Consider the following 57,671-nt stretch of genomic DNA (forward strand, 5'->3'; position numbering starts at 1 on the left):
GATCGAGGGTTTTGTTTTTTTACAAGGATGGCTGTTTTCTTATTGATGCAAAAATCGGTTACCCCTCCCGAATTTGTTGTTACAACGGGAGTTCCACACGCCATGGCTTCTAGTGGAGGGAGAGAGAATCCCTCAACCCATGATGTAGAGACGAATAAATGAGCTTTTTGGTATAGACTGGCCATGGCATGTTCGGACACAGGGCGAAAACGTTTATGTGGAATATGATTCGGTATCTTGTTTTTTTCGGGACAAATAAAAAATACTTTAAATGGAACTTTACTCTTTCTTTTCACGATTTCAATGCTTTCAATAAAGTCGTTAAACCCCTTAATTTGTGCTGCAGGATTTCGGGCGATATATAATATTCTTCGAACTCCATTTGGTCTAATAAACGGCTCACGGGGTTTGTATATATTTAAATCGAGCCCTGGAGAAATAACGGTACTGATTTGAGTGTTATCTGTCCATAAGTTTTTTTGTAACCAGCTAGAAATGGTAATAGTGGGTACCTTTTTTTGATAAAGAGAAATGGCGTATTCTTTATCAGGTACATAGTGGGGTTCGTATCCCATTGTGTATCTCACGCATTGTTGTGGCCAAGCTTCGTAAATTGCCTCAAATGTTTTATAGTAATTTGCCAGAACAATATCACCTCTAGGGATATATTTACTACTGATTTCTGGAACTCTCGTGACTTTACAGGTAATAGGATAATGAATGGGAGCATCATGTGGGATGACAATCTCTACTTCATGGTCAGCTTGTTCGAGACCATGAGCAAGCTGGGCTAAGACTTTACATCCGCCACCTATGCTCAGGTTTATGACAGGAATCACGACCTTCAAATTGCTTCCCCCCAGATTAATACATATTGAAAGATCTCTGCTTATTTTCAGTTAGTATATGAAACATAATGAAAAAATGTGAGACTAGTAGATGGATGTACTCAATATGGATACGGTATAGGCTTTTATACGAACATCTTTTTACGGATTTCATAGAATAGATTGATAATGAATGATGGAGCCAAGTGTGAGTTATACATGCAAAAATATCGGAAGGTTGGGTATGAATGGGGGTTGAATAGTCCCTTTAGAAAGGTGGCTATCCATGAAGAAGATTCTATTTTTTTCTCATATATGCCAAGAGAAAGCAATGTCAGGTGCAGAGAAAACGATGCTTCAATTGATACAAAAAATGAGTGAGAAGCACAATTGCCTATGTGTTCTTCCTCAAAGTGGAGAGCTTTCTAGACAAATAACGAAACTCCATATCCCTACCATATTTTGCAAGTACTCTGCTGTGTGGAGTGTAAAAGATGTACAAGGTGACTTCCAAATGGAACTTGATCATATTTGTTCTCAAGGTGAAGATGAGGCGATTCGTCAGGTGATGAAACAGGTGCGCCCTGACTACGTAGTGGTGAATACCTCAGTAAATTTGCTTCCTGCGATTATTGCCAAAGAAGAGAACATCCCCATCATTTGGTTTTTACAAGAACATGTTCCCACCTATAAGGAACAATGGTTTTCACTTGTACAACGAATGAATCCGGTTATAATCGGTATTTCTGAAAGCGTGCTAGAGCCTTTTCGTTTGAGAGGGTATCCTGATCATAAAGTGCATTGCTTATATCCGTATTGGAACGAATCTGATCACCATGCCTTGCGATCTGAAAAAATGAATCGGCAACTAAGAAGAAGGTATCAGATCCCGCATTCAAGCATTGTGGTTGGGACGATTGCAATTAAGGTAAATGTTCAAAAAGGCATCTGGCATGTGGTTCAAGCTATGACTCCTTTAATGAAGCAAGATCACTCTATCCATCTCCTTCTTCGTGCTACAAGACCCATCAACCATAAAAACGCCCATTTCCGTCAAATTCATGAACATATAGCAAAGGTTCGATTGCAAAATCGAGTCCATTGGATTCCATTTGTGAAAGATATTGCTCGAGTTTATTCTGCCCTTGATCTCGTTGTGGTTCCGAGTGTTTTGCCGGAGGGGTTTGGACTCACTGCTCTAGAGGGAATGGGGCACGGAAAACCTGTCATTGCTTACCCATCTGGAGGGCTGCAAGAAATTTTCTATTCCACTTTAAATGAGTCGTATCTAGCGAAACGCATCAATCCGAATGCATTGCGAAAAGTGATTTGTCCGCTACTACAATCAGATGAGCTACGAAAACAGGTGGGAGAAAGAAATAGGATACAAGCTATCCATCAATTTGGTCCAGATATGTATGATAAGCGGTATCAAATGTTGGAGGAGAAGTTGGAGTGGTATTGAAAGGAGTAACTGTAGTATATACAGTCACTCCTTTTTTAGCTTTATTTACAATAATCAGGAAATTCTTGTGCGAACGTTTGTGTTACTTGGACATATTCATCATCTGAAATTTCGTTGATTTGTTGGTCATGAATATAGAAGAAATACAGGTCTTCAGAAGGATGATATGGATTGTAGTACATACCGACTAACTGATCTTGGTAGAGGAAAGTAGCCCCTAGAAGGGTAGCTAAGGTTCCGGTTTCTGTATGTAATACTTGAAAAAAAATAGGTAGTACTTCATCAAAGACATGCTCTTGGTAGGTTTCTCCTGGATCGAGAAGGGTTAGATCTTCTCCTTCTTCTTTTGTAACGAGATAGAGGTGCTTTCGATGGTCTTTTTCCCATAGCAGGAGTAAATGTTTTACATTTCGATGGATAAATAAATACTGTTCGCGAGTTTGAAAGTGTATATTCAAGCGGAACCTCCTATACTAAGATTATCGTGATGGGGAATATCAATCGATCCATTCCCCATTTTCGAGGGTAGCAAACCATGATATACTTATCAATGGTCTTGACGGAGCGAAAGGAGGTAGTGCGATATGGGTTCCCAAGTTCATCAAAGCCACTATCAAGATGAAAATAAAGATTATGATTTTGATGATTTTATGATAAGCGCCTCAGTTGTAGGTGGTTTATTTTTCGTCATTTTCATAGGTGCTACAGCGGTTCAATTGCTCTGGAGATAGGAAATAATGGTAGGCTCAGGGTGTCTGCTTGATGCCCTGATTCTCTTGGCAACGCTTTCGGCATGAGCTATACTGGCAAAAGAGCCAGTGATGTAAGTGATCGCGGTTCATTTGAGAAATACATAAATAAGTTATCTAAACAGTTTGGCTGTAATGATTAGACTGGGGGATCAGGTATGAATGTACATGAGTACCAAGGTAAGCAATTACTTAAAAAATATGGAGCCATTGTCCCAAATGGCCATGTTGCCTTTCATGCAGATGAAGCAGTAGAAGCTGCTGAAAAATTAGGTGGCCAGCTTTGGGTTGTGAAAGCACAAATCCATGCAGGTGGACGCGGGAAAGCGGGTGGCGTTAAGCTAGCTCGTAATCTTGATGAAGTTCGTTCTTATGCAAATGAACTACTCGGTAAAATTTTGGTTACTCATCAAACAGGACCGGAAGGCAAAGAAGTAAAACGTCTCTTGATTGAGGAAGGTTGTCCGATCGAAAAAGAATATTACATCGGTGTGGTTATCGATCGCTCTAGTAATGCAGTTGTGATGATGGGTTCTGAAGAAGGCGGTACTGAGATTGAAGAGGTGGCTGAAAAAACACCAGAAAAGATCTTTAAAGAAGTAATCGATCCTGCCGTTGGGATGTTACCGTTCCAAGCTCGTCGCTTAGCATATAACATTAATATTCCGAAAGATAAAGTAAGTCAAGCAGCGAAATTTATGCTTGGCCTATATGAGGCCTTTGTATCAAATGATTGCTCTCTGGCCGAAATCAACCCTCTTGTAACGACTAGCGATGGAAGAGTAATGGCATTAGATGCAAAATTAAACTTTGATTCTAACGCACTGTACCGTCATAAAGATATTCTAGAACTTCGTGATCTAAACGAAGAAGACCCAAAAGAGATCGAAGCATCTAAATTTGACTTGAGCTACATCGCATTAGATGGAAATATCGGTTGTATGGTAAACGGCGCAGGTTTAGCAATGGCAACGATGGATATTATCAAACATTATAGTGGAGATCCAGCTAACTTCCTCGATGTAGGTGGCGGTGCTACAGCAGAAAAAGTTACGGAAGCTTTTAAGATTATTCTGTCGGATGAAAAAGTAAAGGGAATCTTTATTAATATCTTTGGTGGAATCATGAAGTGTGACATCATTGCTGAGGGTGTTGTAGAAGCGGTGAAACAAGTAAACTTGAGTGTTCCGCTTGTGGTTCGCTTGGAAGGTACTAACGTTGATCTTGGTAAGAAGATCTTGAACGATTCTGGCCTACCGATCGTAGCGGCTGACTCCATGGCAGACGGAGCTCAAAAAATCGTTCAACTCGTAGCTCAAGCCTAATAGATAAGTAGCAGAGGAAAGGTGGATTTCCGTTGAGTATTTTTGTAAATAAAGATACAAAGGTCATTACCCAAGGAATTACAGGAGCAACTGGCTTATTCCATACCAAACAAGCGATGGAGTATGGAACGAACATCGTAGGTGGCGTAACTCCTGGTAAAGGTGGAACAGAGGTAGAAGGCATCCCTGTATTTAATACGGTACAGGAAGCGGTGGAAGCAACAGGTGCTACTGCATCAGCGATTTATGTAGCAGCTCCATTTGCCGCAGATGCGATTATGGAAGCGGTAGATGCAGGTCTTGACTTGGTAGTATGTATTACAGAAGGAATCCCAGTGCTCGATATGGTAAAAGTTCGCCGTTACATGGAAGGGAAGAAGACTCGTCTAGTCGGTCCAAACTGCCCAGGTGTTATCACGCCAGATGAGTGTAAAATCGGTATTATGCCTGGGTACATTCATCTGAAAGGGAATGTAGGAATCGTATCCCGCTCGGGTACCTTAACTTATGAAGCGGTTCATCAATTGACCACTCGTAATATTGGACAATCTACAGCTGTTGGAATCGGTGGGGACCCGATCAATGGAACGGATTTCATCGATGTGTTGAAGGAGTTTAATGCGGACCCAGAGACCGAAGCGGTGATTATGATTGGTGAAATCGGTGGAACTGCTGAGGAAGAGGCTGCTGAGTGGATTAAGGCGAATATGACGAAACCAGTAGTTGGATTTATTGGTGGACAAACTGCACCAGAAGGAAAGCGCATGGGTCATGCGGGCGCGATTATCTCAGGTGGAAAAGGAACAGCTGCTGAAAAAATCGCTACTTTAGAAGCTTGTGGTGTGGGGGTTGCTCCTACTCCAGCCGTAATCGGGGAAACATTGGTTAAGGTTCTCGAAGAAAAAGGCATTTTAGATAACTTCATCGTAAAGAAATAACATCTGCTTTTTTAAGAAGACCTGCTAAGCAAGCTGGGTCTTCTTTTTTTGTTAGAAATGGATGAAGGGAATGTGTAAAGATGAGGGAAGTTAGTGGATTGGTGGGTATACACCGAATCTCGGGAGCAGGTTGGCATCTGATTGATAAACTCGTTCGCGCGGGCTGGACGCCCGATCAAGATGTCATACCCTACTTGGATATGATAAAAGATCAGCGGGTGCCAGCTGATATATATAGGAGCATTAAGCAAACGTGGAATCAAGAGTGGAATAGGCGAGTGATGGCAGAGCTGCAGATGAAACGAATTGAGATTATGACTGTATATGATGCTGACTATCCCGAACTCTTACGCGAAATTCCGCAACCTCCTTGGGTTTTGTATCTACGAGGCGATCGCCAGTTGCTAAATGAGGCTTGTTTTGCGATGGTAGGGACACGGAAGCCGACCCCTTATGGACGAAAAATCACAAAGCAATTGGCTGAGCAGTTTGTACAAGCCGGCTTAACGGTAGTAAGTGGGATGGCCACAGGGATTGATGGGGATGCTCATCATGCGGTCCTAGAGTCTGGAGGAAAGACGATTGCAGTACTAGGAACAGGAATTGATGTGGTATATCCCAAAAATCATGTTCGCCTATATGAAAAGTTAGTCCAGAGAGGCTTAGTCATATCAGAATCACCACCAGGTACAAGAGGAAATCCCGGGCTATTTCCGCAACGGAATCGGATTATTAGTGGATTAAGTTTGGGAACGATTGTGGTGGAAGCCGCAGAACGTAGTGGATCTTTGATCACAGCAGAATGTAGTATGGAGCAAGGCAGAGAGGTGTTTGCGGTTCCAGGGCCAGCTACAAGTGAGCAGGTTCCTAATAGGTACAAGTTAATCTCACCGATGTTTATGGCCATGTCAAGTGGAGCCATGTCAGGTAGACCCGACACCGTTCTACTTGACACTAACAATACCTAATATATAACGAGAACTAAGTATAACGAGAAAAGTAATTACGAGATAAAAACCATCTCGTTATATTCTAGAAAAAAGTTTACATAGCGCATACACATTTACGTGCAGCAGTAGTTGATAGATATGAGTAGATGAAATGAGTTCAATAAGTATGGCATTCACAGAGCCGTAATCTTATTGGGCTCTTTTTTTGTTTCAAAGAAGAAGGTGATCAAATAGTACATAATCACTACGGTCACAAGATCCGAAAAGATGAACGACCATTTGCAAATAAAATCCCACCAGGTGGCAACTGGACGAACCTATCACACGAAGACCAGACCGTCTATTGGAACGGTAAAATCCCATCAGGTGGCAACACCAACGGTCTACGTCGTCGAGACTGGGACGAGCCTTCTAGCACCATCACAACAGCACCACTTCAAAAGCTATCATGCCAACTACACCCTAATCACGGATATAACGACAACAATATAGAAGAGAGGGAATGTATGAATTATAACGTAACTCCTACGCTACCCCAGAACGACTATACAGTAGCCGAGCTTTTCGCTGGAGGTGGCCTTATGGCAATCGGACTAAAAGAGTCCGGCTTTTCTATTTTATGGGCTAACGATTTCGATAAGCGAGCTAGTCAATCCTATGCCCATAACCTCGGAGAACATATCATATGCGAAGACATCACAAAAATCGGTCCCGACGACATTCCCGACACAGACATCATTGCAGGAGGGCCACCATGTCAAGATTTCTCAATGGCAGGGAAGGGGCTAGGAGAAGACGGAGATCGTGGAAAGCTCGTCTACACGTATCTAGACATAATCCAACGTAAGCAACCGAAAGCCTTTATTTTTGAAAATGTGAAGGGTCTTATCTCGAAGAAACACATCCGAACCTTTGATGCCCTCATGGAGAAATTCGACGATATCGGATACAATGTCTCATGGGAGCTAATCAATAGTTGGGATTATGGTGTAGCTCAGAAGCGAGAACGTGTATTTATCGTAGGAATTCGAAAGGATCTCGGGTTCACCTTTAAGTTTCCCGAACCTGATCCGAAGGATTACCGCACTCAAGTATTAAGAGATGTAATAGGAGATCTCCCTGATCCAAATAACCATCCTAAGCCACTAACTGACGGTGTGTATCAACATGCAAAACAGTACGGTATAGGATACAATACTTCTATTGATTCCCCCTCGAAAACGGTTCGTACAAAGGGAGAGGATGTCCTTGATGTAGCGAACCATTCCCCCGAAGAAAAGGTTCCTAAGTATGTACAAAATATTATTGATGGGAAGTCAAAGTCTAACTTTGGGAAGATGCCTGTCAATGATGGAAGTACACCAGTAAGTACGGTTTTATCCTCCTATTACGAGAAGAAACCAAATGAAGTATACTCACCCCCTAATCACAACTCCTTAAATCCTGCCAACGTAAAAAAGGCCCAACATAAAGCATCGATGGACAAGCCTAGCCCCTCTATTACAACTCAATTCAATTGTCAAACTGTTGATATACAGAACCACGATCAATACGATGGTCGTAACTACTCCCCTTCATACAAGAATAATAACCTCAAGATGGAGTGGGGAACTCCTTCGAATACCATCTCTGCACAGGGTCCTAAATTCGTTCATCCTGACGAACCCTCCGATCCTCCATCCAACCATAATGAAAAATCCTATTACTTCCCTAAGCGAGAATCATACAAGTTTAACTCAGCTAATAGACAAGCACCTATGGATGATCCAAGTGTTACGATCACAGCGCATCAGAACGTAGGTCAACCGATACATCCTACACAGTCCCCACGACGTTTTACAGTCAGAGAGTGTCTTAGAATTCAATCGGTTCCTGATTGGTATGTAATACCCGAAGAGTTGAGTTTATCGGCTCAATATAAGATCGTAGGAAACGGTGTAGCATCAAAGGTAGCATGGTATCTAGGACGAGCTTTAGCGGAGCAGTTAGGGGCTCTAGAAGAAGTGAAAAAGGTAGCATAGATTTGGATTATATATGTGGTTTTATCTGTTTTATATGGGGTATAATGTAAGTCTATAGTTCCCTTTATGGGACGGGGCGTCGAGACAGCCAATGGACCGAATAGCTTACGTGGTTGTGAGTAGTGTCGGAGAAGGTGGTACGTCCTCTGTACGAGGGAGGGAAGCAAACCACGTCGAATCCCTCGAAACCATGTCTCAAAGAGAATAGGGATGTTGAAAGATACTTCAACATCCCTATTTTTATTTCTATAAACTACTTGAGGTGGGAAAGGTACTCCATGCGCTACCATTTCGGTAGTTACCAGAGTTCCCGGAACGGCCGCCCGGGCAGGTAGTTATTTATTAGCATAATCAGATACCGGAATATAATTGTATTAATCAATATCCTTGGTCTTATTTCTTTTGATTGTTATAAATGCATAAAGACATATACCGGACGTTGAAAGTATAAGCGATAACATCTCCTTTGTACTTACAGTCAGATTGGTTTGCTTCAAGAGAACACCAGGTACAAATAAAATAGCAGGAAGTATAATGGCATCCCATGTTCTACTCCAAATAGCTACTCCAACAAATACGAGGGCGGATAAAACGATGGATACGACGTTCCCAGTATCTCCAAGGTGAATAACAGTTGTGCTGTAGGGCTTACCTAGAAATATCAATGCGACAAATAAAGCAGTAGGAATGACAAAGGCAACTCCTACAAATAAGATTCGCTCTTTCCAACTAGAGACTTTGTGGCTTGATATATACTTAAATAACATAGAAATCGAAAATAGGGAAAGTAGAAGTAGAAACGGGTAGCCAATACATTCTATAAGCGAATATTTTACATTCCCCTCAATTGCATCACCCATTACCGTATAAGCCAGCGCACCAATGAAGATCATCGGAAGATATTTTAGCCAGCCTTTCAGGTCAAACGGCATCTCATTTGCCAATTGTTCCATATAATCTCTCGGTGTCATCCCGATAATATCGTCTACTCCCTTCCCATTTTTTTCTGCCTCATGTAAATGATCCCTTAACTCTTCAACAATTTCCTTAATCTCTTGTTCCTTTTTTCCACTTGAATACAAATAAACTTTTAAATTGTCTAAAAAACTCTGGCTCTCTTTGGATACCATCATCAACTACTTTCCCCCTTTAATAATCGATCGACACTACTCGCAATCTCGCTCCATCTTTCTTGGAACTCACCTAATCTCTCTTGTCCTTTTCCTGTTAAGGAATAATATTTTCGCTTTGGTCCTCCTGAAGGAAGTACCTTTTCACTAGTTGTCACTAAATCTTCCTTCCTCATTCTAATTAACAACGGATAGATACTTCCCTCACTGACCATTGTAAATCCATACGTATACAGTTTCTCTATCATCTCGTATCCGTATGTTTCTTCTCTAGCAATTATTGCTAGCAAACAACCTTCTAGAATCCCTTTTAATACCTGACTAGTGGACAACGAATTACCTCCTCCACAAGTTTGTTAAACAAAAAACACCACTATATTGCAATACAAGGTAATTATATTCTACCATATATATTCATTATTTGCATGTTTGTGTTTTGAATTGGCTTCTGATTTATTTATAGAATTACATTCATATACGCTTCGTCTAGTACCTCTTGTGTGATACCCACATACCTCAAGGTATCTTTTTCTGATGAATGATTTAATAACTGCATAATAATCGCTAATGGTGTACCATTCTTGAGTTGCGTATATCCGAAGCTCTTTCTCATACTATGACTTCCAAAGTTTCCTTCAATTCCAATTTGCTTTGCCACTTTTTTGATAGTACGAGAAGCATACCGTGTACAGAGATGTCCGCCTTTTTGAGAAGGGAAGAGATAGTCTTCTGGATCTGCATTTTTGAAGTGTTTGAGTTCATGTATGATGCTTTTGTTTAAGGGGAATTCTTTAATTTTATCTGTTTTTTCTTCTCGAAGACTGACTCTCTTCTTAGGCTGCCCGTTTTTCATAACATCTTTGACTTTTAATCCTACTATATCTGAAATTCGCAGAGCCGAATTCAATCCAAACACGAATAGCAAACGGAACTTGGGATCAACCTTCTCAAGTTCTTTTTTCATTTTCTCAAGATCCTTTTTAGTCTTAAATGCTTCAACACGAGCCATGTAATCCACTCCTACTGCGATTTGTTGTGTATATAGTATCGAGTGTGAATTCCAGCGTCAACCATAACTCTCGGAAAGGAGGACGAAAATGAATAGAAAACAACTAGAAGCAAAACTCACCGCCCAACAACGGAGAGCAGCCATTCTTCTCGTTGAAAACGAACTTGAAACGGAAAACAAGAAGACCTATGAAGAGATAGCCGAAGAAGTCGGTATAACCCGAATGGGTCTCTACAAGTGGAGAACACAAAATCGAGCCTTTATCGAATATAAGAACCTCTTAGCAGATGATATACTTTCATCGATGCGCCCCCTTGTATACAAGCAATTATTACGAACTATCATGGGTTCACAGCCGTCCATTAAAGGTATCGATATCTTTATGAGAAGGTTTGCTCTTCTGACAGATAAGCAAGTGACAGAAGATCATGGAAGTAGCGAAAAACGTAGTAATGAAGCGATTCAGAAGGAATTAGAAGAACTCGATTCGATGTTAGAAGAAAAGAAGACTGAACCTAAGTAGAGAGGGGGGATTTGAGTGGCATATATAAATGGTGAGTGGCTAAATAGACAAGAGCGAGACGAGCGAATTCAACTCGTTACGGATCGACTTAGAAAGCTACGTGACATCTACCAAAATGGACAAGCTACCGATCATCATATCGACATGATGTTGGATGACAAACAGGAGCTTGAAAGGCTTACACGGATTCACCGAGCCGAGTACGACACAGCTTACTTTGCTTACGAATATCTATCAGACCAGGACAACCCACTTAACGAAGATAACATCATTCGAAACGGTGATGATGGAACCCCCCACCAGCCTTTAACAGACCTCGCCCCAATCCACAGGGAATTCTTTGATCTATGTGATTATGTGGACCATACTGATCCCTCTGCTCGCCTAGCTATTGCTGCCCCCCGAGGACACTCAAAATCAGGTATGTTCTCTAACTGCTTCCCTCTACATCAGATTGTTTATAGAAAGCGCCCCTACATTCTCATTATTTCCGAGACTGATTCTCTATCAAAGAAGCTCATATCATGGTCAAATAAGCAATTAAAGTTCAATGAAAAACTTCGCCAAGATTTTGGAGAGTTACTAAATATAGCAAGCACGAAGAATGAAAAAGACAACGAAGAAGCTTTTATCACTTCCACTAATTGTCTTGTAGAAGCATCTTCCGCAGGAAAACAACTTCGCGGTAAACGTCATGGTGCGCACCGTCCATCATTGGTACTAATCGACGATCCTTCTTCGATCAATAACGAAGGTACGAAAGAAGCCCGTGAGAAGTTGATTGAATGGTTTAACTCTGTTGTTATGCCGATTGGCTCGAAGTCTACGGCTTTTGTCTTGGTTGGAACGATGGTTACTTCTACAGGGCTACTATCTCATACATTGAAGCGAAAGGATTTTCGAAAGTCTTTCCACGATGCAATTCAAAAGGAGCCTGATTTTCCTGAACTATGGGACGAATACCTTCAAGTGTATCAACGATCGGAAGAAATGGACGAAGTGGATGATTTCTATGATGAAAACCGTGTCCGGTTAGAATCTGGAGTCGAGACAGCTTGGGGATGGCGGTGGAACTACAGGGATTTGATGCACGCTAAGGCGAATATGGGAACTCGCTCGTTCAACTCAGAGTACCGAAATCGTGCTTTTAGTGAAGACGAACAGTTTTTCAAACCGGATCAGTTCGCCTATTACCGATACAAAACGAATGAGTTTGGTGAACGAACGGTGATGTTTGAAGGGAAGGAATACCGACTTGGTGATATGACGATCTCTGGAGCGTGGGATATTGCGATGGGGAAGACATCAAGAGGCTGTTACAATGCCTTTTTGACAGTGGGGCGACATGAGTCTTCGGGATACATATTTGTTTTAGATGAGTATAGTTCGAAGGAGCAACCGCACTCATTCATGGAAACGATTCTCCAAAAGATAAGGCAATTCAATCACCATATTGTTTCGGTTGAAACAATTAATGCACAACATGAGTTCTATCGTCAACTGATGGAAAGGGCGAGAATAGAAGGTCTCTATTCAACTCGTATTCAGGACGTGAAATCGCACAAGTCTTCAAAGGAACAACGGATTGAGTCACTTGAGCCGTATTGCTCGAATCGAACCCTCGTATTTAATGACAATCACCGTACCCTACTTGAGCAAATGGAAATGTATCCTCAAGGGGACTATGTGGACTCCATTGATGCCCTGCAATTGTCTGTCGAGAATGTTGCACGAGAGAGAAAAAAGGTTGTCTTAAAGCCGTACTGGTTGTGAGTACAAAAAAACGGCTAGTAGTCATCTATAGTATTGAGAAGGGAATTTGAAAGTACATACCTCAAATTTGAGGAACGAAGGAGGGAATAAAACATACCACTATTTGACGAACCGAATTACGAATTTGACCATACATCCGCTTCAGGTCGCCTTTTCGAAGTCGGGAAGATGTTCCCTCCGGAAGACCACCTCGAACGGCTTGCCAAATACAAGAGGATGCGAAAGCTGTTCGAAGGAAAGCACTGGGAAGTTTTAGATCGAGCTTCTTCTATATATCAGAACCACTTGAAAAAGCAACAATTAAACACGTTGTATATGGCCTGTAACATGCTCGGTATTCTAACTTCGAAACCTAGCGACCTCATGTTTGGTAATCCACCGATCTACGAAGTTAGTAAGGATTCCAATTCTAATGAGCAAGGGATATTGAATTCAATTGTAGAACGAAACAGACTAAACTTACTTGGTCGAGAGATTACGGCTGGTTCTGGATATCGTGGTGATTCTTTTATCAAGGCTTATTTTGACTATAGAGATGATGTTTCCGAACTTCCCTACGTTCCTAGTTCGATCAAAATGGAGCCTATAATCTCAGCCCAAGACCCAAGTACAGTCTTTCCAGAATTGGCAAGAGGAAGCCGAAAACGATTCAAAGCCGTAAATATCGCCTACATCGAATGGATTTCGAAGGGCAAAACGGAGATCCCGATCCTAAATGTGGAACGACATATACCCGGGTTCATTGAGTATAGTCGGTTCAGGTTATCTTCCAACGGTCCAGAAGGGTACTCGACTCAATACGGTATTGGTATCACTACATATACGATTGAAGAGGAGATCCCAACGGGTAGAGAAGAAGACCTTGTTGAGACAGGCATTCCACATATTCTTATATACCATGTCCCACATCAAACTACTGATGAAAACTGGGAAGGTCGTGGAACCGTTGAGATGATTGAAGATCTTGTTGCAGGAGTTAACGATAGACTTGTCCAGATTGACTACATCCTATATAAGCATTCCGATCCGAACATGTATGGCCCTGATCTAGCTGATTCAAAAGAAATGTCTTCTGGTGGCATCTATATACCTGTAAGGAAAGATGAGATACCTCCAGCCTACATGGTGTGGAATAGTCAGCTTGAAGGTGCTTTTCGAGAACTTGAATTACTTCTTTCAATGATCTATCAAGTAGCTGAGACACCTCAGTGGCTTTTTGGACAAACTGTAAGCCATACAGGGGGGACAGGGACAAGTCATACAGATCAATCTAGTATCAAAGCTAGATTCATGCCAATACTTTCGAAGGTGCAACGTATCCGAGATCATGTAGACTATGCCTTCCGATCTGCCTTACGAGATGCTTTGCAATTAGCTAATCGAGGTAATGCCGAGATAGACGGATTCCAGTCTACCGAAGTAGTACTACCAAAGATTCGCTGGAATGATGGACTTCCAAAAGATGAGAAAGAAATGGCCGAAGTTATGCAGATCCGTACAGGTGCGAAGGCTACTATTGATGTTCTTTCAGCTATCAAGCAATTGGATAATGTAGATGACTCCACAGCAGAAGAAATAGTTTCAAGGATCAAAGACGAAGAAGAGGAAGCACTTACTGTCCAATCTTCTATTTTCAATCAAGAGACTTCTCATGTTACTGACAGCAAGGAGTCAGAAGTAAATGACTAAGTATCTGACGATTGAAGGTCGACAAGTTCCCGAACCTAACTTTGATCGTGATGTGGAACGTTTGATGGGCGTATATCGACGGGCTTATTGGAATGTAAAACTGGAATTGAATCGTGTCGACTTAATTGATTTTCAGAGATCCAGTTTGATTGCAACTATGAAAAAAATAGAAGAGATCTTAAACGAACTTGATAGGTTTGTTATCAATTGGGCTTCTACTACCATACCAGAAGTGGTGAAACAAGGCGTGGCATCTGTTTTAGTTGAGTTAGGAGTTACTAATTCGTATAAAGAATCATTACAAATGGCTACCTTTAACAGAATCAATAAGAGCATGGTCGACCTATTTGTCTCTGATACCTCTATGGACGTACTTGAAGTTTCAAAGAACGTTAGAAGACGGGTTAGGAACACCATACGAAAAGTTTCAGGCGAAGTCATGAGAAACAATATGGCACGAGGTGTCAACGGTCAGGATACACAGAGTCGGATGATCTTGCAGCGACTAAGAAAAGAGTTATCTGACTCGGTTAATACAGGAATCATAGATGCTGGTGGTCGACGTTGGAAGCCCGTAGATTATGTCGATATGCTGACAAGGACTAAGTATTCCGAGATGTACCGGATCGCTAAAACAAACGAAGCCATAGGCAGAGAAGCCTACTATGGAATTATCGTTGGCGGATCTGCCAAAGATGCTTGCCGATTCCATGTTGGACGTATTATCAAGTTAACCCCTGAATCCCCCGGAGATTACCCCACTTACGAAGATTTGAAAGCATCTAATCAAATCTTTCATCCCCGTTGTGTTCATCACTTTACCACCTTCTCGAAAATCGAACGACTACCCGAAGATGTACGACAAACTGCGGAAGAGCAACATGAACGAGGGAACGTAGCCCTCGAATCGGGTAAACGTAATCCATAATAATACTCCTCGACTATTATTGAGGGGTGCTGAATAACGAATCAATTTGAGTAGATAACAAGCCACTGGTAGAGGTTATAACAGGTGATTATGGTACAACCAATGGCTATGGCTAAACATATGTTTGTGGAGCGCATATTTTTCGCAACGGGATCTTTTCGGGCATTCAGATAAATATCTAACGAAACGAGACCGTAAGAAGCAACAAGCACTAATAAGACAACCCAGACCCAATCTGGTCGATCATACGGTGGGTAATCTTTCAGCAATGTATTTCCAGTAATCATAATGGCGGGAACCAATAATACAGCCAATGAGATTTGTATTATTGTTCGGACGTTTAGATTCATAGTTATCTCCTTGTTCATGATAAAAATATTCAAATTAAATATAAGTAATTATAATCACTAGACTCTTAAAAATCATAGTGATTTTTTATGCCTACTTATGGGCTTCCAATACATGAGGAACATAACGTCCACCGACGGTAAAAGGAGAATGTATCATATGGAACCAAACGAAGTGCAAGAAATTGTAGATTTACAAGCGGAGAAGAAAGTTAAAACTCTGACGGAGGATGAAGTGAATGAGATCGTTCGAAGTCGAGTGAACAAAGTGAAAGAAAAGTACTCTGACTACAATCAATTAAAGTCTCGACTTGAAAAACTAATGGATGAGAGAAAACAACGTGAAGAGTCCGAGATGACCGAACTAGATCGGTTGAAAAAAAGTCTAGGTGAAAAAGATGAGACGGTTGGTTTTTTGCAAAAAGAGATTGATTTGATCCGTGAAAAAGCACAACAACAAAAGATTCAAATGATTTTTCAAGAGAAAGCTCGTAGTGCAGGAGTCGAGTTTGTCGAGGATGCCTATCGTTTAGCAGATCTTTCTTCTTTACAGATAGTAGAAGGTGAAGAGATCCGAGGGATTGACGAAGTTGTTAGTAAGTTAGTCGAAGAAAGACCATTCCTTTTGGCTTCAAAGCCGAAACAAAAACCGATCGGAGGACCATCAAATCATGAGTTAGACAAATACGACAAGAAAACGAATGAAGATCTTTTGAAGGCAGCATTTGAAAAAGCAAGAACGTCAGGTCGCCTAGAGGATCGAGTTGCCTATGCAACCTTAAAACGAGAGCTAGGTAAGTGAATTTAGAGACCCATAGGGGTCTTTTTTGTTGAGTAAAATTCGAAGGGAATGAAGGTATTAATGTCATTTGGTAAAGTTTTTTCTACCGATCTGATCGGTAAAAGAGAATCAGTAGTTGATGAGCTTCTATTACTGAACCCACACCAGACACCGATGCTAAATTTAGTGGGATTTGGTAAGCCGATTGGTAATGTTGAACATAACTGGTTTGAAGATGAACTCTTTGGGGACGAATCAACAGTAACTAGTGCTAAAACAGCGGAAGATACATCAATTACTGTTGCAGATGTAGAACCATTCCGCACTGGTCACGTAGTTAAAGTTGGTCAAGAATTGATGCTTGTGACAGCCGTAGATGTAGCGAATAAGGCTATTACGGTCGTTCGTAGTTATGCAGGGACAACGGGCATTGCCATAACGGACGGATCAAAAATTGAAGTCATGTTCGTAGAAGGTGACGAGGGTCGCGATGCACGTCAAGCCCGTTACAAGCCTAGAAAACGTGTGTCAAACATCACACAAATCTTTGATGACACTGTAGAAATCACAGGTACAACACTAGCTATTAATCAATACGGAATCGACAATCTATATGAGTCCGAGAAGCAGAAGAAATTGCTAGAGTTGGCTCTGCATCTAGAAAAAGCGATTATCAATGGATTGAAGTATGAGAATGGAACGAAACGTCTTATGAGGGGTATTCGATCTTTTGTTGAAACCAATATTGTTGATGGTTCAGCAGTAGGGACGGGTACTATTACCTATGATTCTGTGTTAACCGAGTCGTTCCGAAAGATCTACGAATCTGGTGGTATGGAATCTGGCGGTCGATATGTAATCATGGTCGGTGCTAGACAGAAAACAGGTCTCTCTAACTTTGACCGAGATAAGATTCGTCTTACTCGTCAAGAGAACACTCGTGGTCAAGTAGTCGATCATTGGATTTCTGATTTCGGTGCTGCTGAAATTGTATTGAATAACAACCTTGCACCGGATGAGCTTATGGTACTCGATGCCAACCGGATCGCAATCAGACCACTACAGGGTCGTGAGTTTGCACACGAGCTTCTTGGGAAAGTTGGAGACCGCTTGGCTGGTATGTTAGTTGGTGAGTATACCCTTGAGTTCTTCCAGGAAAAAGCTCATTCACGTATCGTAGGATTGAAGTAGTTAAGTGGGGTAACTTTTGGTTACCTCATCTTTTTATTTAGAAAGGAGAGTTTTATGGCGGAGTTTGAAAGTGTCTACCCTGAATTAACCTTCTTTGTAGGGGATGAACCTAGGTACTTTTCAAGAGGTAGGTATGTTACGAAGAATAAAGATGAGATTCAAGCACTATCTAGTTTGGCACATGTATCACGAGTGGATGGGGACATGGAGGAAGAAGCGCCAACTGTGCGAACAAAACGAAAAAGCTCCACCAAGTAGGACTATATAAATATAAAAAACGAGCACTAGATTTCCTAGGTACTCGTTTTTTATTCTAATAGAAACGTCCAATTCCTATTAGATGATTAACTTATTACAATAAATCATAAGGGTATTTTACTTTTATTGCAACATTTATTTATTTGAAATCTATTTAAAATGGGGTGAAGCTGTAGTGGCTACAATTCAAGAGGCGGATCAATATATCTCTTTGAACGTGATCGACAACACCGACTGGGTAGAAGCTGATGCCGATAAAAAGCAACGAATTTTAAATGTTTCCCTCCGAACCCTTGCACGAAAATACCCAAAGTATAAGATTCCAGATCCAGCCATCTTCGAATTAGCTTCTACCTTCGCCACTGTGTTCAATGACACGAACAAGCTTCAAAACCAAGGAATTGCAGGATTTAGTATTACGGGGGTCGGAAGCTTTACTTATAAGGAGAACAATGTTCGAAATGCAGCAGGCTTGTCCTTGGAAGATTTCATTACGCAAGAAGTTCGAAGTCTAATCGGAGAAGCAAATGGAATCGAACTAGGCTCACGTAATGTAAAAGTGGTGGTCATGTAATGGCAATCATTCCTTTGAGACAGACCGTTAAAGTCAGCCGATCAAGTGGAAAATTAGATGAGTGGGGCAATCCGATCCCTATTGAACCATTTTCGATTAGGTGTCGTGCGGATGAAGGCTCATTTGTAGTTGAAGATATAGGTGGGAAAGTGGTTGTCAGTAGTTTGAAGGTTCTTCTTGATAAATTAACAGACATCCGATATGACGATGAAATCGAATACACCAACGAGATAGGAATCACCATCAAACGGAAACCTCAAAGAGTAAACGTGAAAAGAGACTTCGGAGGGAAGCCCGTATTGACGGAGGTGTTTCTATGAAGTTGGAAGTAGACGATCATGAGTTTCAGTTAAAAATGAGCAAGATTGACGAGCAAGTACTTGAAGAACTGACTGATGCTATGAATGATGCTGTAGACGATCTAGTTCGAATCTCATCCAGTATCGCACCTATCGACAAAGGAATTCTTAGAAAATCATCTGATCAACAAGTGAAACAATCGGCAGACGGAATTCAAGGCGAAGTGTCCTATCAAGCTGTAGAACAATCCCTGAATTATGGGAGCTTCGATTATGCAATCTGGACTCACGAGTATATGACTGGGCTCGGGCCACGGTCTCAGGCATCTCCAGGGACGGATGGTTATGTTGTAGGAAGAAAATATTTAACTCGTCCACTACAGGGTGAGTCTCCTAAGTATGTAAAGTGGTTTCAAGAAGCACTAGAGAAGGGAGTGGATGGTTAATTCGAATACAAGATCTAATTAGATATCTTAAATCGCTTGCGAACTTCGTGTACTATCCATTTCTCTTTCCGACGACTAGTGAAGATGAGTGTTGTGTAGTATCCATTCATTCAGGGATGCCCGAAAACCAATACACAAGAGTCCAATATCCAAGTTTCCAGTTGTTGATTCGAGGGAAGCCAAATGCATTAAAGGAAACAGAAGGTATGGCGTACCATCTATATGAAGTACTAGCAAATAAACGAGAACAAACCATAGGAGAATCTTCTATCGTAGTTATACGGTCAGAAAGTAGTTCTCCTATTTTTTTAGGAACCGATGAAGCGAACCGTCCGATCTTCTCTTTGAACTTCGGAATGGTGGTTCGTCCATAGGCTCCTTTTCTATTTCAAGGGAGGTTAAAAATGGCTAATACAACGATTAACGTGTCGATTGGCCCTGCAATTGTCGAGTTCGGAAAGGCAAATCCTACCGTATTTGATGTTACCAAGGGCGGAATTCAATTTCAGATGTCTACATCTATCCAAGAGATCAAAGTTGATCAGTATGGAGAAACCCCAGTGAAAACGATCATGAAAGGTAGAAATGCTACGGTAACGGTTCCTTTTGTTATTCAAGACTTAGAGAAGATTTCAAAGGTCATGCCGAACTCAGCTTTCACTCAGTCGGATGGAAAACTTCGACTAAACGTAAAAGCGAATTCGGGTTTCGATATGTTGTCAATTGCTGACCAGTTGATTATCAAGCCAACCGCACCTGGGACGACACCGAACGACTACATTACGATCCCACTGGCAGGACCTACCGCGGATATTGAATATACCTATGATAACGATAATGAACGGATTGCAAAAATCACCTTCCAAGCATATCCAGACTCAGAAGGTCTATTGTTTATTATGGGCGATTCCAGTGTGTCGAATGGAGCATAATCTGACTCCTCAAATTTGAGGAGTGAACCCCACAAACTTTGAGAGGGGATCTATATGTTTTCGATCAAGCGTGAGAATGAAATAAAGCTCGGGGATAAGAAAGTTCGAATCGAAAAGATCACACCTAAAAAGTGGCGAGAACTCTTCGAAGTTGTAGATATTCTTCCTAACATTATTATCAAACTCGTGCAAGTGCCGTCTGATCAGTTTGTTACGTATTTTCTTTCTGCTCTAGAGTTTGGTATGGACGAAGTGATAGAGGTTACTTCGAAGCTGACAGGTATTGAAAAAGAATATCTAGAGGATCATGTCGGACTAGATGAGATTATCGAGTACTTTCGAAGGATGGTCGAAAAAAACAACCTAGTTGATACAGCAAAAAACATCAAAAGCCTTCTGCCGATCTCGAAGGAGACCGAGTAGAGGGCTTAACTATTGATCCAATGCTTATAAACCTTTCAGTCGAACTTGGTGTTTCTCAAAAGGTTCTCGAAGAAGAATACTATATGGTCGATCTTTTCGATCTGATGAAACAGAAACGGAAGAAGGAAGCTCGAAGTCGACTAAATTTACTTACAATAATTCACTCTAAACAGATGGAAGAACAAGACTTTAAGAAATTCGTCCACAGCTTATCCACAGAAGCTGGAATGCAAGAAAAACAAGAGTTTGATCGTGATCGGTTTGAACAGCTTCGAGAAATGATCTGATGAAAAGGGAGGGGATCAAATGAGTGGTTTTAATGCTGGTACGGTTCGGGCTCGTCTGATTCTCGAAAACTCCCAGTTTCGTCGAGGAATGATGCAAGCTCGCCAAGACATGTCAGGTCTGTCTCGTGATGCTATGAATGTTCGGAAATCAGGGCATATGGTACAAGAATCAATGCTTGCTGTTGGTGCAGGGATCATAGGTATTGTCGGAGCTTCCGTTGTTGTTGCTGCACGATTTGAGCAAGAGATGGCTAGGGTCAAGGCGATCTCTGGAGCAACAGAAGAGGAATTTGCTTCACTAACTGCCGAAGCTCAACGACTAGGGGCTACAACAAGTTTTAGTGCTTCGCAGGCGGCACAAGGTATGAGCCTACTTGCAAGTGCTGGATTTAAGACCAACGAGATTATAGGAACAATGCCTGCTTTACTTAATCTTGCTGGAGCTTCGCAACTTGATCTAGCCACATCCGCTGACTACTTGACTTCGATCATGTCAGGTTTTGGGTTCACAGCTAAGGATTCGGGAAAAGCAGTCGATGTTCTGGTTCAGGCCATGAATGATGCAAACACAGAGTTGCCGGATTTAGCCGAAGCAATGAAATATGTGGGTCCCGTGGCAAGTTCGGTCAAGATGGATTTTGAAGATGTCGCCGCCGCGATTGCCTTACTCAGCAACAACGGAATCAAGGGGAGCATGGCAGGGACAGCTATGCGAATGGCTTTGATCCGTCTTGCTTCACCAACCCGAGAAGTAAAAAAAGTCATGGCAGAATTAGGGCTACAGTTTACGGATGCACAGGGGAAGATGAAACCCTTACCGGAGATTATAGATCACCTTAATGATCGGATGAAGCATCTAACCGATTCTCAAAAACTCGATAAGATCGCAACAATCTTCGGTACAGAGTCAGCTACAGCCATTACTTCCCTTATGAAAGCTGGAGGGAAGGCAATCGACGACTTTTCGAATAGACTCGAAAATGCAAATGGAGCAGCCGCCGCTTTCTCGAAGACAGTGAAGGACACGACGGTTGGTGCATGGGATCAATTTCTATCGGCTTTGGAAGCTGTCGGAATTAAATTAGGAACTCAGTTCCTTCCAGAAATCCGGAGGCTTTTGAGTGCTGGAACGGATCTCTTGAATTGGATTGGAGAATTGAATCCGGCCATGATCGAATTCGGGCTGAAAGTGGCCGCAGGAGCAGTGGCACTTACCACCTTAGCTTCTGCCTTTCGCCTAGTTGGTACTGGAGTCAGAGCGATGCAACTAGCAATGGGACCACAGGGATGGTTATTACTTGGTCTTGGAGCATTAGCAGGAGCTGTTTGGGGAGCTTCTGATGCTATGGAAGAAGCAGCAAAGGTTGATTTATCCCGTGTCGAATCTCTCCAGAAAGTGGCGGATACTACTAAGGAACAGGTTGACCGTTTCGATGCGCTTCGTGAGAAAAACAAACTATCTAATGATGAGATGCTTCGATTTCTTGATATACAGACTCAACTAAAAGCTGAAACAGATCCGCAGGTAATCAAAGCCTTTCAAGAAGAGATGGATGGTCTTCGTAAAAAGTCAGGGCTAACCAATGAAGAATTTAACGAGCTTATAAAGCTCAATAGTGACTTGTTATCAAAGATCCCATCTACTGAAACGGCCGTATCTTCCTTGGGTAATCAATGGGCGAAGACTACCGACGAGATGCGGCGATATAATGCAGAGCAACGAGAAGCTGTTCGTCAAGAATTACAAGTTCAGAAGGACAAAGCAGATGCCAAGTCGTCAAGCCTTGCACGAGAACTTGGTGAGTCCGTTGCCAAGATGAAGGAATTAAATCAACAAGCGGATACTTGGAGACAGAAAAGAACTCAAGCGATTGAGGATATAAAAACCAAAGAAGCTGAATTGGCGGATGCTCGTCAACGAGGTAATCAGTTAGAAATCACAGCCCTTGAGAATCAACTTCAAGCACAAAGACTAGTTTTGGAGAATGCGAACCAACAACTTGCTAAATCCTCGGAACAACGGGAAGAAGAGAAGAAGAAAGCAGATGAACTTTGGAAGCAAGTTACTGCTGCCCAGACATTGTATGAGAAGATGATCGCTCTTGAGATGGCAGAAGTCGGGATCTCATATAAACGTGGCGAAGGAACTAAGCAGATTGACGAAGCGATTAGCAAAACTCAATCTCTTTTGAGTGAGACAATTCGACTTGCTGATGCTGATGGAGTTCGCAATGACAAAGAGCGAGAAGCTATCTCCTTACTACAATCGCAATTAGAAAAGCAGGAAGCAGCACGTCAAAAAGTTCGGGATCTAATCGCAAGTCAAGCAGATCTAAGACAAGCTTTGGCGGCTGCAGGAGTTTCAGCCGAAGATTTGAATCGAATTCTTGGTAAGCCCACGTCAAAAAGTGTAACAGTCGATCCCGGTGGTACTGGGAAGCAAACTGCCGATGCCTTGCACATGAATGCATCAAAACAGGCAACGAAGCCTGTTGATATAACCGATCCAAGATACACTCTTCAAAAGATTATCTCTGACATTCGAAAAGGCGAAACCAAGCCTGTAACAGCCCAAGTAGAGAATAGAAAGTCATTTTTAGCGGATCTGACAAGCCGAGTAACGAAGTTCGTATCGGTTGTCTGGTCATGGGTCGGTGGAAGTCCCGATAGCAAGCGACATAGTGGTGGTACTGTCCACGAGCTACCGAAGTTCCACTCAGGCGGATCACCTAACTTTTCTATTACTTCTGCACCTAAATTTGACGAAGTGGATGTACGAATTCTACGAAATGAAATGGTCTTAACTCAAGCCCAACAAGCGAATCTCTTCCGGATGATTCAGACGTTTAGCTATGCAAAAGCAGATCAGTTCAAAGAAACACGTAATCCAACGACTGAATCAGTCAGAAGTGTAGTGATTCAGATAGGTTCGATGGTCGTGCGTGAAGAAGCTGACATTAAGAAGATTAGCGAGGAATTGGATCGACTTGCACGTCAAAAATCCAGAAGTAGGGGGGAATACTGATAGGTATACGTGGATTTAAATTCGCAGGGAAACATAGCTCTGAATACCATATTCTTGTAACTAATATCTCCCGATCCATTCTACCACCACTTACTGAAAAGACCGTCAATGTCCCCTCTAGGTCTGGCGGTTATTTTTTTGGTACAGAAATTGGAATGCGTGAATTCCAAGTCGATATAACAATCTCAGGTAAGACAGATACGGAAATGATGGAGACATTTCGTGACATAGGTGTATGGCTCCGTTGGGATGAAGAGCAGGAACTTATCTTCGATGTGGAACCGACAAAAACATACTTCTCCTACCTAACAGGATCGACCGATTTACAAACGGTGGGTACTACAGGATTTGCAACCCTTCGCTTCCTCTGTCCCGATCCATATTCTTATGGTCCACTCATTGAATCCCCTGTGATTACCTCATCTCCTGTTGAAGTGAAAGTTGAAGGTAAAGAAAAAACCTATCCTGTCATAGTAGCTAACTTCAAAGAAAATTCGACTTACTTCTCAATGGCTACAAAAGATCAGTATATACATATTGGGAATCCCGAGGGTTTGGATCAGATAACGATACCGCCCGAGGAAAAGTTGTTTGATGATGAGATGATTTCTACTTCGGGATGGACAAGCTTCACTAATGTAGACCAAGGAAGTGTCCAAGGAGCGATCACTCCTGATGATTGGTCTTTCGTAGCTTCGGATTATGGGAAAGGTTCAGAATGGCATGGTCCAGCACTACAAAAGATGTCCACAACCTCTGCGAAGCATTTCCGATTGGAAGCAATGGTAGGTTTCTATTCGATTTCGCAAATGGAGATGGGACGGATTGAGTTTTATTTACTCGATTCGAACGGAAATGTCGTCGGTAAATTGGCCTTGATGGATGCATGGGTAGGAAGTGAATCCACGAAGATTGAAGCGAGAGCAGGGACGAGGGATGATGGACACTACTTTGCAAACACAGCAGGTAGCATGTCCTACAAGAAAAAGACCACATATGTAAAGAAAAAAGTCCGTGGAAAAACGAAGACGGTAGCTCAAACCCAAACGGAAGAATATGGGCAGTATTCGGACTTCTACGGAAAGATTACGATCGAACGAATAGGTCCCGTATGGAAAGCACAGTTAATCCGATTGAGTAAGTTATTTGGCCTTGAAGTGGCTACTTCTCGTGTGGAATTCCGATGGGTTAACCCAGATATCGACCAGTACAATGCTCCTGTATCTGGTGTGGCGATCCATTTCGGACAGCATAGTACCTATCAAGTCGTTCCTTCAATGTACTGTTCTCAACTTACCCTAAAGAAAATTAATCCTATCACCACTATAGCGATTCCAGAAATTATTGAAAAAGGAGACGAAGTAGTGATTGATTGTGAAGTGGGTAGCATCTACAAAAACGGAACCGTGTGGTTAAGTGAGTTGAACATGGGATCACAATATCTATCTCTAGAAGGAGACTCTATCAACAATCTAGCATATCAACCAGCAAATAAATGTGAAATGAAAATATATCATCGAGGACGGTATCTATAGATACGGTTTTTTGTTGTGTAAAGGGGGAATACGATGATCTACGTATTAGATACTAGTGAAAGAATTGTAGCTACACTCGGAGATGGTGGACAATCAAGTCTTTCATACTGGCACGACCGTCATCGTGAGAACCTGTATGATGTTCTTTCTACATATGAGTTTGAGACTGATTCCTCTCATCCAAACTCTCTATTTTTAGTAGCCGAGAACTTTATTGCTAGAAAAGATTTTGATAACAATATCATTCTATTCAAAATTAAGCGTGTGGAAGAGAACCAAAGCGAAGGAAAGTATATCAAAAAGGTATACTGTGAGAATGCAGCTACAAGTGAATTATTGACTGATATAATCCGACCAAGAATACTTTCAGGATACACGGCTTCCCAAACCCTAGATTACATATTAAACGGGTCTCAATGGGAGAAAGGTGAAGTATCTTTTGTTGGAGCCGAGACCATTGAATTCAAGGATTACGAGACTGCTTTGCAAGGTCTCCATATACTCAAGAAGAAGTTTTCAGCAGAGTTCTACTTCACCATCGAAATGAAAAATAACCGGATTTATAAACGGTATGTACACTTCATTGAGCGCCGTGGAAACCGTACAGGAAAGAGATTTGAGTACGAAAGAGACATTCAAGGTCTTAGACGGATCGAGGACTCGTCCGAGCTTGTGACCGCCCTGATCGCACTTGGTCCCGAAAAAGATGGGAAGAGAATGACAATCCAACCCGTCAACAATGGTATCGATTGGATCGGGGATGAAGAAGCACGAGACCGTTGGAGCCATTCAGGGAAACATCTCTTCGGAGTATTTGAATCTGATAATGCTACAAGTCCGTCCTCACTCAAAGATCAAGCACTAAAAGAGCTAGAGAGAAGAAAGAAGCCTTTATATAGTTATGAAGTTGATGTTGTTCTACTTGAACACGTTGCAGGTTATGCCCATAAATCTGTTAGACTCGGTGACGGACTTGATACCATAGACCGAGCCATAACCCCCGAAATATACCTTTCTTCGAGGATCATCGAACTGATTCGATCCTATACAGATCCGACTCAAGACTCCTGTATTCTTGGTGAACATATCCCTCAATTTATATCCATCCCTTCAAAAATATCCGAACTACAACAAAACTTACGAAATAAAGCAAAAGAGAATATCATCGAAACTGCGAGACGTATCGGAACCCACTTTCGAATACGTACCCCCCGATCCGAAGATGCTGGTGACTTCCACAATGATGTCAAGGGGTACGGTATCCATCTTCGGGTGAATGAGCCGATTCATCTAGGTACTACGATGTTGATTAGCAATTCTGATAATGTCTCAGGAAATATTGTTCTTTACTCAAAAGATACTGATTCCATTATTGCTAAACGTTCCGTTTTGTTAAGTAAAGGTAGTAATCAAATTGATTTGGATCTACAGATTCCAGATAAAGGTGATTATTGGCTTGGTGTTGATGGAGGATGGATCGGGGGCATGGTTAAGAGATTTGAGATTAAGAACACGAGTTATCCGATCGATGCAGGGAGTATGAAAGTGATCGGTTCAGGGCAGAGGAATGAAGAAAATGACAATGATCATTATTATTATTTTGCTGATATTACTGCAAAAGCACCGAACATTGTAGGGGATCTTCCTGATTCCTTTACTTTGCCAGGTGAAAACATATCAGGATCTATTCAGGTTACTAATGATCATAAAATTGTCGTGATAAATAGTGATGGAAACCGTGTAATGGATGCGAACTCTGATGACTTAGGTGTTCGAAAGATCATTGCAGGGGAGATCGTTAGCTCATCTGTAGTTTCGGCTAGTAAAAAGAACAAAACGATTCATATCCATTGTTCTGATGGAAGTGACGAAACAGGGGACGGAACATCAGAGAAGCCATTTCGTTCGATCCAGACAGTTATCGACGCCTTGTCCAAGTACAATGAAGGGTTTGTCGAACTGAAAATCTCTGGAACAAGCACAACCGAAGATCTTTCACTATACGGCTTCTTTGGCCCTGGAGTTATTCGATTAGATTTCCCTTCATCATTTGAGTTGATGGGGACCCTGACTGTACTTAATTGTACATCAGAAGTCAACATATTCAATCTTACTGTCAACCGAAAGCCTAGCGAATTTACAACACCTGTCCTTGTTTCTAGGAGCTTGTATGTATACTTCAAATACCTAAAGACGTATTCAGACTATGAAGCAAAGTATGGTATCCATATGAACGACAACTCTATGGTTTTCTTACACAAATGCCAATTTTGGGGAGCAAAAGAATATGCAATTTTAGCAGGATATGCATCTCAAATCGTTGTCATAGATGCAATTGGTGGTTCACTTGGATCAAATAAACCTGATGATGAGAAACGTCCCGACTGTTCTGTAGGGGCTTTTTTTGGTGCTACGATTTCCATAGACGGGACTATCCCAGTCGGAAAAGTTCTTACTCGAACAGGAAACAGTGGTGAAATCCGAAATGCTCCGTCAAGTGGGAGTGCAGGTGGTACTGAAATTCCAACTCCACCACCGCAGACAGTCAAGGAATATACAGATACCTTTTCTTCAACATCTTCAAAATCATGGCGTACAAAGTATGGATGGAGATCGGACAACTCTTATGTTTATCAAGGTTCGTATGGCTACGGAAACCACATGGGACTCTGGTTCTTCAATGACGCATCTATCCGATCTACTCTTTCCTCTTCCAAAGAAATTACCTCTATTCGGTTACGTGTATCTCGTCGATCCGAGGGCGGAAACTCTTCTTCTAATACTCCTACCTTTAGAACCCACAATTATTCTAGCCCACCAAAAGGAGAACCTGACCTTTCAAGTTCAACATCTCCGACAGGGTTTAAATGGGGCGATGATAAGTGGGTTACACTTCCTACCTCGTGGGGAGCTTCCTTGAGAGATGGTGATGCAAAGGGTATTGCTATATTTGAAAAGGATGGCTCTCCGTATATGATTTTCAATGGTTCCGCCACTCTAGAAATCAAATATAAGAAGTAGGAGAGTGAACGTGATATATACTCTACTCATTTTTGAGGGCAATGGCCGCGTGTTCGACCGAATAGACAATATTTTCTCTCCCGAATGGTCAACCGATTCAGACGGGTTTTTTCATGTTTCCTGGACAAATGGATCACTAGGCAAATTTGATATGGATTTCTGTTTGATTAAGTCTAGTGACCTAGACGGAATGGTAGGAAACGAAAAAGGTTCGGATGTGGATCTTGGTTTATTAAAGTCTCTAGATAAGAAATCCGAGTTTCGAAAGGTAGACGAATCAAAGGATAGTGCTGCTGCATTAAAGGCCGTAGCAGAATTATACGAATCGCTTGTCAAAAAAGGAGTGATCTAGTGAGGTGAGTCCGAACGTGGTCGAAGTATACGTAATTCTGATTATTAGGGGCTTCAAAAAAATAGATGATGTACCTGAAAGGTTGCAGCAAGAAGTGAAGTCAGCTTTGATCCTTCTTGGGTACACAGAATTGGCGGAAAGAGCTTAAAAAGGCTCTCTTTTTCTTATGTAGAGGGGGTGATTTCATCGCCACAATAGACAACGAGATTCTACTAGGTCGTGTCGATTATGTAGAGAAAGAACACGAAAAGATTCGGAAAGACTTATCAAGTTTACGGAATCAGATCAGTGAGGTAGGTAGTGAAGCTTCTGATGCAGTTCTTCGAGTCAACAAGCTCGAGAGACGTATGGATGAGATCGGAAAGACAGTAGATGAAGTGAAAACAGAAGTAAAATCATTCGGGCCACGTCAGGAGACATTTCTCCAGAATACGTGGTCTTTAGTTTTTAATCTTGTTCGGATCGTCGGAGCTTTAATCGTGATCCTTGGAGCGATCATCGGGATCAAGCTGGCAATTCCAATTTTCAACTAGGAGGAAATATCTATCAATATTCAACAAAAAATCATCCCATCTAGTAACAGACGAAATAGACCCCAAACCAAACGTACTCCAAAATACATTACGATCCATGAAACGGATAACACAAGACGTGGAGCCAATGCTAAAGCTCATGCGAATTTACAATATCGAGGGAATGATAGAACGGCTAGCTGGCACTATAGTGTCGATGAAAACGAGATCTGGCAAAGTGTCCCTGATAACGAAATAGCTTGGGCATGTACCGATGGTGCTAATGGAACAGGAAATCGCTTTTCTATTAGCATCGAAATTTGCGTAAATGCAGATGGTAACTTCTCGAAAGCTCAAGAGAATGCGAAAGAATTAGTCCGACATCTCATGAAGAAGTGGAGCATCCCATTGTCAAATGTTGTTCCGCATAGTCGCTGGACAAAAAAGAATTGTCCACGAAATATCCTTCGCAATTGGGATTCATGGGTGCGATCAATCGGTTCTGCTTCATCTGCTTCGACTTCAACATCGTCGGGGCAACCGTCTTATATGAATACAAGCTTCTCTCAAAATATGAAGCTACGTTCGCCGATGATGCGTGGAAATGACATCAAAAAGGTGCAGCATAAGATTGGTGCAGCAGTAGACGGTATTTTCGGAAAGGAAACCAGAGCGAAGGTAATTGCCTATCAGAAGTCACATGGACTTGTGGCTGACGGAATCGTCGGAGTCAAGACTTGGCGCTCGATGTTTTGGTAGAAAGGTTAGTATCGAAAGGAGGTGAAGTTGTATGTCATATAAAGATATTTTGAATCGTCTAACCGATAAAACAACCTTGTTGTTATTAGGGTCGTTAGTAGTCGGACTCCTAGTGAACCTCGGAGCAATTGATGCTGTGGCCGTTCAAAAACATACAGATACGATCAACATCATTGTAGGTATTTTGTGTGCCGTGGGGATAGTTCGTGATCCTGCTCCAGTTCCAGAACCTGATTCAGATGAACAAAATACTATTATCGAATAGAAATCAAAAGGACCCTGTGCATAATCGCATGGGGTCCGTTTTTTTTTGTATATGTAATGGTGTAGCCTATAACATAAGTGATACGACAACACTAATCTAGGAGGAATTATATATTCCAACTAGGCTATAGGCTACATTTTTGATTATATCAAAGTGCGAAAACTTACTCAAATATTAATTGACCTAGAAAATCCGGGAGTGATATAGTCGAATCATATCGAAAAAAGCTCGGGATATAGCGCATCCCAAGCTTTTCGTCAAACGATTCTTCACAGGAATCGTCTACATACCTGCCCTAGATTGGTCGTCTAAGGAGCAGAAGGTCACTCATGCATACAACTAGTAGAACCACTTCGACACAGTTTCTACTAGTCGATACTCGTATTATATTTATGTTATGAGAAAGTTGTCAACTCTAGCAGTCTATTTAGGGTATGTTAATAGTTGACTACGAAATCTTTCTTAAAATAAATGTCCTTTTTTGACGACCTTCTGCGCTTAGGTAAGAACATGGGCTATTCAGGAGGTTTTTTCGTATGCAGATAAAGACAACTAGATTAAACGAATATATTATTCGTCAATTAGGCTTAGAAGTATTTGATTCGGTTAAGGCTAAGGACTTATACATAAACACAGTCGTAAAATACACGGATCTTCTTCCTTGTGAAATTGATGTACTATATACCATCTCTCGCTACTCTACGAAAGTACCTGGTGTTTGTTGGGCCACAGTTACTACGATGTTGAAGGACAAGCATGTCAAAGTAAAGGAGCGGGCTTTTCGTAAAGGGATAAGAGGGCTCAAAGAGAAAGGGATCATCATTGTTCATGAAACTCGTCGAATGTTAACTGGCGGCAAAGGAACCAATATCTATCAATTCAGCCTTGAATACATATCATCTCTAGAACCGAAGGAAGGGCCTATGCAGGTCGAAGGTACAGGTCGTGTGCAGGTCGAAGATGCAGGTCGTAAGATTGATGAAACCCCTTGTCCTACAACGGATGAACTTACTAATTTTGAGACTAAAGAATCTTTTAACGAATGTGTAACAAATCTATATAACTTAAAAGATAAAGCTATTAGCAATATGCCTGAGCATAAGATGTCAGATGATAATATCTACGAAACAGAAAAAGAAAAATACTGCTTGGCAAGTGGAGTTCCTTGTGAGGTAGTCAAAGAGTTGAAACCGTACTTTTCCACCAATGAGATTATTGGATATTGGAAGTCTATTAAGGGCGCTTTGAGAAATGTAGGGGAATACTATGAACTTCATGTACAGGAAGTCTTGAATGCGATCCGTAAGTCAGTAGCTAAATTCAAACGTAAAGAGATCCGAACAACTTTTGGAGCTAATCTTGTAGGTACGTTGAAGGGGATGATTTCGGATAAATACCAAGCTTTAGAGGATTCATTTATTGAGCGAGAAATGGAAGAACGTAGGGCATTCTATGGGATTTCTAGTGATGTAAACCCTATATCTCAAGGTAGGTTTAGCTAAAAGAACAGTTTATATAAATTAATATAAAATAATATATAAATCACCCTATTTACATATTCAATAATCCGCGATATTGTTTCATTATTGGATTAATAATATAAAAAAATATACTATGTTATACTATAGTATATAAAAGGGGTAATTCAGTATGGAAAAGATGTTCCCATATGCATATCAACAAAAACAAACAAAAGTTTTGGGTTTTGAGGTAGCCAATTCTTATGTTAAAGGGCGTAGTTCTGTCAGTAGAATATGTTATCTGAATGCAGTGCGAGAACGTTTGAAAGGAGAAGAAGTTTTTGGACGAAGATCGAAAAAATCCGAAGATCTGATATTTGGTTACGGCGAGTCTTTCTATACAGTAGGAGATCCAATGGAAGCAGTATTCTCAACAGCCAGGGACATTGACCGTTACTCTAATCACTTTTACAAGTTATCTTCTATTCTAGCCATATCCCAGTTAGTAGATGATGGAGACCAAATAAGAGTGACCACGGGTGTTCCAGCAAATCACTATAAGAACGATCAAGTATATCGGTATATACAGCAAGCCTTGTTAGGATCGCACCGAGTAGTAGTCAATGGTGGAATTCGGCAATTTGAAATTTCTGACGTTGAGATAATCCTCCAACCATTGGGTACGTTATTCAACCTAATGGTGAATGATGACGGGTCGTATACAGAAAATGGACATGATATCGAAACTTCTCGGAGGAAGCTTATCATTGATGTCGGATTTGGTTCTAGTGATGTGGCTGTTCTTGACGGGATGACATTATTAAGGTATTTCACTCTTAATTATTCGATGGTGGACGCCTATAAAAGGATTCTGCTTGAGTTGGGTCTAACAAATCAACTCAAACCCCTTGAAATTGAACAAGCCCTTCTCTCTGGTGATAGTATCCGATATGGAGGAAGAATATTCGAAAAGTTACAGGTAGAGGAAGTGAAAAGAAAAGCCTTTGAAATATTAGCTCAACAGATCATGGGAAGTTTGAAGGGAATGGAGTCATTAGATAGTTTTGACTATGTTATCTTTACGGGTGGTGGGGTAGAAGCTTTGTACGAACCACTAAAAAGCCACTTGATTGGTGTTCCAAATGCAGTTAAAGTAAGTGATAGCCAAAGTGCAAATTCCGAAGGATACTATTTGTATAGTCTTTATACATAGTATCGGGGGTGTTACGATGTCTGTAGATGATAAACCAATTCATATCAAGCTAGAGATTACAATGAAAGATGATCCAGAACTTTATGAGTTTCTAAAGAAGCATGACATACCACTAAAGTGGTTTGCAATGACGGCCATGTATCGGTACAAGAACGAAAGCAAATATATAATGTCTCGTGATACAGTTCGGGTTTCCAATGATGAAAACAAAGTGATTACAGAAGCAACAGATACAAGTCAGCCATCACCTATGAAGAAATTTAATAAGTTTTAGATGGTAATAAAAGTGTTATGGACCACTTACGGTTCGTAGCACTTTTTTTATTAATAAGATTAAGCAAACAATATTGCCAATTCTCTAGACTAGAGTATAAAATTATATGAATTAATGTATATGGTTAGGGGAGAATAGGTTGAATTTCAAGCGAATTGATACACAAAAATTACTATACTGGTTTGGTTTATTTGTGTTAGTAGTAGGTTTCTTTGCTGGTCTTCTCTTAGCAAAAGTATCCGTTGTGACTGCACCAAGTCAGGTGCTGCAAGAAATAGGAATTAATACTCCTTCAACAAAATCCACGTTTCTGTGGTCCGTAGCTCTGATGTGGTGGATCGGCTCTGTTGTAGGTGGGGGAATTCTATTAGGGATTTCGCAGATGATCGAAAATCAAATTACTCACACCGAACAGCTACGAAAAAGCCAAAGCCGATCCCTTTAGGGGTCGGTTTATTTTCTCTCTATTCCTTCAGATTCCTCCACATTACGATCACAATAGGAACCAAAAATAAAGCCTGACCAAGAATAGCAATGGGAATAAGAATGACTGTATGTGTTGCCATGCCCAATAAAATCAAAAGTGGTAATAGGATACCTAAAACTAGTCCTTTGCGACTAAGGAATTTGGAAAAAATTATGAGGGAGACCAAGAATAAAATAGCAGCTACTCCAGCACATAAGTTTAATTTAAAATCGGAAGACATTGTATGTACCACCAATCTTCGTTTATATAGATATATCTATCATCTTAATTATTGTCCTGTTCCCTACTCCTAATACGCTTCTGTAAGTTAGGAGGGGATATACTTGAACAAAAACTATGTATCTGTTCAAACCGAACGAGAATACGAACTCGTCGGTGGAGAGCAAAAAATAAAACCAAGGATCTTCCTTAAAATGTATGTTGATGCGGTCCATGACGGACTTGTTAGTGCACTCGGTCCCGAACTCTGGCAAACCTTATGTGGTATAGCAGCTTTTATGGACGAAGAAGGACGTTGCTATCCGTCACAGTCATTACTTGCCCAACGTCTAGGTATATCTAGACAGACAGTAGGAGAGCGGTTGAAGCGATTAGAAGAATTTCAATGGAAGGGGCAGTCGATTATAAAGCGAGTTAAACGTCGGGGCAAGAATCAAAAGTTTGATAATACCATCTATACGATCATGCCCGTATCCAGTTTAGAAATCTTTTAACCGTGTTAAGTACACCCGTGTCAGATCAAACTGACACCGTTATGCTTTACACTAACTAGAACTAACTATTAACAATAACTAAATATAACTAGATAAAAGATTGCGATGTCAAAAAAGATTAGACATCGCGATTTTTTATGTCCTCTTTTTTGTACCTCATGCGCTTAGAGAAGAGATTATTGAAGGAGACGATCTATGAAAAAGAAATCTACGATCACATGGAGAGAAAAGGCTATCGAAAAATGGAATGCAACGACCTTCCGTCAATACCTATCAGATCAACACGAAGAGCGATTTGGCATTCCGTATGTTTGTAACAGCATTCCTATGGAAGCAAAGAATATTCGCAGAATGATTGACACTTATGGTCCCGAAATAACAAAGACTTTCATTGACGAATGCATACGTCAACATAGCCCAAGTCATCAATATCCAGGCATCTCGTTTTGGTTCATGTTTGCTTATAAACGTGAAAGTATTCTTCCAAAAGTACTGAAAGCACATCAAGATAAAAGCGAAGAACTAACTACTCAAACGATGTCTATAGAAGAAGCAACTGATTGGTTCTAGGGGGTATAACATGGACAGCAACAAAACAAACGAACAAAACTGTATTATTTCCACACTCTGCACCATATCAGGTGTTAAAGGCAAATGTCATGAGCTTTGTCCCCATTGGATCACGATTCATGGAGCTACTGGAGAAGGTGGAAGACTCTTCGCTGCGAATATTCCACGACAATATATTCACACTACCTTATCAAATTCCGCAGTAGAAGAATCACAGCCCGAGGTTTATGCCATTATCAAGAAATATGTCGAATCATTTCAGAAGATGTTTGATCCTACATTACCTGAAAAGGATCGGATTAAATCCCTGTATCTCTATTCGAACACCACTGGAACAGGTAAGACCACAACAGCGATTTCTATTGCTAATGAATATCTCAAATATCATTATGTTGGGAGTATCAAACGAGGACTGAAACCGAAGAGACGACCTGTTTACTTCATGGGGATGAACGAACTCCAGACACTATATAGCGAAGCTACTCGACCAAACGTGCCGAAAGAAATTGCAGAGAGGGCAAGTAGTAGATACTACGAAAATCTAGAAGCAATGAAGGATGTAGACTTTCTAGTATTCGATGATATCGGACTAAGAAGCTCAACAGAAGCTTTTACCTCTGATATCCACCATGTCATCAATCACCGAAACACTACAGTCAAACCGACTATATACACATCTAACATCCCTCTTCAAGACATAGGGAGTATGTACTCTAAACAAATATGGGATCGCACCCGTGATATGTGTCTAGAAATTGCATTCAGTGGTGAATCGAAGAGGGGATTCCGTCGATAGGAGGTGGTCAAATGAGCCGAGCAGGAGAAAAGCTATTATCCAAGATATTAGATCTACAAGATGCACAAGCGATTAAGCGGTTTAATCTTAGAGATCATCATTTCAGCACGACATCTGAAAGAGAAGCTTTACGTTTCATTCAAGATTATGCTGATAGAAATAAGGGGCAAACACCTGACTATCTTACCGTAGTAGAGGAAACAGGTTTGTTGTACGAACCGACATCAGATACATACGAGTACCTAGTCAGCCAAGTCAAAGAGTTCTCACTCGGGGTACGAACCCATGAGTGGCTACAAAAAGAAGTAGCTCCGAAGTTTAGTAGTTCATCGAATTCCGAACGAACCAAGTTTCTTGAATGGTTGAGGGAGGAAGCAGATCACCTACTTAACGAACATAGTAATCGTACTAGTGTCGGAACCAACTTGAAACGAGACGTTGATAAGTTTCTACAGGAATACCAACGGCGTAAGGATGGCGATAGTTTCCGAGTTTGGAAAAGTAGGTTCGACACCATTAATCAAGAGATCGGAGGTTATGCATCTTCTTCACTTATTGTATGGTTCGGACGATCAGGTCGAGGAAAATCGATGGTTACGACTTCCGAAGTAGTATCGGCTGCTCAACAGGGGGCCACCGTTTTAGTTTGGGGCATGGAGATGACCGTCTATGAGATCCTAGCGCGTATCCTTTCTATTGTATCTGCTGATCAAGGAGTATTTTCTACCAATTACAATGGACAAGTGCTACATGCTGGATTTCGAAATAAGGATCTTCTTCTAGGTTCGCTACATGATGAACAAGCTTTACAGGGATTTTTAGAAAAACTCAACAATAGTATTTCAGGAACAATCATAGTTAGAGGGATTGATGACGAGGATTTTATGGATCGAGGAATTCGAACTTTAGAACACGATATTATTACAACGAAGGCAGACGTGGTACTCGTTGATCCATTCTATTATTTAGATTATTTACCCGGAGATGGTACAACGGGGGGAGCAGCGGCACAAACTTCGAAGAAGTTACGTCATTTGGCAGGAAGGACGAGAACCGTAATACATGCAATTACTCAAGCCGAAGAAACATCGGCAGAAATGGACGAGTCGGGTACTCGTTCTATCCGACCACCTCGACGATCCGAAGTGAAAAAGACAAAACAACTTCTCGAAGACAGTACCTTATTAATCGGTGTAGACACACTAGCTATGCAAGGAGAAGGCATCATCCAGCTTGGCAAGGGACGTAACGGTGGAGAGGGTGTGGAAGTTGATCTCATTTATCTACCAGGGCTCGGAATTATTACAGAGGTTCCTACCGGAGAAAATGTGGCCAATCAATTTCTGGATAATTTCTAGGTGGTGGAGAGATGGCATATGTGAAGGTACGACATTCTAGAGTTGATGTGGATATAGAACGGGAACTTTCTGGATACTATTGGCATAGAGAAAGATGGACTACTAAAAAACTTATTGCCTGTTCCCCATTTCGGTATGATTTTAGCCCTTCATTTTTTGTAAGCCTTAGCAATGGATCGTGGGGAGATTCAGGTGGTACAGGAGAATATAAGAGTGGGAACTTTGTTAAGTTACTAGCTTATCTGCGTCAAGAAACTGAGTATGAAACAGAAGCATATCTACTTAGTGAGTATGCCCGAGAAATCACCGAAGAGGACCGTCTAAAGGTCGACTTCTCCCGAATACGGTTTCAAAAACAAAGAATCGGGATACCACAAACGTTCCTAGATCGATTTACTCAACCTAATGACTACCTTAGAGATCGAGGGATTTCGAAAGAAATAGAAATAGAGATGAACATCCGATATGATCCCAAAAGAGATCGGATTGTTATACCCTGGTATTTCCCTGATGGCCGCCTTGCATCTGTGAAGTATCGGCACTGTGGATCAAAGATCTTTTATTACGAGAAGAACGGATACCCGATTCGAAAACTCCTATACGGGATGGATCGAGTTTACAGGAAGAATTCCAGCATAGTTGTATTGGTTGAGTCAGAAATTGATGCTATGTATATCATGTCAATGACTGATTATGATGCTATCGCATTAGGAACTAGTAGGTTGTCGAAGAATCAAGTTGACTTAATTGCTAGAAGCTCACTAGAAGAGGTGATTATCATGGCTGATAATGATGATGCAGGACGAGAGATGAGAGAGCAAGCTATTAAAAGTCTATGTCCTTTTTTAAAGGTAAATGTTGCATCAATACCTAGAGAATATAAAGATGCAAATGAAATAAAGGAATTTCATATTCTAAGTAAGATCATCGAAAATAGAGTTATTCATCAAGGTTTGGGTTTAGTGCCCGTATATACAGGGAATATAATCTATGGTGATATACGTTGAGTGATGCTGAAAATATATAATTATATACAAAATTTAAATGAAAATAAGTTGTTTAATCCTTAAAAACTATTTACATTTAAAGAGTAATGTGTTATAATCAAAATCTTACATGATTTTATACGACTAGTTTAATGAAACTGCAAATACTCCACCAGTAAAATACTAGTGGAGTACACAAGAGATGTACCATTGAAGACTGCGCAACTTTGGAGAGTCTGCGCTTTATAAACAATATACTTTGGAGAGTACATTGTTTAAAGAATTGGAAATATACGAGGTCCCTCTGAAACCACGTACACAATATAGAACTGTCAATATCTTTTTGGAGAAAGATATATAATAGTCTGTATATTTTTTACTCTGGTACATATTAAACAAATGTGTTCTTACTGTCCACGCGGAGAACGTATGTTCTCTTTGTGTGTTCATTTGTTATGTCTTAAACATTATCACATAATCTGTTCTATTAGCAATAAGAACATATGTTCTTTTAATGTATTTAGTATTGTGTGGAAATAAGATATTTAGGGATCTCGTGTGTTTCCTGACCGAAAATCTGGAAGGGGTAACACATGATAAATAACATAGTAGATGCATTGTACTATAAAGATCTAACTACACTAACCACAACAGAAATTAACAAATTAGCATTTGCTACCCAGAGCGATATCAAACGGCTTAAAAGAGAAGGAAAACAGGTACGTGAAGAAAACTTTACTCTTCCAATGTGGTATATCCTTGAAGTGTTCCGAAAGGACATGATGAGACTCTATTACCAGCATGGATTATATTTTAATCGGACAAGAGATGAGCATGGTGAAACGGCCTTTGAACGTCGTTTGAAAGAAAAACTACTGACTGCAGCAGAGAGATATAATGGGAAATATAATTTTTCGGCATTGGTTAGTAAAGCTTTCCGCCAAGCAACTGGTGAGTATTATCAACGACGTACAGCCTGGGCTAAAGATGAATTTTCATATGACGACGTTACAGAAGAAACTGACATGAAGGTGCGAAAAAAGACCACAATGTACATATCTGATCGTCATGAGAATGTTGAAAAGACGATAGTTGGTGAAGAAATGGTACAGGCTCTATTTGCTAGATACGGAAAGTGTTCGAGACGTAATTTCATCCTAAGACGGCTTTATGATCCGGATAACCCAACTAATGTAGCTGTTGCTCGGGATATGAGCATCAAGTTTGGAACGAAGGAAGAGTCGAACAAAAAGTTTATTCAGCGGTTCAAACTAGAAGCTCAGGCTTTTATTTGCAAGGAATATGAAGATAGATTAGTTGCTTAATAATATAGATGTCCTTTTTAGAAGCACTCATGCGCTTAGATAAGAGTCTCCCTTGGAGAGTAACAGTTTAAGTTTAAAAAAGGAGCGGATAAGATTGAGTTATATCTTAAAAAGAGGTACTGATGCTGTTGAAGATGCACTTATGGAAAATGTTGATTACTCAAAGATCCTAGGGTCTCTATCGAACGGAAAAAGTTATGCAATCCGGCTGATTCCTAACTGTGTATCTTCGTATATGGCACACAATGTGTACAATGTGTTCAACACAACTCCCTGTACTAAAGAAGCTGGTCAGACAGATTTGTATGATATGGCATGTGACTCTTTATACAAGGAAGCAGAAGCTTTGAAGAAATCGGGTGCATCTGATAGTGAAATTAAATTGGTTAGAGATCGAGCGTATGCAATCAAAGCAAAAACTCGTTATCTATTGGGTGCTGTCAATTTAGATGGAAAACAACCAATTGTTCTAGATTTTACTTCAAACCAAGGTAAAGAAATCATGGCTTTTATGAGGAAGCAAGCAAAAAAGCTGGATAGATACCCCTTCTTTATCTCGAAATCTAGTGAAGGAAAGGTTTCGCTAGATATTGTTCTATATGATCCCGAAGAGGACGATGAGGATGCACTTACACCACAGCAACGTAAGAACTTTGAAGAAACGAAAGGATTTGAGTTTGATGATAATCTTTTCGATAAGGTTCTTAGAGTGAATAGCACGGAGCAACAAATCGAAGACCTCCGTAAGTTTGGATTTGATGTCTCTCGAATCGGAATCGGATCTCCAGAAGTCGAATCTGATAGTTCACCTGATGAAACTCTTGGTTTCTAGTCCTCTTTTTCGTACCCCATGCGCTTACTAAGTGTGTGGGGTTTATTTTTAGGAGGATAACTATGAATCTAAAACTGACTTTGAATATGAATATTGACCGAGAAGAAGAGAAACGAAAACGAGCTAGTTTGGCAAGGGCGAAGAAAAAGGCATCAGAAGAAACGATTGAAGATGCTTTTGATCGTATAGGTATTATGAAGCTTTCGGATAAGGAACGAGAGATATTCCAGCTTGCAAAGGAAGCCTTCTTTAAAGGTAAGATAGGCCGTCTGTCAAACGGGAAGATGAACAAGGGTGAGGTTCTTTCGATGGGAATGAAGGTCCAACAGGATCAAAATCAGCAAGATAGATCCCAACGAATCCGTGAAGTACTTGAAAACAAGCCTACTAACTTTCATATTCTGACTGATGATAGGCAATTACCAATGTTCATAAATCGGGTTCGAGAAGAATGTCGGTTACAGATGGAGGAATGGAAAGATCGCTTCCAGCTACTTGGAGTGGAGAGTATGACAGCAGGAGACTTCGAGGGCTCAGGAGTTGACTCCTATATGGATCTCTCAATCGGTTTTGGTATATGGCTTCCTGTACTGCAAGAAGGCTATTATCTGCCATATGGTCATGTTGATCTTCGTAATGATCTCGATATATCAAGTAAGTATGCCTTTAGATATGGTGATAAGCAACTTACTAGATCGAGAGTTATCGAAGTTATAGCCCCATATATAAAAAGCTCGAAACATGGAAAGACCTTTCATATGGGATCAGCACGGTATGATTTACACATTGCCCAGAATGACGGATATACCATCCGTGGATGTAAATGGGACACACTTGATGGGATGTACCTAATGACAGAGCATCTTCCTTCTTATGGTTTGAAACCACTTCTTAAAAGATACGGTAATCATATAGACCAGTTCTACCAAGAACGTTATGGACAATCGTTAGGTCTTGGAGAGAAAGAAGTCTATACATTCGAAGATTTATTCGGAAAGGGATCTCCAGCACCGTTCAATACAGAAATAGTAGGTATCTATGGTATCTGGGATGTGTTATATGGGTGGGCATTGTTCGAGTGGCAGTTTGAAACCATGAAGCAAACAGGAAGATTAATTGATTGCTATTCGGGGATTGACAGTCACTTGTCAGCAGTGGACGTCTTCATGGCTCGTTGTGGTTTTGAAATAGATATAGAGGGTTTGTCCAAACTTGAAGAAGAATTCCAAGCAAAGTTAGATATAGCAAAGAAAGATCTCTTTAATTCCTATCAAATTGATCATGATTTTCTCCGTAAAATGTCGCTCACTATCAATGGTGAGAAGATTCGCGTATGGCAGCAAAAACAGAAAGATAGAAATACGAAGCTATTAGATCAAATTGCAAAATATGAAGGCATAGTATCTGATTGTATTCACAACAAGAAACAGCACTTGAAGAAGTATATTAATGCGGTTGAAATGGTTTGCAAATACAAAGAACAACTTACTACGATTCGAATAGATGAACGGGATGCGCCCGATTACATCAATTCCTTCGAACTAACAAACAATCGTCATATTGCTTATTTGATCTACGATTTTTTGGAGATCGAGGACAGAACCCCAAGATTCAAGAAAGGAAAGAAACGATCTACATCTGCTGATATTTTGGAAGTGTACTACAAGGAAGAAGAAGCCTTGAAGCCCCTTCGTTTGATAAGTGAGTATGAGAAATTGCTGAATACGTATGTGCGTAAAATTCCTACAGCATTTGATGCAGATGGGCGATTCCACACGGAATGGAAGTCGGGAGGAACATCCACAGGGCGATATAGTTCATCAGGATATCGAGGGAGGCCCATTGATCTGCTAAATCGGAGGTCCAGCATATGATTAATGACCAAAACTATCACGACATAGTAAAGAAGCTAGTATTAAACAATGAGAAGGTCTCGAAGGGTAGCAATCTTCAAAACATCCCTTCTCGTGGAGATGGAGTACGTGTTCGAAACATGTTCAAACCTCGAGATGGGTGGGTCTTTGTATCTGCGGATCTCTCCCAAATTGAGCCGAGGATTATGGCCCACATCATGTACGAACGATACAATGACAATTCTCTTCGTCAGATCTTCCTAGATGATCGGGATTTATATACTACGATGGCAATGATGGTCTTTAATTTGGACGAAAAATACTGTGTGGACAAGGCTTACGACCCAACAGGAACTTTCCAACCACGGAGGATGATGAAAACAGGGGTTCTAGCGAAGTCATACGACCAGAAGGCGCATCGTTTCGCTAGTGGTATGGGAGTGTCACAGGATGTTGCTGAGATGTTTTATGAGAAGTTTGATGACACATTCGTTTCATTTACAACGATGGTTCAGGATATACGGGAGTTCATGAAACAGAATGGATATACTGAAACCTTATTTGGACGAAAAAGGAGATTTCCTAACTTCAAATTATTGGAACAACAAGTAAGAAAAAATGAAGGGAAGCTTCGTGGGCTATATATTGATCGGGCGAGGTTGCAGAAGAAGAAAGTCAAAACCTCTAACGATGAAAGGAAATTGCACGAGATTGAAATCATGATTGAACCACTTGCCGAGAAAAGAAACGAAATGGAGTATATGTTGAGAGCTTGTTTTAATGCTGTCATCCAAGGTTCAGGAGCCGACGTTCTAAAAAAGAATATGATTCAGATCTTCGATATTTGTAAGGCAAAAGGTTGGGAGCTCAATGCTTCAATTCATGATGAGGTGAAGATTTCCATGCCTTTTACCAACTTAACACGTAGCCATGTGGATCTGATTACTCAAGCAATGTCGGATACAGTGAAGCTATCTGTTCCATTAAAATCAGATACCGTAATCGAACCGAGATGGATGATGGAGTATTCATCAGATGAGTGGGATTTCGAAAGTGGTCGGCCTTACGAATTGAAATATGGAGAATCCAAAGAACTGTATATGGGGAGTGTTTAGATGACTAGACAAGCGAGAGAATTATTTACAGTGGTTGATCTTGAAACAACAGGGCTTGATCACAACAAAGATCAGATTATTGAACTTGCTGCAATTCAAACGAACCTTGAGAAGGAAGTGGGAAGGCTTCATCTCCGCATTAAACTTCATGAGGGACAAGTCATACCAGAGAAGATTACGAAAATGACAGATATCAGAGAAGAAGACCTTACAGACGGGTACCCAGAAAACCTAGCGGTTGTGCTGTTCGGGATGTTTTCGGCAGGATCAACAATAGTTGCTCACAGTGCATCGTTTGACTTTTCATTTTTAGAGAAGTTTGGAGTACAATCACCTATTTTCCTATGTACGAAAACTATGGCAAAGCTAGAAAATCCAGATGAAAGTTCTTCGTTGGAGGATGTGTGTGGTCGTCTTGGGATCGAATTAAACGGTCATCATCAGGCTATGAACGATGTAAAAGCAACAGTAGAGGTTCTTGCAGAGCTAATACGACGATTAAATAAGAAGGAGATACCTAGAATCAAATATCATAATCTTGTCGTTCATAGTGAAGAAAGACCTTTGTCTTTCGTGCCTAAATATACTCAAATCAATAAAAGAACATGGGGCTCCTAATTTTCTGGAGTCTTTTTGTTATATTTTAAAGTTAAACGAGTGCTTTATATTGAAAAAATACTCATATATTTATCAGTTGGGTGATTTGTATTTGAATTTAAATATATATTTTTTTAATTAAATCAAAAAATGATTAAAATACACCTTTGTAACAATTAAATATTTGTTTTTTTAATACATATATAATATTGACAATTAATTCGAACTACCATATATTGATTGTAGATTTAAAATATAAAAAATATAAAGGGGTTTTTACTATGAAAAAGTTTGCACCTATCGCAATTGCAGGAGCCCTATTTTTATCTGCAGGAGCATCGGTTTATGCATCAGACAATTCCGGAAGTAATCTTGATTTTAAATCTCAAAAGATTGCGGTAGAACAACCAGAGAAACAAGAATCTTATAATCCTAATTGGGTAAGAGCAGCTTGGGCTGTGGGCACAAATGCTGCGAAAGCAGTTTGTAGAGCAGCAGATGAGGTAGCTATGTATGGAAGCCTGTATGGAGTTTCACCAGCAGAGAAAGATATCTCTAGTAAGGATGCAGAAGTTATTTTCAATAAGTAATAGGTGTTGCTTAATCCCTACTTCTTTTCAAAGAAGTAGGGATTAAGACATATAAAAGAGGAGGGAACAAATGATGAAAGATAATAGGGAAGTTAAAGTTAAGTGTTTATATGGGAAATTCTCACTAATAGTTTTTTTATTTGTCCTTTTAATTGTCCACTATTTTGTAATTGTGTTGGATGTAGGACCTAGTAACCCTATATCTATAAAAGTGAATAAATATACTTCATTCTATACTAAAACAATATTTGCTCAAAATTGGCATTTATTCGCACCAGATCCCTTGATAGATAATCAAAAAATCTATGTTCAGATAAAGCAGAAGCAATCATCCAAACCGGGAGAATTCGAGGACTGGATTGATATCTCAACACCTTTAATCAAAATGAATGATAAGAGTGTTTTTACACCTTATAACAGAATCCTCCGCTATAGTGATGGATTAGTTGGATCATTTTATAGTGGTAGTAATACAGATTTAGTTACAGATGTGATCGAAAAAACAAAAGATGAAAGTCTCAAGAAAAACCTTTTAGATAAAAGTGAGGAATCACGAACAGAAGCCAAAACTGCTATATATCGGTATGCATCATCCTACGCTCTATATTTGACAACAGACCCCGAAGAAATAAGGGTGAAGCTTGAAGCAACCAGACCCCAACCTTTTTCAGAGAGAAATACCAAGAACTATGTAAAGAAAACAGAGTCAAACACTTTTGAGTGGAAAAAAGTAGACAAGGTTCTTCCATTCAGATAACAAATTAAGGAGAGGAAGGGATAGAATTGATGAAGGCTAAATTCAACCAATGGATCATAGCTGTAGTTGAAAACATGTCTAAAGAGAAATTTTTAATCGGACCTTCAATTTTACGGATCGTTTTAGGAGTTATCATGTTGTATAACTATTTTATTCACTATTTTCAAAGACATCTTTTGTTTAGTCACGAAGGAATTGGATTATTTAATGCAAATTATTCTCTATACGATCTAGTCAAGTCCCCTTTACAGTTTGATATTATTTATCACTTAGCAATTTTAATCACAATGTTGTTTATCATTGGCTATGGCAATAGGTTTATCACAATACTCAACTTTATATTTTATCATTCATTCTATCAACGGTTGAGTTATATGGCTGATGGTGGTGATAATCTTCTCTACATAGTTTTGTTTCTTTTGATCTTTGTAAACGTCACTACATATTTTTCTGTTGATAACGTATTGTACAAAAGGAGAGGAAAGCCTTTCAAACATTCCTCTTGGAGTATAATTATCCATAATATATTTGTTGTTGCTATCATTATTCAGGTGTGTATTGTTTATTTTACATCTGCTTGCTATCAGCTTATGGGAGAGGTTTGGAGTAATGGAACGGCTCTCTATTACATTTCACAAGTTGATGCTTTTTCAAGACCATCACTTACGTATTTTGTTGAGAATTTTATGTATTTGAGTGTTCTGTTCTCTTATTTAAGTATCTTTATCAAGTTAGCTTTTCCATTCATTATTCTGAACAAAAGGCTAAAGCTATGTGCTGTACTGGCACTTTGTAGTTTTCATTTTGGCATTCTAGTAGGTATGGGGCTTCTCAGTTTCTCTATGGTTATGATTTCAATGGAGTTTCTAATATTTACAGATCAGGAATATAAAAAGGTGTTTTCTCTAAAAGAGTCACTAAAAATTAATGTAGTGCGACTGATATTCTCATTTAAACAGAAATTCGGCAGGAAAACACCTAGTCAATGACTAATATGGTTATGTATAATTTAGTGAGAGAGGGGAGTATGTATTTGAAATTTTTTATTTGGCTTGGAACCGGACTTTTGATCATTTTTTGTCTTATTCTTATTATAGAAGGAGGAAGCAAAACGAAATATTTCCCTTATTCCTTTCTTTGGGGACCTTTCGTAATATCCAGTGTTCTTGCATTCATCTATCACATGGTTAAATCAAAGAAGAGCGGGGCAGAAGGAGATAAGGTAGAGTGAATGTAGTTTATTGGCTTTTCATTATTTTGTTCTTACTATTATTTGGAGTTTTGGTCTTGAAGTATTTATCAGGAAGTTCCTATCAAATTCTCGAACAAATTAAAGAAAAACCAGAGAACTTTTCTCTAGTGGTAAAAAAAAATGGAGAAAATTTCATTTCCCACAATGCTGATAAAATCATGTCATTGGCTAGTACAGTGAAAGTTATTGTTACTATCGCTTACACTCGTCAAGTCGAACAAGAAATGATAAATCCTACTGAATCGATTCCATTAGTGGAATTGGAAAAGTACCACTTTCCTACTACAGATGGTGGTGCGCACCAAGAATGGCTTGATAAATTGGTAGGTACTGACAAATCAGTACCACTAGAAAGTGTAGTAAGAGGGATGATCCAATTTAGTTCGAATGCAAATACAGAGTATCTATTAGAACGGTTGGGAATTCCTTACATCAATCAGATGTTAACGGAGTTTAATTTGTCATCGCATGACCCGCTCTTTTACATAAGTCCTTCTGCACTCCTAATCCCTCAATACATAGAGAGAGAATATCCTTCTCTTAATGATAAAGAATCAATTCAGCTACAGATAGAAAGTATGTCTATAGAGGAATACAGGAAAACAGCAGAGAGAATACATAAACTGCTTAATAGTGATGAAACTGTTTTTGATATAAAAAGTGTGAACAATTCAATGTCACTACAAAAATGCTGGTCAGATAAGCTTCCGCATGCATCTGCCAATGATTATGCAAATTTAATGAGCCATATTAATCGAGGAAAAGGGTTTAGTGAAAAAGAGAGAAATCGTCTTTATAGTTTATTAAAGCGAGATTGGCTTTTAACTGATCGAATAGCTAGGATTGGTGGCAAGGGCGGATCTACAGCTTTTGTTTTGACCTTTGCATTGTATCTAGAAGACAGAGAAAAAAATCTGGTTGAGATAGTCTTTTTTTCGAATCAGTCAGATCCAACCGTAGCACGTTTAGTGGAAAAGTCTTTCAGAAATTTTATTAAACAAATGATTGATAAACCGTCATTTAGTCAAAGTTGTAAAAAAGCTCTGCATTCTAGCCATCTAGGTTAGATGATTTTACTAGATATAACTTAACCGCATCTCGGCGGTTATTTTTTTTGTCCTCATTCGGTCTATCCATGCGCTTGTATAAGTATAGGGCTGTAAGCCTATATAGGAGGACAATATGAAACTTACAAATTTAGTAGATGAAAGCTTGCTCCGAGATAGCTGTAGACAACCAGTAGCAGGAAGCGAACTTGCGCATGATTTTCTAACAATGATGGACAAATGGCACTCCTACAAGGAAATATGGGATGACGATCTTGATGCGGACATCCTACGAATGAACCTCGAGATTTTGACGACTAACAGAAAGAAATTAGATTGGGGACCGAAAGGGACTGGATATTTCACACCATCATCTTCGTCTAGTGATGCCCGAGAGCTTTATATGAAGCTGACTAAAGCCCCACGAGACGAGCAAGAAATAGCACCTCATCAAAAACGTTGGCAGAGAGCAGGTACTGCATTTGGTGACATCATTCAAGATGATCTTCTGTACATCAATAAACACTATATTAGTGAGTTCAAAGAGCAACCAACATACAGACCAGAGTTTGTTGACTTGAATGGCAAACTATATCCATCATGGGAACGATTTGCTCGAAAGATCATGTGGGTAAAACATCGTGGTCATCAGATCCCGATACTTGGACAGCCCGACGGTATCCTTTGGCATCACACTGGAAAACGAGTAGGGCTAGAGATCAAAACAAAGCAGACGACTGCTGCACGGACAAGCCATTACTCTATGAGAGAACCGAGTCAGGATCACATCAAACAATGTATTTGTTACTCGATTATGTACGGAGTGGATGATTATCTAATTGTTTACGGCAATCTAGCGAAAAAAGCTTGGAATATGACAAAAGAGGATTATGAGAAAACTCCTGACCTTCGCGTATTCCATATCAAGATTACGGATGAGGATCGGAAAGGACTACTAGATTTCTTCGCAGATATATTGGACTGTATTGATGCAGGCATCCCACCGAAGTTAGACCTCGATAAATGGATGTTCAATAACTTTAAAACCGCCTGTGCCTTATCGCTCTCCCAAGATGAGCTAACTGAAATTACTCAACAGGTTTCGAATGTGTCTAAATCCCAACTCCCCGAATGGAAGAAAAGACAGTATACCGAAGCCCTAGAATTTATTAACGAGGTTCGATCAAATAGCTAAGTATTTAGGATTGGACCTTTCACTCAGTTCTACGGGGATGGCTGTGGTTGAAGTAAAGCAAGGAAGGGCTAAATTAGCCCAAGCATTCCGAGTGAAGACAAATCCAAAGCTTTCACATGGAGATCGGTTAAATAACATTACCGAACAGTTAGAGGCACTTATCAAAAACGAAGGACCCTTTGACGTTGTAGCGCGTGAAAGGGGATTTGTCCGCTTTGCTGGAGCTACGCAGGCGATATATAAGGTTGTTGGATGTTCTGACTTAATCCTACGAAATTATGAAATTGTGGAATATTCACCTATGACGATTAAGTCTATTCTAACTAGCAATTCAAGGGCATCTAAACAGGAAGTAGAGTTGTCTGTCCGCCGGATATTGAAGTTAAAAGATACGTATCAATTTGAAAGTGATGATGCTTCGGATGCTGTGGCAGTTATCCTTACACACTTACTAAAAGAAAAAATAATCGGGAGGAACTAGGATGACTATTATCACGAAAGACGATGGGGAAAGAAAATTGCTCTATGATGAAGTACGATTACGAAGATATTTAGAGACTATTACCAAGCGCTTTCCACATGTGAAAACCCAAAAATACATTACTAATGTGATGCAATATGTTGCAAATAAAGATGAGATTAAAGCAGATCAGATCATTAAACGAATGATACACGAAGCACTCGATCGGGTAGGGGTCGGAAATTCCCAACATCCTGATTTTACTTACATCGCATCAGAGATTTTATTAAGAAATTTGTATAAACAGGTATCACAGACACGTTGTTACGACAGCGAAGATAAGTATGGAGACTTTTATTCTTTCATCAGATCTCTTACTACAAAGGGAATTTTCTCTCCCAAGCTACTCGAAGTCTATACGAAAGAAGAGATCAAGGAACTAGGGGGATTCATTGACCCATCCAAGGATTTGCTTTTTACTTACATTGGATTGCAGACACTTATGGATCGATATCTTGCTAGGGGATTTACTGGAGCCATCTACGAGCTTCCCCAAGAAAGATTCATGATCATTGCTATGAATCTTATGTCTAATGAAAAGCCAGAGAAAAGAATTTCTCTAGTCAAAGAGTGTTATTGGGCGATCTCTAACCTGTATATGACTGTAGCTACTCCGACATTAACCAATTCAGGCAAGGCATCTGGTCAATTGTCATCTTGCTTCATTGACACAGTAGATGATAGCCTTCGGAGTATTTATGACACCAATACAGACATCGCAACTCTCTCTAAATTGGGGGGTGGAATCGGCATTTATTTAGGAAAAGTACGTGCAAGGGGTTCCGATATTCGAGGATATAAAGGTGTATCATCGGGAGTAATTCCATGGATGAAGTTGTATAATCAGACGGCTGTTAGCGTAGATCAGTTGGGTCAGCGAAATGGAGCGGTTGCGGTCTACCTTGATGTATGGCATAAAGATATACTTTCATTTCTAGATGCCAAGCTGAATAACGGTGATGAAAGATTACGTACGCATGATCTTTTCACTGGTGTTTGTCTTCCGGATCTCTTTATGGAGAAGGTAGAGAAGCGAGAGGACTGGTATCTGTTCTGTCCGCATGAAGTTAGAAAAGTGATGGGTTTTTCTCTAGAGGATTTCTACGATGAATCAAAGGGTAGGGGCTCCTTTCGAGAGAAGTATGAATCATGTATTCAGAACAATCAACTCTCAATGGTAAAAGTACCTGCTATTGAGATCATGAAACGAATTATGAAAAGCCAACTTGAAACAGGCACACCGTATATGTTCTATCGAGACGAAGTAAATCGCATGAATCCGAATAAGCACGAAGGAATGGTCTACTCTTCTAACCTCTGTACGGAAATAATGCAAAATATGTCTAGCACAAAGGTGATAGAAGAGGTATCAGATGGCGAAAAAATTAACGTTACAAAACTATCAGGAGACTTCGTAGTTTGCAATCTTTCTTCGATCAACCTTGGACGAGCTGTACCAGATGATGTACTTGAGCGACTAATCCCGATTCAAGTCCGTATGCTGGACAATGTGATCGATCTCAATGAGAAGCGGATCGAAGTTCCACAGGCTGTAATGACTAATCAAAAGTATAGAGCGATTGGACTTGGTACATTCGGATGGCATCATTTACTTGCTTTGAAGGGGATTCGATGGGAATCAGATGAAGCAGTTGAGTATGCGGACGAGCTTTATGAAAAGATAGCATACTTAACCATCCAATCCAGTATGAACCTAGCAACTGAAAAAGGTTCATATCCTGTCTTTAGAGGTAGTAGTTGGGAGACAGGGGAGTATTTCAAACAGAGAGGATATGATTTTTCTGATCGATTCAACTGGGCAGAGTTACGGATGAAAATCGAACATCATGGTATCAGGAATGGGTATCTACTAGCAATAGCACCAAATGGATCAACAGCATTGATTGGAGGGTCAACGGCTTCTATCGATCCTATATTTTCAACCCAATATGTGGAGGAAAAGAAGGACTATAAAATCCCTGTGACTGCTCCGGATCTCTCACCTAAAACGATGTGGCACTACAAACCTTCATACCATATTGACCAGAAGTGGTCGATTCTCCAGAATGCTACTCGTCAAAGACATATTGACCAAGCACAGTCATTCAATTTATATGTTACACATGACATCCGTGCGGCAGACTTCTTAGAGCTTCACCTGTTCGCTTGGAGACATGGGCTGAAAACTACGTATTATGTTCGGAGCACGTCAATTGAAATAGAAGAATGTGATGCATGTGCTTCATAGATAGAGGACAGAAAGCTTGTCCTCTTTTCTTATAGCTATGCGCTTGTATAAGAGTAGGGACTATTGGAATCCTCTCTCAATTGAATATGTTGTTGTTGTTCATCTTCTCCGAATTACCCTTTCGAACATTCCTCGTCTTAACCAATAGTCCCTATTAAATTACTGAAAGGTGGATTATATGAAGAAAATTACTAAGCGGAAACTATATGACATCACTGCGCCAAATCGCTCCACAGGAATTATATGTGGTGATTCCTCAAACGTCTTGAACTGGGATGATGTAGCCTACACATGGGCTTATCCCATGTACAAAAACATGGTGGCGAATTTTTGGATTCCCGAAGAGATCAACATGTCCCATGACATTAAGCAATGGCAGGTATTAAGCGAGGATGAGATGTTTGCATTTAAGCGGATCATTGGACTACTCGCATTTTTAGATTCTATCCAGTCGGACTTTAGCCATCAAGTAGCCGAATACCTGACCGATTCATCTCTATCTGCACTGATGACGATTCTTGCTTTTCAAGAAGTCGTACACAACCAGTCCTACTCGTATGTCCTATCTTCGCTAGTGTCAAAAAAGGAGCAAGAAGAGATTTTTGAGTATTGGAAGCATGACGAAGTTCTTCGGGAAAGAAACGATTTTATTGCAAAGGGGTACAAAGAGTTTGTCCAAAATAAAACCCCAGAAACCTTTCGTAATGCAATCGTGTATGACGTGATATTAGAGGGTTTAAACTTCTATTCGGGATTTGCCTTCTTCTACAATCTAGCTAGAAATAACAAGATGAAGGCCACCTCCGACATGATCAACTATATCAACAGAGATGAGCAGATCCATGTAACTCTATTTACGCAGATTTACAAAGAGCTACTAACAGAAAGACCCGAACTAAATACGGAAGAGCATCGACAATGGGCAATGGAAACTTTTCGAGAAGCAGCCGAATTAGAAATCAAATGGTCCCGTTATATTATTGGTGATCGGTTTGATGACATTGATCCGCAAGATCTAGAAGACTATATTCGGTTCATGGCAAACAAGCGATGTAAGCAACTTGGATTAGGAAAGCCATTTGAGGGCTATGATTTAAATCCGCTGAAATGGATCATGGTTTATGAAAACCCGAATAATGGAAAACAGGACTTTTTTGAGGGGAAATCAAGACAGTATGCCAAAGCCTTTGATAACGGTTTTGATGAACTATAGGAGGGGTTGAATATGAATAATCGAATCAAGTTAAAGCTTCTATATAATGATGCAGATGTGCCAAAATACAAAACTGAAATGGCAGCAGGTATGGATCTATCTGCATATCTGGATGACCTAAATCAACATATAGAAATTAGACCAGGAGAGCGGAAGTTAGTTATGACAGGCTTGTCCATGGATATTCCGAAAGGTATCGAAATGCAGATCCGTCCTAGAAGTTGGTCTTGCTTTGAAGCATGGCATTACCGTACTCAATTCACCAGGAACTGTAGATGCTGATTATCGTGGTGAGATCGGTGTGATCCTTATCAATCTAGGAGATAAACCATTTAATATACGACATGGTGATCGAGTAGCACAGGCCGTATTTAACAAAGTAGAATCGGTAGCCTTTCGTTTTGTATCCGAACTAGACGAGACAGAGCGAGGAGCAGGCGGATTTGGGCATACGGGGGTATAGGGAATGGATAAAAAAATAGACGTGTTAGATAGAGGTTATGTACGACTCATCTCAACCATGGGGAACGATTTGACGGTGGTCAACTCGGCTCGGGTGTCTTACGACAAAGCTAGTGATGAGATCAATGAGAAGGACAAGAGGTTAATCAAGTTTCTTGCGAAAAATTTACATACGAGCCCATTTCGTCACAGTATGCTCCAGTTCGAGGTATATGCTCCGCTACTAGTGGCCCGACAACATTGGAAGTATATTGTCGGATCGGACTTTAGGGACCCCTTGACCGGAGCATGGAATGAGTCGAGCCGGAGATACATCACAGAAGAACCGGAATTCTATGTCATAGGGGGAGACAAATGGAGAAAGGTTCCCGAGAGTTCTAAACAGGGGAGTGGAGAATGCTTACCGTTGGAAGTAGGAGCTAAGTGGACGGAGGAACTAGCGAAGCACTATAGGCAGTGCTTAGAGACGTATGAACAGGCCATGAAAGACGGTGTATGTGTCGAGCAGGCTCGTGTCTTCCTACCTGCTTATGCCCTCTATGTGCGGTACTATTGGACAGCAAGCCTGCAGGCAGTTACACACTTCATAAATCAGCGGCTAGCCCATGATGCACAGAAAGAGATACAGGAGTATGCGAGGGCTACTTTATCACTAACACAAAAAGAATTTCCGTATAGTATCAAAGAATTAGTTAGCTAACCTCTATTCAATATGTCCACATTTTATCGATACTGTTTTTATTGACTACTTTACTTAAACTATATATGATAAAATGGTGATGCGACAATCACTAATACATTATAACGGGGGACTATTTAATGGATAAAAATCTCATAAAGTTTGAAGAAGAAGTACCTAAGCTAGGAAAACAGTTTTATAAAGTCCTTGATGCATGGTACGACTTGGATGAAAAGGATTTTGATAAAGTTTCGAATCTATATCCATTCCATAAAGACTTTCAAGAACTGCCGTTAGATGTCTCGATATGGCACGAATTCATTGAAGAATATCTTAAATCAACCAAATAACCTAGCATTAAAGAGAATCGTATATTGATTCTCTTTTTTGTCATATATTAAATGTCTTCAAAGCGAACAATCGTTGTCCAAGGTATCGTGTATTTCTCATCTAGGTATTGCAGGATTTTAGAAATGTTTTTAAGTGAACGATTTTCAGATGTTTCATTTAGATACATCTCTAGTGTTTGGTGGGGTATCCCAGTGGCTGCCTTGATCTCTGTGTCTGAAATATCTAGTTGATTAACTACTGACTGTAAATCGATAGAAAGTTTCTTTTTTGGTATGAGTGGTTCAACATCAAGTTTACGTTTTCGAATTTGCTTCCGATTCGGATCAATGGGAGGAATGGTGGACGCATCTACGAATTTGACCACATCTAACCAGTTAATATTATGATTCTCTTCGAGATATTGAAGAATCATAGATAGGTTATCTAGGCTAATCCGATCTTTCCTATTGCAGATATTTTGGATGGGCTTAATATAAATTCCGGTTACGTGCTCCAAATGACGTTGGGATAGTTCCAACTTATTAAGAGTGGATTGTAAATCAATAAAAAGTAATTTAGTGGGTGTAATAGGCTTTGTATCTTGAGCAAAATCATTTGAGTACCATTCCATCTTAGTTACTCCTTATCCTAGTTAATTTTAATAGTATATCTTATTATTGACTATTTTACATGAATATAAATGTAAAAATAAGAAATATTAAAGTCCTTTTTTGTTGCTCCCATGCGCTATATAAACTAAGGAGGTGTACGCAATGCAGATGCCGATAATTTCAATATATGGAAAGGCGAGAAGTGGGAAGTCCACAGCTTCTAGCTATCTTGTTATGAAGTACGGTCTAAAGCCGTTGTCATTCGGATCACGATTAAAAAAATACTATCATGAAATATTCGGAGTTACAGGTGAGGGGAAGGATCGTGAAGGATATCAATGGTTCGGACAGCTTATGCGGAGCCGAGATCCTGACGTTTGGGTTAAACAGGTAGATGTATCACTCTCTAGCTATCTACAAAATGAATACTCAGTTGTCTTTGATGACATGCGCCAACCTAATGAATACAAGTATCTAAAGCAACTCGGAGCCATAATGATACGTATTGATAGTCCATTAGATATCCGACTTGAGAGGATGGTTCATGCAGGAGATATCTTATCTGATACAAGAGTACTCAACCACGAAACAGAGAGTTATCTAGATGATTTTGAACCCGACTATGTAATCACTAATAATGGAGATCCCGAAAGTCTTTATTATCAATTAGGTAATTTAATACGAGAAATAAAAATGAAAGATCAATCAATTTCTTGGAATGAATAAGAACCGTTTGCTTCGCCTATGAACCTATATTTACTAGAATAATTAATGCCAAACTTGTCCAAATATCGTTTTGATGGACAATAACCCGACTTCAAATTCAATTTAAATGTTGTTTCATTGGTTGACTCTTCTTCCATCACTGCAACTCCGATCACTTTCCGCACCACATCATACCCTAACCGCAAATAACATGATCCCTCTGTAGAAAGATGCATTAATTCCCGAGTACTTTTGCTTATGTAAATCTTGTTTGGATAGATCGTAAGAAAGGGCGTCTTATTACTAATCCCTGCCATGATTATTACCTCACTTTACTAATACTATGTCTATATGAAAAGGAGATGGTCCTTTGAGTGATATCGACTCTGGTCATCGAAAATACGAGCAATCCTATTCATTTTATACTACGAAAGGGATCGGTAGGCTCCTAGCTGATTTACCAAAGATAGAAATAAGAGCTTATGAGAAAGGAGAAACAGCAGCAATCGATATTTATCTCGATCTACAGCAGGCCATCCAACTTGCCGAACTGACACCAAAACAAAAGGAAGCTATTAAATATCTGTATATACATGACAAAGGAATTGTGGAAGCGGCTGTGCTCCTAAATATAGATTACACTACTTTGTCTAGGACACGAAAGACTGCATTAAAAAAAATATCAGAGGTATACAAGAGATGGAGATACCTAGAATAGAGGTTGAAGATGGGACGATTTACATGCAACAACCACCAGGAATTATTTCAACAAGAATCATCTAAGCTTGGGTACAACCGTATCGAAAATCGGTCAGAACGAATTCAATTGATTGATCAACTTATCGAAGAGTACGTTAATGATACTGGATTACGACCTGATCCACGTCAATTAGAAAGGCTTGCAACATCCATACTCTATGAAGATTTACAAGGGGATCGGAGACCAGACAAGGTGGCGAAAAGCCGAGATCCTATTCTTACTCTAGCCCAAGTAAAGCGAAGACATTCAAAGGAAGTCGGATCAGGAATCCTTGAAGTGATCGGTTCAGATGGCCGTTATTATGGTATCGATAGTGACCGTCATTCAGGAAAGGAGATGATGATAATTAATCCTAAAAAATTAAGTTTACCTATACAAAAAGTGAATCCTTAGAACAAGTTTAAAATACCTTTGTTCATTGGATATATTAAATTAATGAATAATTATTTTAAATAATATGTCTTTATTCTTGCTTCCCGTGCGCTTAAAGAAGTAAAAGCGTCGGGGAGTGAATATATGGCTAGAAAGGCACGACACTTAAAAATCTATCCAGAAGGAGTGATCATTGCCAAGCTTTGTGGAACGTGTAAGACTATGAAAAGACTAAGAGACTTCCATAAACATAAGGACAAGCTAGGGGGAGCCGATAACCGTTGTAAGACCTGTAATAAAGCCAACCATCTGGCATGGGTGAAAATTAATCGTGATGAAGTTCGTACACATTCTAGGAAGTATCGGACTATGAAAAGATATCTCAAATTTGATTGGTCAGTTGAAGAAGAACGGCTGTTAATGAAACAGAGATGTATTCTCACAGATAAAAAGGATGATATACATGGCGACCATTTTATTGCCCTAGCCACGGGTCATGGAGGTACTTATGAAGCGAACATGATTCCGTTGTCTAGTTCTCTTAACACCTCTAAAACTGATAAAAACCCCTTCGAATGGGCCAGAACCCGAGATGATATAGATCCCTATAAATGGGAAGAGGTGGTTTCTATGTTAGCTGAAAAAAACGGATTAACCCCCATTGAATTTAAAGACTTTGTATATTGGTGCTATGGTCACCGTCGATCTATATCCGAAGTGAAACAAGATCCAACTCCTTCGATAGAATTATGGAGAAGGGCGAAGTGTATCGCCCAGATTGCATAGTGTTCCTGGTTCATAGTTCATAGGTTTTGGTTTGCTTTTTCCCCTTCCCCTTTGTATAGGGACGAATCCATCTCATTTCCCCTGATTTCAACTTTCGGTAGTGGCCACGTACACCCCACATTTCAGCTACACGTCTAATCTTTCTTTTTTTTGGCTTTTTTGTAGGAGAACGAAGGACATACATTCTCGGAGCAATTTTCACTACAGATCTTTTCTTTTTCTGCTTTGGTTG

Annotated in this window: 65 protein-coding genes and 1 pseudogene (2 of these 66 cut by a window edge); 57 read left to right on the forward strand and 9 right to left on the reverse strand. The window is 40.2% G+C overall.

Going from position 1 to position 57,671, the window contains the following annotated elements:
• Positions 1-839 carry the 5' portion of a glycosyltransferase family 4 protein gene (locus BLU58_RS10865; protein WP_255404685.1) on the reverse strand. 160 nt of this gene lie to the left of the window's left edge, so the window shows 839 of its 999 coding nt (coding positions 1-839); it begins with the start codon at positions 837-839; the stop codon falls past the left edge of the window.
• Between the two features lie 274 nt (positions 840-1,113).
• Here BLU58_RS10865 and BLU58_RS10870 point away from each other — a divergent pair, with 274 nt between their 5' ends.
• On the forward strand, positions 1,114-2,292 hold the full coding sequence (locus tag BLU58_RS10870; RefSeq protein ID WP_093292241.1) for a glycosyltransferase family 4 protein: 1,179 nt from the start codon (positions 1,114-1,116) through the stop codon (positions 2,290-2,292).
• Between the two features lie 41 nt (positions 2,293-2,333).
• On the opposite strand, the gene BLU58_RS10875 is transcribed toward BLU58_RS10870, so the two are convergent.
• Positions 2,334-2,750, reverse strand: coding sequence for a hypothetical protein (locus tag BLU58_RS10875; protein ID WP_093292242.1), 417 nt, complete (start codon positions 2,748-2,750; stop codon positions 2,334-2,336).
• Positions 2,751-2,876: 126 nt separating this feature from the next.
• On the opposite strand from BLU58_RS10875, the gene BLU58_RS16475 reads away from it, so the two are divergent.
• From BLU58_RS16475 to BLU58_RS10895, 5 genes are all read left to right on the forward strand, one after another.
• Positions 2,877-3,023: a hypothetical protein gene (locus BLU58_RS16475; RefSeq protein ID WP_176786628.1), complete on the forward strand. Its 147-nt coding sequence runs from the start codon at positions 2,877-2,879 to the stop codon at positions 3,021-3,023.
• A 176-nt stretch (positions 3,024-3,199) separates the two neighbouring features.
• Positions 3,200-4,366, forward strand: coding sequence for an ADP-forming succinate--CoA ligase subunit beta (gene sucC / locus BLU58_RS10880; protein ID WP_093292243.1), 1,167 nt, complete (start codon positions 3,200-3,202; stop codon positions 4,364-4,366).
• Between the two features lie 32 nt (positions 4,367-4,398).
• Positions 4,399-5,304 (forward strand): succinate--CoA ligase subunit alpha, encoded by a 906-nt coding sequence (gene sucD / locus BLU58_RS10885; RefSeq protein WP_093292244.1) that lies wholly within the window; start codon positions 4,399-4,401, stop codon positions 5,302-5,304.
• A gap of 101 nt (positions 5,305-5,405) precedes the next feature.
• Positions 5,406-6,272, forward strand: coding sequence for a DNA-processing protein DprA (gene dprA / locus BLU58_RS10890; RefSeq protein WP_255404686.1), 867 nt, complete (start codon positions 5,406-5,408; stop codon positions 6,270-6,272).
• Positions 6,273-6,760: 488 nt separating this feature from the next.
• Positions 6,761-8,275 (forward strand): DNA cytosine methyltransferase, encoded by a 1,515-nt coding sequence (locus BLU58_RS10895; protein WP_093292246.1) that lies wholly within the window; start codon positions 6,761-6,763, stop codon positions 8,273-8,275.
• Positions 8,276-8,649: 374 nt separating this feature from the next.
• On the opposite strand, the gene BLU58_RS10900 is transcribed toward BLU58_RS10895, so the two are convergent.
• From BLU58_RS10900 to BLU58_RS10910, 3 genes are all read right to left on the reverse strand, one after another.
• Positions 8,650-9,408, reverse strand: coding sequence for an HAAS domain-containing protein (locus BLU58_RS10900; RefSeq protein ID WP_093292247.1), 759 nt, complete (start codon positions 9,406-9,408; stop codon positions 8,650-8,652).
• Positions 9,408-9,737: a PadR family transcriptional regulator gene (locus tag BLU58_RS10905; RefSeq protein WP_093292248.1), complete on the reverse strand. Its 330-nt coding sequence runs from the start codon at positions 9,735-9,737 to the stop codon at positions 9,408-9,410. Before BLU58_RS10905 ends, BLU58_RS10900 begins: the two co-directional genes overlap by 1 nt.
• Positions 9,738-9,862: 125 nt before the next feature.
• Positions 9,863-10,414: a tyrosine-type recombinase/integrase gene (locus BLU58_RS10910; RefSeq protein ID WP_093292249.1), complete on the reverse strand. Its 552-nt coding sequence runs from the start codon at positions 10,412-10,414 to the stop codon at positions 9,863-9,865.
• A gap of 88 nt (positions 10,415-10,502) precedes the next feature.
• Here BLU58_RS10910 and BLU58_RS10915 point away from each other — a divergent pair, with 88 nt between their 5' ends.
• From BLU58_RS10915 to BLU58_RS10930, 4 genes are all read left to right on the forward strand, one after another.
• Complete coding sequence (locus BLU58_RS10915) at positions 10,503-10,937, forward strand: phBC6A51 family helix-turn-helix protein (RefSeq protein ID WP_072333942.1); 435 nt, start codon at positions 10,503-10,505, stop codon at positions 10,935-10,937.
• A gap of 15 nt (positions 10,938-10,952) precedes the next feature.
• Positions 10,953-12,710 carry a phage terminase large subunit gene (gene terL, locus BLU58_RS10920; protein WP_093292250.1) on the forward strand — a complete coding sequence of 586 codons (1,758 nt, stop codon included), beginning with the start codon at positions 10,953-10,955 and terminating at the stop codon, positions 12,708-12,710.
• A gap of 216 nt (positions 12,711-12,926) precedes the next feature.
• Complete coding sequence (locus BLU58_RS10925; protein WP_255404681.1) at positions 12,927-14,399, forward strand: phage portal protein; 1,473 nt, start codon at positions 12,927-12,929, stop codon at positions 14,397-14,399.
• Positions 14,392-15,327 (forward strand): phage minor capsid protein, encoded by a 936-nt coding sequence (locus tag BLU58_RS10930; protein ID WP_143123770.1) that lies wholly within the window; start codon positions 14,392-14,394, stop codon positions 15,325-15,327. Before BLU58_RS10925 ends, BLU58_RS10930 begins: the two co-directional genes overlap by 8 nt.
• Before the next feature lie 41 nt (positions 15,328-15,368).
• On the opposite strand, the gene BLU58_RS10935 is transcribed toward BLU58_RS10930, so the two are convergent.
• Complete coding sequence (locus tag BLU58_RS10935; RefSeq protein ID WP_093292251.1) at positions 15,369-15,677, reverse strand: hypothetical protein; 309 nt, start codon at positions 15,675-15,677, stop codon at positions 15,369-15,371.
• 157 nt (positions 15,678-15,834) lie between these two features.
• Here BLU58_RS10935 and BLU58_RS10940 point away from each other — a divergent pair, with 157 nt between their 5' ends.
• From BLU58_RS10940 to BLU58_RS11155, 43 genes and pseudogenes are all read left to right on the forward strand, one after another.
• Positions 15,835-16,476 carry a phage scaffolding protein gene (locus tag BLU58_RS10940; protein WP_093292252.1) on the forward strand — a complete coding sequence of 214 codons (642 nt, stop codon included), beginning with the start codon at positions 15,835-15,837 and terminating at the stop codon, positions 16,474-16,476.
• Positions 16,477-16,536: 60 nt separating this feature from the next.
• Entirely contained in the window at positions 16,537-17,646 is a 1,110-nt protein-coding gene (locus tag BLU58_RS10945; RefSeq protein WP_093292253.1) for an SU10 major capsid protein, read from the forward strand.
• A 54-nt stretch (positions 17,647-17,700) separates the two neighbouring features.
• Positions 17,701-17,904, forward strand: a complete 204-nt coding sequence (locus BLU58_RS10950) for a hypothetical protein (protein ID WP_093292254.1) — start codon at positions 17,701-17,703, stop codon at positions 17,902-17,904.
• A 175-nt stretch (positions 17,905-18,079) separates the two neighbouring features.
• Positions 18,080-18,478, forward strand: a complete 399-nt coding sequence (locus BLU58_RS10955) for a hypothetical protein (protein WP_093292255.1) — start codon at positions 18,080-18,082, stop codon at positions 18,476-18,478.
• Positions 18,478-18,798, forward strand: a complete 321-nt coding sequence (locus BLU58_RS10960) for a hypothetical protein (protein ID WP_093292256.1) — start codon at positions 18,478-18,480, stop codon at positions 18,796-18,798. The genes BLU58_RS10955 and BLU58_RS10960 overlap by 1 nt, the downstream gene beginning before the upstream one ends.
• Positions 18,795-19,223, forward strand: a complete 429-nt coding sequence (locus tag BLU58_RS10965; RefSeq protein ID WP_093292257.1) for a hypothetical protein — start codon at positions 18,795-18,797, stop codon at positions 19,221-19,223. Before BLU58_RS10960 ends, BLU58_RS10965 begins: the two co-directional genes overlap by 4 nt.
• Before the next feature lie 47 nt (positions 19,224-19,270).
• Positions 19,271-19,597: a minor capsid protein gene (locus BLU58_RS10970; protein ID WP_176786629.1), complete on the forward strand. Its 327-nt coding sequence runs from the start codon at positions 19,271-19,273 to the stop codon at positions 19,595-19,597.
• A gap of 30 nt (positions 19,598-19,627) precedes the next feature.
• Complete coding sequence (locus BLU58_RS10975) at positions 19,628-20,155, forward strand: hypothetical protein (RefSeq protein ID WP_093292259.1); 528 nt, start codon at positions 19,628-19,630, stop codon at positions 20,153-20,155.
• 54 nt (positions 20,156-20,209) lie between these two features.
• Positions 20,210-20,578: a hypothetical protein gene (locus BLU58_RS10980; RefSeq protein ID WP_093292260.1), complete on the forward strand. Its 369-nt coding sequence runs from the start codon at positions 20,210-20,212 to the stop codon at positions 20,576-20,578.
• A gap of 83 nt (positions 20,579-20,661) precedes the next feature.
• Positions 20,662-20,865, forward strand: coding sequence for a hypothetical protein (locus BLU58_RS10985; protein ID WP_176786630.1), 204 nt, complete (start codon positions 20,662-20,664; stop codon positions 20,863-20,865).
• A 19-nt stretch (positions 20,866-20,884) separates the two neighbouring features.
• Positions 20,885-23,890 (forward strand): phage tail tape measure protein, encoded by a 3,006-nt coding sequence (locus BLU58_RS10990; protein ID WP_093292262.1) that lies wholly within the window; start codon positions 20,885-20,887, stop codon positions 23,888-23,890.
• A 5-nt stretch (positions 23,891-23,895) separates the two neighbouring features.
• Complete coding sequence (locus BLU58_RS10995) at positions 23,896-25,425, forward strand: distal tail protein Dit (protein ID WP_255404687.1); 1,530 nt, start codon at positions 23,896-23,898, stop codon at positions 25,423-25,425.
• Between the two features lie 33 nt (positions 25,426-25,458).
• On the forward strand, positions 25,459-28,446 hold the full coding sequence (locus tag BLU58_RS11000) for a phage tail spike protein (protein ID WP_093292264.1): 2,988 nt from the start codon (positions 25,459-25,461) through the stop codon (positions 28,444-28,446).
• Between the two features lie 10 nt (positions 28,447-28,456).
• Positions 28,457-28,798 carry a hypothetical protein gene (locus tag BLU58_RS11005; protein WP_093292265.1) on the forward strand — a complete coding sequence of 114 codons (342 nt, stop codon included), beginning with the start codon at positions 28,457-28,459 and terminating at the stop codon, positions 28,796-28,798.
• Between the two features lie 16 nt (positions 28,799-28,814).
• The gene (locus tag BLU58_RS17310; RefSeq protein ID WP_369813754.1) at positions 28,815-28,946 is read left to right on the forward strand and encodes a CD1375 family protein; all 132 of its coding nucleotides are present in this window, start codon (positions 28,815-28,817) and stop codon (positions 28,944-28,946) included.
• Positions 28,915-29,331 carry a coiled-coil domain-containing protein gene (locus BLU58_RS11010; RefSeq protein WP_093292266.1) on the forward strand — a complete coding sequence of 139 codons (417 nt, stop codon included), beginning with the start codon at positions 28,915-28,917 and terminating at the stop codon, positions 29,329-29,331. Before BLU58_RS17310 ends, BLU58_RS11010 begins: the two co-directional genes overlap by 32 nt.
• Before the next feature lie 33 nt (positions 29,332-29,364).
• Positions 29,365-30,069: a peptidoglycan recognition protein family protein gene (locus tag BLU58_RS16115; protein WP_255404688.1), complete on the forward strand. Its 705-nt coding sequence runs from the start codon at positions 29,365-29,367 to the stop codon at positions 30,067-30,069.
• 31 nt (positions 30,070-30,100) lie between these two features.
• Positions 30,101-30,334, forward strand: a complete 234-nt coding sequence (locus BLU58_RS11020) for a hypothetical protein (protein WP_093292267.1) — start codon at positions 30,101-30,103, stop codon at positions 30,332-30,334.
• Between the two features lie 536 nt (positions 30,335-30,870).
• Entirely contained in the window at positions 30,871-31,836 is a 966-nt protein-coding gene (locus BLU58_RS11025; RefSeq protein WP_093292268.1) for a hypothetical protein, read from the forward strand.
• A gap of 148 nt (positions 31,837-31,984) precedes the next feature.
• Positions 31,985-33,007, forward strand: a complete 1,023-nt coding sequence (locus BLU58_RS11030) for a ParM/StbA family protein (RefSeq protein ID WP_093292269.1) — start codon at positions 31,985-31,987, stop codon at positions 33,005-33,007.
• A gap of 16 nt (positions 33,008-33,023) precedes the next feature.
• A complete protein-coding gene (locus BLU58_RS11035; RefSeq protein WP_093292270.1) occupies positions 33,024-33,281 on the forward strand; it encodes a hypothetical protein in 258 nt (85 codons plus the stop codon).
• Between the two features lie 139 nt (positions 33,282-33,420).
• Positions 33,421-33,726, forward strand: coding sequence for a hypothetical protein (locus BLU58_RS11040; protein ID WP_093292271.1), 306 nt, complete (start codon positions 33,421-33,423; stop codon positions 33,724-33,726).
• Positions 33,727-34,091: 365 nt separating this feature from the next.
• Entirely contained in the window at positions 34,092-34,481 is a 390-nt protein-coding gene (locus tag BLU58_RS11050) for a helix-turn-helix domain-containing protein (protein ID WP_255404682.1), read from the forward strand.
• A gap of 195 nt (positions 34,482-34,676) precedes the next feature.
• Positions 34,677-35,051 carry a hypothetical protein gene (locus BLU58_RS11055; protein WP_093292273.1) on the forward strand — a complete coding sequence of 125 codons (375 nt, stop codon included), beginning with the start codon at positions 34,677-34,679 and terminating at the stop codon, positions 35,049-35,051.
• Between the two features lie 10 nt (positions 35,052-35,061).
• Positions 35,062-35,847: a P-loop NTPase family protein gene (locus BLU58_RS11060; RefSeq protein ID WP_093292274.1), complete on the forward strand. Its 786-nt coding sequence runs from the start codon at positions 35,062-35,064 to the stop codon at positions 35,845-35,847.
• Between the two features lie 11 nt (positions 35,848-35,858).
• Complete coding sequence (locus BLU58_RS11065; RefSeq protein WP_072333859.1) at positions 35,859-37,205, forward strand: P-loop NTPase family protein; 1,347 nt, start codon at positions 35,859-35,861, stop codon at positions 37,203-37,205.
• A gap of 11 nt (positions 37,206-37,216) precedes the next feature.
• Positions 37,217-38,212 carry a toprim domain-containing protein gene (locus BLU58_RS11070; RefSeq protein ID WP_093292275.1) on the forward strand — a complete coding sequence of 332 codons (996 nt, stop codon included), beginning with the start codon at positions 37,217-37,219 and terminating at the stop codon, positions 38,210-38,212.
• Between the two features lie 572 nt (positions 38,213-38,784).
• Positions 38,785-39,516, forward strand: a complete 732-nt coding sequence (locus BLU58_RS11075; RefSeq protein WP_093292276.1) for a hypothetical protein — start codon at positions 38,785-38,787, stop codon at positions 39,514-39,516.
• A gap of 94 nt (positions 39,517-39,610) precedes the next feature.
• Positions 39,611-40,348 (forward strand): hypothetical protein, encoded by a 738-nt coding sequence (locus BLU58_RS11080; RefSeq protein WP_093292277.1) that lies wholly within the window; start codon positions 39,611-39,613, stop codon positions 40,346-40,348.
• A 62-nt stretch (positions 40,349-40,410) separates the two neighbouring features.
• Entirely contained in the window at positions 40,411-42,222 is a 1,812-nt protein-coding gene (locus BLU58_RS11085) for a DNA polymerase (RefSeq protein WP_143123772.1), read from the forward strand.
• Positions 42,219-43,316 carry a DNA polymerase gene (locus BLU58_RS11090; RefSeq protein ID WP_093292278.1) on the forward strand — a complete coding sequence of 366 codons (1,098 nt, stop codon included), beginning with the start codon at positions 42,219-42,221 and terminating at the stop codon, positions 43,314-43,316. The genes BLU58_RS11085 and BLU58_RS11090 overlap by 4 nt, the downstream gene beginning before the upstream one ends.
• Positions 43,317-43,934: a 3'-5' exonuclease gene (locus BLU58_RS11095; RefSeq protein ID WP_093292279.1), complete on the forward strand. Its 618-nt coding sequence runs from the start codon at positions 43,317-43,319 to the stop codon at positions 43,932-43,934.
• Positions 43,935-44,194: 260 nt separating this feature from the next.
• Positions 44,195-44,503 carry a hypothetical protein gene (locus BLU58_RS11100; RefSeq protein ID WP_072333842.1) on the forward strand — a complete coding sequence of 103 codons (309 nt, stop codon included), beginning with the start codon at positions 44,195-44,197 and terminating at the stop codon, positions 44,501-44,503.
• A gap of 70 nt (positions 44,504-44,573) precedes the next feature.
• Positions 44,574-45,260, forward strand: coding sequence for a DUF5819 family protein (locus tag BLU58_RS11105; RefSeq protein ID WP_143123773.1), 687 nt, complete (start codon positions 44,574-44,576; stop codon positions 45,258-45,260).
• 29 nt (positions 45,261-45,289) lie between these two features.
• Positions 45,290-46,249, forward strand: a complete 960-nt coding sequence (locus tag BLU58_RS11110) for an HTTM domain-containing protein (protein ID WP_093292281.1) — start codon at positions 45,290-45,292, stop codon at positions 46,247-46,249.
• Between the two features lie 238 nt (positions 46,250-46,487).
• The gene (locus tag BLU58_RS11120; RefSeq protein ID WP_093292282.1) at positions 46,488-47,579 is read left to right on the forward strand and encodes a serine hydrolase; all 1,092 of its coding nucleotides are present in this window, start codon (positions 46,488-46,490) and stop codon (positions 47,577-47,579) included.
• A 115-nt stretch (positions 47,580-47,694) separates the two neighbouring features.
• Positions 47,695-48,753, forward strand: a complete 1,059-nt coding sequence (locus tag BLU58_RS11125; protein ID WP_093292283.1) for a hypothetical protein — start codon at positions 47,695-47,697, stop codon at positions 48,751-48,753.
• Positions 48,754-48,763: 10 nt separating this feature from the next.
• Complete coding sequence (locus BLU58_RS11130; RefSeq protein WP_255404683.1) at positions 48,764-49,234, forward strand: crossover junction endodeoxyribonuclease RuvC; 471 nt, start codon at positions 48,764-48,766, stop codon at positions 49,232-49,234.
• Position 49,235: 1 nt separating this feature from the next.
• Entirely contained in the window at positions 49,236-51,521 is a 2,286-nt protein-coding gene (locus BLU58_RS11135; RefSeq protein WP_093292284.1) for a ribonucleoside-diphosphate reductase subunit alpha, read from the forward strand.
• Between the two features lie 178 nt (positions 51,522-51,699).
• A complete protein-coding gene (locus BLU58_RS11140) occupies positions 51,700-52,734 on the forward strand; it encodes a ribonucleotide-diphosphate reductase subunit beta (protein WP_093292285.1) in 1,035 nt (344 codons plus the stop codon).
• A gap of 12 nt (positions 52,735-52,746) precedes the next feature.
• Positions 52,747-53,197: pseudogene (gene dut / locus BLU58_RS11145) on the forward strand (dUTP diphosphatase).
• Between the two features lie 3 nt (positions 53,198-53,200).
• Positions 53,201-53,896 (forward strand): FAD-dependent thymidylate synthase, encoded by a 696-nt coding sequence (thyX, locus tag BLU58_RS11150; RefSeq protein ID WP_093292286.1) that lies wholly within the window; start codon positions 53,201-53,203, stop codon positions 53,894-53,896.
• Between the two features lie 119 nt (positions 53,897-54,015).
• Positions 54,016-54,225, forward strand: a complete 210-nt coding sequence (locus tag BLU58_RS11155; RefSeq protein WP_093292287.1) for a hypothetical protein — start codon at positions 54,016-54,018, stop codon at positions 54,223-54,225.
• A 47-nt stretch (positions 54,226-54,272) separates the two neighbouring features.
• On the opposite strand, the gene BLU58_RS11160 is transcribed toward BLU58_RS11155, so the two are convergent.
• On the reverse strand, positions 54,273-54,836 hold the full coding sequence (locus BLU58_RS11160) for a hypothetical protein (protein ID WP_093292288.1): 564 nt from the start codon (positions 54,834-54,836) through the stop codon (positions 54,273-54,275).
• 142 nt (positions 54,837-54,978) lie between these two features.
• Here BLU58_RS11160 and BLU58_RS11165 point away from each other — a divergent pair, with 142 nt between their 5' ends.
• Positions 54,979-55,542 carry a nucleoside/nucleotide kinase family protein gene (locus BLU58_RS11165; protein ID WP_093292289.1) on the forward strand — a complete coding sequence of 188 codons (564 nt, stop codon included), beginning with the start codon at positions 54,979-54,981 and terminating at the stop codon, positions 55,540-55,542.
• Here BLU58_RS11165 and BLU58_RS11170 read toward each other — a convergent pair.
• Positions 55,518-55,838 carry a hypothetical protein gene (locus BLU58_RS11170; protein WP_093292290.1) on the reverse strand — a complete coding sequence of 107 codons (321 nt, stop codon included), beginning with the start codon at positions 55,836-55,838 and terminating at the stop codon, positions 55,518-55,520. The genes BLU58_RS11165 and BLU58_RS11170 overlap by 25 nt on opposite strands.
• 53 nt (positions 55,839-55,891) lie before the next feature.
• On the opposite strand from BLU58_RS11170, the gene BLU58_RS11175 reads away from it, so the two are divergent.
• The 3 genes from BLU58_RS11175 (at position 55,892) to BLU58_RS11185 (ending at position 57,439) form a co-directional block, all read left to right on the forward strand.
• Positions 55,892-56,239, forward strand: a complete 348-nt coding sequence (locus BLU58_RS11175; protein ID WP_093292291.1) for a sigma-70 RNA polymerase sigma factor region 4 domain-containing protein — start codon at positions 55,892-55,894, stop codon at positions 56,237-56,239.
• 9 nt (positions 56,240-56,248) lie between these two features.
• Entirely contained in the window at positions 56,249-56,674 is a 426-nt protein-coding gene (locus BLU58_RS11180) for a hypothetical protein (protein WP_093292292.1), read from the forward strand.
• A 123-nt stretch (positions 56,675-56,797) separates the two neighbouring features.
• Positions 56,798-57,439, forward strand: a complete 642-nt coding sequence (locus BLU58_RS11185) for a hypothetical protein (protein WP_093292293.1) — start codon at positions 56,798-56,800, stop codon at positions 57,437-57,439.
• Positions 57,440-57,449: 10 nt separating this feature from the next.
• Here BLU58_RS11185 and BLU58_RS11190 read toward each other — a convergent pair whose 3' ends face one another.
• On the reverse strand, positions 57,450-57,671 hold the 3' end of the coding sequence (locus tag BLU58_RS11190) for a hypothetical protein (protein ID WP_093292294.1). 489 nt of this gene lie beyond the right edge of the window; 222 of the gene's 711 nt are visible here — the last part of the coding sequence; its start codon lies off the right edge, out of view; it ends in the stop codon at positions 57,450-57,452.

Origin of the sequence: Thermoactinomyces sp. DSM 45892 (assembly GCF_900107305.1) — a bacterium.
Taxonomy (GTDB): domain Bacteria; phylum Bacillota; class Bacilli; order Thermoactinomycetales; family Thermoactinomycetaceae; genus Baia.

Bases quoted from the DNA above. Each gene is read 5' to 3' on its own strand.
- BLU58_RS10950 (WP_093292254.1), top strand. From the start codon at position 17,701: ATGGCGGAGTTTGAAAGTGTCTACCCTGAATTAACCTTCTTTGTAGGG.
- BLU58_RS11185 (WP_093292293.1), top strand. From the start codon at position 56,798: ATGGCTAGAAAGGCACGACACTTAAAAATCTATCCAGAAGGAGTGATC.
- BLU58_RS10870 (WP_093292241.1), top strand. From the start codon at position 1,114: ATGAAGAAGATTCTATTTTTTTCTCATATATGCCAAGAGAAAGCAATG.
- BLU58_RS10940 (WP_093292252.1), top strand. From the start codon at position 15,835: ATGGAACCAAACGAAGTGCAAGAAATTGTAGATTTACAAGCGGAGAAG.
- BLU58_RS11065 (WP_072333859.1), top strand. From the start codon at position 35,859: ATGAGCCGAGCAGGAGAAAAGCTATTATCCAAGATATTAGATCTACAA.
- BLU58_RS11125 (WP_093292283.1), top strand. From the start codon at position 47,695: ATGAAACTTACAAATTTAGTAGATGAAAGCTTGCTCCGAGATAGCTGT.
- BLU58_RS11180 (WP_093292292.1), top strand. From the start codon at position 56,249: ATGGGACGATTTACATGCAACAACCACCAGGAATTATTTCAACAAGAA.
- BLU58_RS11060 (WP_093292274.1), top strand. From the start codon at position 35,062: ATGGACAGCAACAAAACAAACGAACAAAACTGTATTATTTCCACACTC.
- BLU58_RS10965 (WP_093292257.1), top strand. From the start codon at position 18,795: ATGAAGTTGGAAGTAGACGATCATGAGTTTCAGTTAAAAATGAGCAAG.
- BLU58_RS11095 (WP_093292279.1), top strand. From the start codon at position 43,317: ATGACTAGACAAGCGAGAGAATTATTTACAGTGGTTGATCTTGAAACA.
- BLU58_RS10990 (WP_093292262.1), top strand. From the start codon at position 20,885: ATGAGTGGTTTTAATGCTGGTACGGTTCGGGCTCGTCTGATTCTCGAA.
- BLU58_RS10960 (WP_093292256.1), top strand. From the start codon at position 18,478: ATGGCAATCATTCCTTTGAGACAGACCGTTAAAGTCAGCCGATCAAGT.
- BLU58_RS10980 (WP_093292260.1), top strand. From the start codon at position 20,210: ATGTTTTCGATCAAGCGTGAGAATGAAATAAAGCTCGGGGATAAGAAA.
- BLU58_RS11025 (WP_093292268.1), top strand. From the start codon at position 30,871: ATGCAGATAAAGACAACTAGATTAAACGAATATATTATTCGTCAATTA.
- sucC (WP_093292243.1), top strand. From the start codon at position 3,200: ATGAATGTACATGAGTACCAAGGTAAGCAATTACTTAAAAAATATGGA.
- BLU58_RS10935 (WP_093292251.1), bottom strand. From the start codon at position 15,677: ATGAATCTAAACGTCCGAACAATAATACAAATCTCATTGGCTGTATTA.
- BLU58_RS10945 (WP_093292253.1), top strand. From the start codon at position 16,537: ATGTCATTTGGTAAAGTTTTTTCTACCGATCTGATCGGTAAAAGAGAA.
- BLU58_RS11135 (WP_093292284.1), top strand. From the start codon at position 49,236: ATGACTATTATCACGAAAGACGATGGGGAAAGAAAATTGCTCTATGAT.
- BLU58_RS11100 (WP_072333842.1), top strand. From the start codon at position 44,195: ATGAAAAAGTTTGCACCTATCGCAATTGCAGGAGCCCTATTTTTATCT.
- BLU58_RS10930 (WP_143123770.1), top strand. From the start codon at position 14,392: ATGACTAAGTATCTGACGATTGAAGGTCGACAAGTTCCCGAACCTAAC.
- BLU58_RS10985 (WP_176786630.1), top strand. From the start codon at position 20,662: ATGGTCGATCTTTTCGATCTGATGAAACAGAAACGGAAGAAGGAAGCT.
- BLU58_RS11110 (WP_093292281.1), top strand. From the start codon at position 45,290: ATGAAGGCTAAATTCAACCAATGGATCATAGCTGTAGTTGAAAACATG.
- BLU58_RS11160 (WP_093292288.1), bottom strand. From the start codon at position 54,836: ATGGAATGGTACTCAAATGATTTTGCTCAAGATACAAAGCCTATTACA.
- BLU58_RS10975 (WP_093292259.1), top strand. From the start codon at position 19,628: ATGGCTAATACAACGATTAACGTGTCGATTGGCCCTGCAATTGTCGAG.
- BLU58_RS11105 (WP_143123773.1), top strand. From the start codon at position 44,574: ATGATGAAAGATAATAGGGAAGTTAAAGTTAAGTGTTTATATGGGAAA.
- BLU58_RS10900 (WP_093292247.1), bottom strand. From the start codon at position 9,408: ATGATGGTATCCAAAGAGAGCCAGAGTTTTTTAGACAATTTAAAAGTT.
- BLU58_RS11035 (WP_093292270.1), top strand. From the start codon at position 33,024: ATGTCTGTAGATGATAAACCAATTCATATCAAGCTAGAGATTACAATG.
- BLU58_RS10925 (WP_255404681.1), top strand. From the start codon at position 12,927: ATGCGAAAGCTGTTCGAAGGAAAGCACTGGGAAGTTTTAGATCGAGCT.
- BLU58_RS11030 (WP_093292269.1), top strand. From the start codon at position 31,985: ATGGAAAAGATGTTCCCATATGCATATCAACAAAAACAAACAAAAGTT.
- BLU58_RS10915 (WP_072333942.1), top strand. From the start codon at position 10,503: ATGAATAGAAAACAACTAGAAGCAAAACTCACCGCCCAACAACGGAGA.
- BLU58_RS11020 (WP_093292267.1), top strand. From the start codon at position 30,101: ATGTCATATAAAGATATTTTGAATCGTCTAACCGATAAAACAACCTTG.
- BLU58_RS11000 (WP_093292264.1), top strand. From the start codon at position 25,459: ATGATCTACGTATTAGATACTAGTGAAAGAATTGTAGCTACACTCGGA.
- BLU58_RS11155 (WP_093292287.1), top strand. From the start codon at position 54,016: ATGGATAAAAATCTCATAAAGTTTGAAGAAGAAGTACCTAAGCTAGGA.
- thyX (WP_093292286.1), top strand. From the start codon at position 53,201: ATGGATAAAAAAATAGACGTGTTAGATAGAGGTTATGTACGACTCATC.
- BLU58_RS11090 (WP_093292278.1), top strand. From the start codon at position 42,219: ATGATTAATGACCAAAACTATCACGACATAGTAAAGAAGCTAGTATTA.
- BLU58_RS10895 (WP_093292246.1), top strand. From the start codon at position 6,761: ATGAATTATAACGTAACTCCTACGCTACCCCAGAACGACTATACAGTA.
- BLU58_RS11085 (WP_143123772.1), top strand. From the start codon at position 40,411: ATGAATCTAAAACTGACTTTGAATATGAATATTGACCGAGAAGAAGAG.
- BLU58_RS11070 (WP_093292275.1), top strand. From the start codon at position 37,217: ATGGCATATGTGAAGGTACGACATTCTAGAGTTGATGTGGATATAGAA.
- BLU58_RS11140 (WP_093292285.1), top strand. From the start codon at position 51,700: ATGAAGAAAATTACTAAGCGGAAACTATATGACATCACTGCGCCAAAT.
- BLU58_RS11055 (WP_093292273.1), top strand. From the start codon at position 34,677: ATGAAAAAGAAATCTACGATCACATGGAGAGAAAAGGCTATCGAAAAA.
- BLU58_RS11075 (WP_093292276.1), top strand. From the start codon at position 38,785: ATGATAAATAACATAGTAGATGCATTGTACTATAAAGATCTAACTACA.
- BLU58_RS16475 (WP_176786628.1), top strand. From the start codon at position 2,877: ATGGGTTCCCAAGTTCATCAAAGCCACTATCAAGATGAAAATAAAGAT.
- BLU58_RS11170 (WP_093292290.1), bottom strand. From the start codon at position 55,838: ATGGCAGGGATTAGTAATAAGACGCCCTTTCTTACGATCTATCCAAAC.
- BLU58_RS10910 (WP_093292249.1), bottom strand. From the start codon at position 10,414: ATGGCTCGTGTTGAAGCATTTAAGACTAAAAAGGATCTTGAGAAAATG.
- BLU58_RS11165 (WP_093292289.1), top strand. From the start codon at position 54,979: ATGCAGATGCCGATAATTTCAATATATGGAAAGGCGAGAAGTGGGAAG.